The sequence below is a fragment of the Lentibacillus cibarius genome (assembly GCF_005887555.1).
Lineage (GTDB): Bacteria > Bacillota > Bacilli > Bacillales > Amphibacillaceae > Lentibacillus > Lentibacillus cibarius.
Genome location: NZ_VCIA01000001.1, coordinates 1,441,782 through 1,499,452 on the forward strand (window position 1 = coordinate 1,441,782; position 57,671 = coordinate 1,499,452).

Consider the following 57,671-nt stretch of genomic DNA (forward strand, 5'->3'; position numbering starts at 1 on the left):
AAACGACATTTTAATTTAATAAAACTTTCGAAGGGAAAACCCCAATTTTATGTACTTATATCAATTAGGTATAAGTCTAAAATTGGGGTTTTTTGTCGTTATATTGAGTTAAAAAAAGCGCTAAGGAGGAGTCTAATGGCTAGACCAAAGAAAGAAGGGCTTGATTATTTCCCACTGGATGTAGACATAGATCAAGATGATAAAATAGCACTTATAGAAGCAAAATATGGACTTGATGGATTTTCAATTGTCATCAAATTGCTTATGAAAATCTATGGTAACAGTTACTTTTACCAGTGGACTGAAAAGGAACAAATACTATTCTCAAAAAGAGTTAATGTCAACATTAACTCAGTAAACAGTGTCATAAATGACTGTTTAAAATGGGGACTTTTTTCGAAAGAACTATACGAAAACGACAAAATTCTTAGTTCGAAGGGTATCCAGAAGCGTTATTTAGAAGCAACATCCAGAAGAACGAAAGTAAATATACCAAGGGAACACTTGTTATTGAACGCTGATGTGGCTAATTCCTACAAAAACTTGATTATTGTAGACAATAACCCTGTAAATGATGAAATTAATACACAAAGTAAAGAGAAAGAAAAGGGAGAGGAAAGTGAAAGGGAAACAACAACAGAAAGAGAAACAGAAAGTATGTCAGCTATAACTGATTTTTGGGATAAAAATGGGTTTGGGGCGAATAACGTTGAAGCAAAAAAACAGTTGTTGTCGTGGTTGGATTATTCTAATTTCAAGGATCCCAAAGAAGTGATTCTAAAAGCCATGAATATTGCTTGTGCTAGTAATAAACGAAAACTCAATTATGTAGAAGGTATATTGCACAATTGGCAAAACGAATCGTTACTAACCATCGAGGACATTAATAACGCTCAAGATAAAACTAACAAAACAACAAAAAGCGGCGGGACACGTTATGAATCATGGTAAGGAGTGAAATTATGCAGAAAGTGAATGAGCCTATACAAAAGCTAGGTGGTCGTATTAAACAAGTCGGAACTCGAGAGTGTGAAAGGTGCGGAGCTTCGGTTCCAGTGTTTGTACGAAAGGATAAAGAAGGAAATACCCACCAAGAATCTACTTGTTTAGATTGTGAAACAAATAAAACACGCTCGCAAACACCTGTTAAAGAAGATGTGCAAAAAGAAAAAGTTAATGATTTTGCTATTAACAATGAGCGGATTCCTGAAAAGTTAATCGGCAAAACAGTGTCTGAACTCATTCCGGAGAATGAGTCAGAAACAGCTATGAAGGAATCCGTTACTGATTATATCATGAACTTTGGGAAAACAGAGCATAATTCCCTTGTATTAGCAGGAGCAATGGGCTTAGGTAAGAGTCATCTGGCTTATGCAGCAGGTATAGAACTACGAAGGCAAGGTTTTATCACGATGTTTATTAACACTAATGATTTCTTAGATCTTATCAAAAGCACATTCGGAGGAAAAACAGTTTTATCGGAGCGTAAGATCTTTGAGAAGATCGGGCAAATCGATTTATTAATTTTTGATGAAATAGGTGGTGAATACGACAAAAATAAAAACGGATTTGAAAGCTGGGCTTCCGAAAAAATCTTGAAAGTTGCGGATTCACGGGAAACGCTACCAACGATTTACACAACAAACTATTCCCCGGCTGGCTTCGAAAAAAAATACGGAAATATACAGGGCGGTAGAATCGTTTCTCGGATGTTTGCTGGTGCAAAGCGGATTAATGTTGAAGGTAGAGATAGACGAGTACAACAATTCTAGGAGGAAACTAATGAGTGTGTAAAATGCCAAGGTGTATCAAAGGTTGGTTCTTACAATAAGGATGTTTGACCAATCATGCTTATGTCTCAAAAAAATGTCATTTGGGTGTTGATTCCTAGTGTGGCATATCCATGGGGTAAAAGGCATTAGGGTTCCTAAATCCAAAATGATCTATTCATCACTGATAAATTACAAAAGGGAAGCAGTGTCCCTATAACATCTGTTTCCCTCTGAAAATATGGACCGGACAGAGATAATTATACAACATTCTAAAGTCATTATGAAGCAAAAATTGGGCAAGGACTAAAATGATGTGTAGGACAAATTGTCTTACACATCAATCACACAAAATAATCACGAATCTATCGAAAAAATCTCTTAAAGCACCACATCATTTGGGTAAAATATCACAAACGCATATAATACAGAAATTGGAGGAATTATAATGGACCTTATTAATAAAGCTCTTGAGGAAGGCCAACGGGCAGGAGAATTACTTGGTGAGTCAAAATGGAGATGTACTCGTGTGTTATTAGGAGTTATCGATACAGGAAACTATAATCATATTGTAGAGGCTGTTTTTAAAATATATATCGCGATACAATTACCAATGCCTTTGGTATTCTTAAAAGATATGAATGAAAAGAATTACGAACGCCTTACACTAGCCTTTGTAGGGGGGATTTTAAGTGAATAATAGAAAAGCTAATACACAAGTATCACCTAGTCATAATTATTGCATGTGTCAGCAAAATCATCACCATATCAATATCGAACCACATTTCTACGAAGTTATTCTCAAAATTACCAAGCATGAATTTAAATCAGGATCCGTTAAAAGAGAAGCCTTGTTCATCCACAAGACTTCTCTATTTTTTATACCTATAAGTTGTTAGAAACGAGTTACACTCATCATTTCCCCAGCAGGAAAAACAAATCGATTTTTTGCATCAAATGTTAGTGGTTCGTTCGCTTGGAAGACGTGCAAAGATTCCCCACTGTTCATTTTCCCTTGATAACGCACTTTAGCTATTGCATGTGCTTCTTCTAAAGATAAAGCATCTACAACTCCTAATTCTTCATCCTTTTCATCTGATGTACGAACCATATAATACTGCTTCATTCAAACCCCCCAATTAGATTTTTATTTATATAAAAAACATCGATAAGAATGTTAGCAATTACTAATCGCCTCTCATCCCTATCGATGATTTTTAACATATTCCTTGACCAGATTGGCCACTTTAAATTATTTCTACAGAGTAATAAGCAAATAAATCGCTGCATACTTTCATTTTATCTTTAATTATCGTTTTTTCTAACCCTTACTGAAGATTTTTGTATGTTTTTTGTTGGATATCCGGCATCGAACCGCCGTTAGAAAATATATTATCGATTTGATGAATAGCTAACTTACATATATACTTCTAATAGTTTCTATTATTAGATACCACGAAATACTCCTTCATGGCAGTGTTTTTCGTTTTATGAACTCTATAATTCTTACAATGTTTCCTTTATACGTATCCATATACCGTTACGATAGTCAGCTTATAGGCTTAATTTGAGTACACGAATGTGTTCTTATCCGTTAGCAACTTCGCTAAATTATTTGTAGTTGCCATCATTCGATACCATAAATGACTAGCTCTATGCCAATCGCTATCAATATTCAACATAGTGATTATGTTCCAACGTCTCCAATTATCGTTACGATTTACCGTAACTATAGTGGGAATGAACCATTTTCAATATATAGATTTTGGCCTTTACAAGAATCTGCTCATAAAAAAATAGCCATTATAGATAGGGCTGAAAGGATTATTAGTAAATACAAACATAACCTAAATCATTTTTTAGCAATCATTCACATTTTAACGATAATATCAATCCTTCCACCGTACAATCAACCTGCCATGTTCATCTATCCCAGGTGATTAATAGAGTGGAAAAACATAAATTTTTCACTTTCCCAACTTCTCCCCATACTACATTCCTGCCTTTTAAAGTGGAACGATAAAATAACACAATATTAGATATTTCAGGAGGAGATTCACCACCTCAAAGTTGTACACATGGGTATACAACTTTGAGCTTATTAACAAGTTAATTAACCTAAAGGGCGAAATCCCCTCTCACAAAAAAGATCATAACTAAAGAAAATCGTTTATTTTTGCGACTAATATCCTCTAGAATATTATTTATGACTAGATTAAATAACGAAATCCTTTAATATCATAAAAGGCATAGAAAGAAAGCATACCCTAATTACTTTTGATAACCTGCAAAAATATGCGAAGCTATCAAGGATACTGCAATGCTTGAGACAAGTAGTCCTATTCATTTTTTCCTCAGCTTAGCTTGTATAAATTCTTATATTTAGCTCTCCGTCGGTTCTTCTTTTATCTTATTTTTTATTGTATGAGCTGTGATTAATCGATGCTCTGTAAAGTCATACAAACTTTTTAACTCTGTTATAATAAAATCCATTTCTGCTACCTCATGTCCGTTTTCCGCTTCTAACCCTTTTTTTATATCACTAAATATCTCTATCCGGCTTACGATTTCCTCAGCTATATCTAGAATTTTCTGATCTAATCTAAATTTCTTCTCATTAAGATACTCGTAATCTTCCCTTAACTCAGACAACTCATTATGTAAATCTTTAGTCCTTTTGAGTTCATTGTTGAATAGTTCCATTTGTTCCTGTACTCTTTTTTTCATTTCCTTTTGATGCTTTATATGTATAGTCATTAATCCCTCTATTGCTTCTTCTTTTGTCATATCTTTTAACTTTTCTAGAAGATCTTCAGAACCCTGTATGTCGTCTAGTTTCATAGCTATCCCTCCTACATGATAAACCCACTCAACAATACGTTGAGTGAATTCTGTGATTGTAAGTAGATTATCCTTAATCCCACAGTAGCATCCACAATGCGGATAGCTTTATTTTATCAGAAATCGTTCAAGCCATCATTTAACCTTGCGGATTATGTAAGTTCCTCTGTCATTTATTAGTCTCAGCCATCACTCCTTCACTTTTTTTCTCGGATTACGTCTTAATATGAGCATATCCCATCTCAAAATACTGAATGCATCCACCTCTTACTCACTGCTACCATCCTTTTCGTTAGCTCGAAGGAATTCTTCCCATTTGTCATCTTCTAAAAAGAAAAAGTCCAAATAAGCGGATTCAACTTCACCCCCAAGATCCCTTTTTCTTTCTGTTTCCTTCGCCCGTACCCATCATGTTCCGCTGAATACATATACTTCAAATTAGATATTAGCTGATTAAACCGCCAGTCCGGCTGCTATTCCCATATTGTTCGTAGTAAAGACATGACATAGAAGCCCCCAAATGAATTTGGACACTCATCAGTATACGATTTATACTTGATAGTGAAAGGGGTTATTCCATGAAACGTCAACAATATTCTCAAGGCTTTAAGGCTCAGGTGGCCAAAGAAGCATTAGAGGTTGGCAATAAAAGACTGGTCACTCGGCGTTATGAAATTAGCGACACGATGATTTATCGGTGGATTCGTTAGTATCAAGACGGTCAATTTAATGATACAAAGACGGATCATGTGCCTTCGCCCGTGTATGAAGATTCGGGTGAATTAGCTAAAGAAAATGACCGGTTAAAACAGCTTCTATGTGAAAAAGATCTGGAAAACGCTGTATTAAAAGATCTTGTAAAAAAGCAAAGCCCTCACTTACTGAAAAAATAGCTGATAAATGGATCGCGAAAGGTTACGCCGTGCAGCGCGTCCTTCGCATTGTTGGCGTACAGCGTTCCACTTATTATTATCGCAAAAATGGTTGGGTGGGAAGCAAGCAAGTGAGCGATGGACGGCCAGCACCGGGTTATTCCAACACGACCCACCATCAAAAAGTCCCGGATGATCAAATCAAAGAATGGCTGATGGAACTGATCAGTGGCTCGGGATACGCCTATGGTTATCATAAACTAACGTGGGCCTTGAGACGAGACTATGATCTTATCATTAATAAAAAGAAGGTTTATCGTCTCTGCCGGGAATTAGGCATTCTCCGTCGTCAGCATCGAAAGCACGTCCATCATCCGAGGCGAATCGCCAAAAATCGCAAAATTACGGGGTCCAATCAACTCTGGGAGACGGATCAAATACGGCTATATTGAAGGTGAAGACCGGTTCTTTTTCATGCTTGAGATCATTGATGTCTATGACCGTTCGATTTTCGCCTACCATATCAGTCTTGCTTGCAGCGCTAAGGACGCTGTTCAAACCCTAAAGCAAGCACTTTGGGAACGCAATCTTTGGGAAACAGATTTAAAGCCCATGATTCGCAGCGACAATGGCCCTCAATATGTAGCCAAAGTCTTTGAGGAGGCTTGTGAAGCTTGGGGATGTGAGTATGAGCGCATTCCGCCTAAAACACCGAATAAAAATGCCCATATCGAATCCTTCCACAGTATCTTGGAGGATGACTGCTTGGGACGTGAGATCTTTGACAGTTATCAAAGCGCTTATGAAGCCGTGTCTAATTTCATCCGATCTTACAATCATATTCGGATCCATAGCAGCTTGGGGTATCGTCCACCCGCTGAATTTTACCGCAAACACCAAGAAGAAGGGCTGGCTATTAAGACCGTTAACCTATGAGTTTTTCCTTCTGTTTCGTCCCAAGTTCTCCAGAGCCAAACCGAGCATGGGATCAAGGGCGAGCGCAGCTCGGGCGTTAGCCTTTACCCTTGAGGCCACGCGCAGATTGGCTACACTATCTATTGGACGAAAACCGGAGGAATTTGGAGCATATGAAAGATTCTAGCTTATTTTGTACGAAATGCGGGGGTTAATCCGTCGATGTATAGCTTAATAGATTGATTAGTTGAAGTAATATTAACGGGGAAATAAGAGAAACTCTTCATTATTTAGCAATAGATAAGTCAACGTATGTAACATTACTTTACGTTGAAACCATAACATTAATAGGAGCGTAACTAAAAGAAGTTTGGTGGTTTGCGTAATTTGCACCTGACGCCATTATTCAAATAACTAGAAAAACCATAGGGGAGGGGGGGGCGAAGAAATGAATAACATAGTAAATATACTCAAATTACCACCTACAATTATGAGTGGGCTGGCTATTGCCAGTGGGTTGTTATTATTTTTACCTGATCATATCATAGATAAATTATATATGACAGATTTAAAGGAAGAGTATGGATTATTAATTGGAGGTGTATTCATTATTTCAGTATCAATACTAGTTAGTTATATTGGAGTTAGTGTGTCAAAAGCCATATATTCAAAAATAATTAATGAAAAACGGGTTAAATTAAGAAAAAAGCAACTCAAAAAACTGAATAATGAAGAAAAAGAACTACTGAAATATTTTATGGATCAGCCCGATAAAACATTAAAATTACCGATGAATAACGGAATAACCATAAAATTACAATACTATAAGATAATCACTCCAGCGGGTAATAATCATTTAGTACTAGCTACTGATATGAGGATACCTTATTTTTTACAACCATGGGTACAGGAATTCCTTTCTGTTAACCCTCATTTACTAGAAAGTAGTACCTGATACCATTTTCATGAATACAAATGTCAAATAAGGGGCTGGCATATTAGTGACAACCTCCGCCGTTTTAATGTATTTATAATATGGACACTTATACATACGTGGTGTCTGACACCGCTACTCGATCAATATATTAGGTTTAATATTTGTTTTTCGTTAACTTCTGCCATTTTGTAATTTTTCCTTGTAGGATATTTCTCTTTTCATGTCGAATATTGTTGATAGGAAGGAGGTGAATTTTATGAAATGGATCCCTAGGTCACCCACTGAATCTACTATTTACCCTCGTGTAAATGTAGATACTTATAAAACTGATTTAGCTATGTCATTTGATGAAGATGGAGCTGACATCATCATTGAAAATGGAGATATGAAAACAGTTTCAGGTTTAGATAATTTTATTCAAAGACTGAAATCTGTTTTGCTAGCGAATAAAACTGAATTATTCGATTATGGTTTATTCGAAATGTTTCCTAAATCTACTGATCAAGACAAATTCAATAGAGAATGTCAACTATTGGCCGAAGCACTTGTTTCACATCAATACTCTGATTCCAAACCTGACAATCCGAATGGTCTGGGTTACACTATCGAGTCTGTACATTCTATTGAATATGATAAAGCTAAATACACTTTATCTGTAAAAGTTAAAGTGACCGGTTTAGATAATCCTATTCAAATCGATGTTTTAATTCCCCGGCAATTGAGAAATACTTGATTTGAAATATAACGGATTACCGAACCTTCATTTTTACCTAAATTGGCGGTCGCCGTTGTATCGGCGACCTGTTTTTTCTAAATCAGTTTCGCGTTTTTCAAGTTGCTTCACTTCAAAATCTCATTTAAGCTTCAATTGGGTCTAATAATTCAAATCCTTCAAAAGTGAATGGCCTTGTCGATTGCTCCGTGACACCCAACCTTATTTATTATATTGACGCCCTTTCCAATCTATCAATAACTTCGGGAATATCTAAAATTACTTCCCCAAAAGACGTTTTGATAATCGATGCTTTAACTAGACCTTTTTTATCTTGATGGGTTTTCAAAAAATCAAGGGATGAAAACCATATGTAGATATTTCGAAAATCTTCTTCGCTAATGTTACTGTGTATGGTTCCCAATCTATCGACCCAATTCTGATCTATTAGAAATTGTTGAATCGGATATTTGGTTTCAGGGCTAGAATTAGCAAAGGATTTTATATCTTCATAGCTTAATTTTAATTGCAACACCAACAAATCCCTTTGCTTTCTTTTTTCTAGACCGTTATACAAGGTCATTCTAACCCCTAAAAAAGTAAACACTCCACCTAAAACAGCCCCATAGTAACTAGCGAAAAAGCCTATCCAAGTATTGGTGTCCCCATTTGTAATTGTAGTTCCCCAACTAAAAAACATTAAATTTGCAATTACAGGAAAAAACAGAACCACAATAATTAATACAATTAGTAAAAAGTTTTTTGATTTTGAATTCATATAAACCTTATCCTTTATTTACTACTCAATGTTCTTTATCTATTTTACGGGCCGATATAAAAACAATTATCCCCATTAAATTTTATCAAGAACATTTATTCATATAATCAGGGGTAACAGTCATACCGGCTTATTTCTTAATTTCCACTTGGTGACTTGTGACGTATATCAATAATCTGTGTTTCAATCTGTTTATTTCCTAATTGATACAATTGTTCAAAGCCTTTGCCCAAATCCCTTTTCCGGGCATCAAAAACTACGAGATACCCCATTGTACAATCCTTTTTGTCCATATAGGCTTCCGTTTGTTCAATTGCCCCCTTAGTATAAGTCGAGGAATAACCCTCACCACACATTTTAATTTCTAGGATAAGGTTAATTCCCGGTGGGATCCTAATATAAACATCCATCCGACCTTCTCCTATAACAACTTCATCAAGAACTTCAATATCTGGATGTAGTTGTGTGCGTAAATAGAGTAAAAGATACTGTTGTGCCTTTTTTTCAGGCGAAGATATCCACTTTATTTTTCCACTTTCACGTCGCCAAAAATCTGGTGTATGATGCTTTTCTATTATCTTTTGAAAACTATACAATTTCTCAGACATTCGATTCTGAATAGTCTTATGCACCTTTTCCTTTGGTTCATTTAAAAAATCAGCTATCAATGGGTAAGAGCGAGTATCGGTTTCTGTCTGCTCCATCACTTGCTCAGTCACTCGATGTAAAGATTGCTTTATTTGTTCCTGAACTTCTGGGTCAAATGGGGCCACAGCCAATGCCTCTTTAAAGGCTTCATAGGATTCTCGTGGTTGTCCCAATTTCTCATATTGGGTGCCAATAACTTGCCAAGCAGTCACATTATCTTCCTCAATTTTCACCCATGACAAGGCATGCTCTAGCTTGGAATCATCTTTACCTAATTCTTGTGCTAAAAACACAACTTGTGGGTATAATTCAATGTATGTTGGTTTTACCCGTATTGCTTCACATAAATAATCGTAAGCTTTTTCCATGCGATTAAGCACTTTCATAATTTTAGCATATAATTTCAAAACAAGTACGTGTTCATCAGGATATTCTTCAATATTTAACTTCATTGCTTGATCTAATGATTGCAAAGCAATATCAGGTTTTTCATCAATTTGACGACTGGCTAAGGTTAGCAAAAACATCACTCGCAAGTGAATCGATTCCATTTTATCGACATCTTGTTTTAATTCTGCTAATTTATGAGGATCTATCTCAGAATCCGTATTTAATAAAGTAATCATTCGCTCTCGAAGTTTCCAATCCTCTGTTTTTATAGAACGTTCTTTGAAGTCATGTAATTTTGTCTTCCATGATTGCGCTTCTTCACTTTCACCTAATGCTCTGCAAACGATAACCAAATAATTGAGGGTAGCTTCTATTTCATCATCAATACCAATTAAACCTTTTCTTGTATGATAACTTGAGAGGAATGCATCCTTCGCTTTTTCATACCGTTTTAACTCATCCGCTATTTTCCCTTGATGAAAGTACAAATATCCAAGAACATGGGAAATTCCGATGGTTTCACTATTAGAATTTTGTAGCACAACTAGATGGTCAATCCTTTCTTGCAGTATATGGATTGCTTCTTTTGGTTGACTGCCCTCATAGTGACGAATAACGCTCATGTAAGCACGAATTGCTTGTTGATGATCACCTTTATTCAGCCATAAATCTCCAGCTTTCGTATATGACTCTAAAGCTTCTGTCATCTTTCCTTGAGACTTCAGAACATAGCCGATATTATAATAAGCCCATGCTTTGGAGTGAGCATTAATTTCCTTTTCCATTTTTAATGCTTCATTGTAATGAAACTCCGCTGCTTCAAATAGTTCTTGGGAAACAAGTGCATTACCTAATGCTAGGCGAACATTAAAAATAACATCTTCACTTAAAGATGAATCTTGTTCGAGAAGCCAGCGCGCATCAGATTCCGCACGTGCATGGCATTGATTAATCTCACATGCCCCAAGCTTTTGAAGAGATAACTTTACTCTTGATTCATGCGGTAGTTCTTCAGCCTTTATTTGAAATATAGCATCTAGCAGTATTTCCGGTGCAGTCCCTGCCAAATAAAGGTTTGTCTTCACTGTATCATCCTGATACAGTTCAAATGCTTCCTGATACCTTTCTTTGCGCACCATTGCCAAAAGCTCATTCGCATTTTCTTCAAGGTTATAATAAGCATTAGTTTTCATTCGCTCCAACGCGTCTGACATCACGTTTTCACCAAAGTATTCACTCACACCGTTAATAAGTGGCGATGAAGTGCCAATTTGTTTTTTACCAACTCCAAATTGAAGAGTAACTTGATAATCACCCGAATCAACCTCTCTATAGGAAAAAGCATTTTCATCAAATTTCTCTAAACATGATTCAATAAATTCTAATGGTGAATTACCATCTTTAAACTCTATTTGTTCGAGTAAGTCTTTGATTTGTTCACTCTCTCTTTTTCTTTTTTTAAGAGGTTTAACCCTTACCTTGTTCCCGTCTTCATCTTGAATAAAGGAAACTATGCAAATAGGTCCATCCTCTCTTTCAATTTGATAACGCACCGACATTTAATCCCTCCAATAATCACGGAATTCTAAGTTTGTAGACTGTGAAAATAATATTAAATACACATATAGTGGCTCATTTGCCAATGCTTCATCCCATTACCTTACTAACAAACCGTTCCTATCACCTTTCTTTTTGTTACTAATCGATGGCGTTTAGGTATTCATCCCACATATCATCTTCAAGCTAAAAAAAATTCCAGATAGCTTGGTTCCACTTACTTATCAAACAGTTTCATTTATTTCTCCTTTCTTCGACAATATACATCATGCTCTGCGGAATACATATGCTGCAGATTCGAAATCAGCTAGTTAAACCGCCAGTCCAACTACCGCTCCTAAATTTTTGAAGCAAAAACATAATTCTTTTGATTCGCTCTGGATCCCTCATTTTTCATTCCCCTTTCAATGAAGCGGGGAAAACCCTATTATCGAATACTTGTATAGCTTCCAGAAGTTTCATCATCTAACGACGAAACCTTAATTCCCATACTTCTTAGTTTCTCAACACTTTCCTGCCGGTCCCTCTCTAACTGTTTGAACTTTTTCCTGAACACGATTCGAACAATAAACACAAGTGTAGGGAGCAGGACGAACTTCAACATATACCATAAGGCCATGAAGAATAAGATTATTAGTGAGAGATAAGCGAGAGTGTCCACCATCTCAATCGCTCCTTTTGTTTTATTTGCTTACTTTATTTTATACGATATGCCGTCGTTAGCGATTCAGCCAAAACCCTTTTAATAATACTCACGGTACCATTTTAATTCCTCTAAAATTTTTTTGCTTTAAACTCTTCGAAAATGAAAAATACCAAAGTATAATACTTCAAACATTTCGATTGGAGGAAAAGCCATTGGAACAATTCTATAAAGATGCATACGAAGAAGGAAAGAAAGTAAACCTGCTTATTGAGCCGGAAGATCAACTAAATGTCGCAATAAATCTTTTAGGAATGGTAGAGCAAACTTACGAGGAATTCTCTCATGAAATTCTACAATTCTATAGACATTATAACAATCCCGTTCCCAGCTTTATTAAACGTGTAAACAGCGACAATTTGATTGAGTTTGGTATGTATTTTGTCACCGGACTACTCAGTGAATAAGAGCAAAATGGAAAGGTGGATGATAACAATGAAATTGAGTAATGAACAATACGAAGCACTCTATGATGAAATGATGAATGTATTTACCTAGGGGCTAGCCATTAGCTTAGCCCCCTAAGATTAGCTACTTTTCTCTTCACCTTTATTATTCTTTATTATCCAATTCATTAATTGATTCCGATCAATCAACTTAACATGATTTGTAACCGCTAATTTTTTAGCTTGCTCTGTAAAAAAGCTATTTGTAATAACCCAGCATTCGTCGGCCTTATAGTGACTTTTGGCCGAGGCTATCTCTTGCACAGCTTTAACGCCAACATTTTTCTTATATCGTTTTACTTGAACAATAATTTTCTTGCCTTTTGAGGATAAAACTAAATCCGCCCCATAATCACCACTTGCCGGCGTTAGTTTAACATTATATCCGCTAGTTTTTAATTGTGCTTGAAGATACTCCTCAAACTTTCTACCTGACATTTTATCAATTTCTCGCATTCCTGACTTTCTTAGCTTCTGTTCCTTTATCGTATCAACGATAAATGCAAATATTAAGGTACCAATAACAAATACAATTAATCCCCATGTTAGTAAAGGTTCAGCTGTTAACATCGACCAAAGTAAATTCCATCCCATCTTAAAACCTTCTAAGAATCCCATACTACCTATCCTGTACTCCCTTTGAAAGAATCATTTATTTAAGATTACGATAATACATAGAACAATTCCGACTGAAACACTATAATTGCTTATCATCTTATACAAAGATAAAAGAGACTCCACTTCTGATATTTAACCTATATCATCAAAAAATCAGTTGTTTTCATAATCGCTTACAGCTTAGATTATTATACCGTCTATATTCAAAAATGGAAATACTAACCATGATTTAGTTGGTTATACCACAGAGACCACACATGCTCTCATTATTAAAAACGTAACTGAAAAGGCCCAACCAGTACCATAAGAGAACTTTTTTAATTCACAAAAAATACTTTATGCTTTACTCATTCTCACCGATGTTATACGTGGACAGTTTAATAGAATGATTTATGACCCGATAATGGCAAACTTATCGAAAGGTAAGGACGCAAAACCAAGGGCCTAAAGCTTTTAGTTCAGGCAGCCTTTTCTTTGGTTCGCCTTTTTTCTGTCTAAGGATAAACATGATATTTATTATAGATAAAAAACACAGGATTTAATGTGAAATACCCACGAAGAATAAAATCAGGGAGCAGGGACGATATGGGTACGATATTAATAGTTGATGATTCAGGGTTTATGAGAGGCTATTTAAAACGTATGATTCAGGAACATGGCTATACAGACGTTATAGATGCAGCGGATGGGCAGGAAGCGATTAACGTGTACAAATACTGTAACCCCGCCATTGTTTTTCTCGACATAACAATGCCGAATGTCGATGGTTTAACAGCACTAGAGGAAATTATCAAATTCAATCCTGATGCGAAAGTGGTTATGTGTTCAGCTATAGGTACAGAATCCAATGTTATTAAAGCACTGCAATTAGGTGCCATAGATTTTATTGTAAAGCCGAAATTTGATGGCTTGATAGACGTTCTGAACAAGCATTGTCATACGTATTAAACATTTTACTTAGATTGGAATGAAAAGCGAATGCAAAAACACAGAATATGTACAAACTGCGGAAAAATTGATCGCCTAATAGATGGTCTATGCAACGACTGTTACGATGAAGAAAGGGATAATTTAAAAAGAATCAAAGCATTTTTGTCGAAACACCCGCAATCAAATGCAATCGATATCTCTATAGAAACAGGCATCCCTATTGATGACATCACGCGTTTGATAAAAAAGGGAGCCATTACATAAATAGCGATTGGAGGAATGAGATTGAGATTATTTCACAAGGTTGCAACAACTTTATTCGGTTCATCAGAGACCTATTTGATACGTTCAAAAAAAGAAGTGCATATAACTTCAATATCAAAAAGAAGCTGAAACTATCGAAGGGCAGGTAATAGAAGGTTATGAGCAATTAATAGAGGCTGAATGTTTTACGTTTGTTATCCGTGCCTTTTGAACTAGGCGTACAAGCGGGAAGGTTGTTTTACAATTTGGAGCATACCATAACCCGTTATTAATACATATTCTTTATAATGATAAAACAAACCGACCGGGGAAATGGACGAAACTTATCATGACAAACAGTAGAACCCACTCAACTTGAATCTGAGTGGGTTCTTACTATGTGATGGGGTGGATTTTCCTATCCCACAGAGGTCCGCACTATGCGGATAACTTTATTTTAGCAGAAATGGTCACCCCCATCAAAAAAGCGTAAAACAAAGTGAAAATGGCACCACCCCTCTAAATGAATGATTTTTAAACAAAGAAGCTGCCACGGTGATGATCCCTTGGCTCCCAAGATTTCCGGCTAATAGCTGGGCAACCGAGACAACCATATCCTTATTTCATATCATAATTTTTCCAATATATCAGATTAATTTCGAACATATTGTTCATTAAAAATTCACAACCACCACTAGATTATAGGGATTTGTATCCATTATAATAGGTTGGGTTTAATATGATTCTTAGTACATAAGGAGCATTAATGATGCAAACAAGCTACAGGAACTTAGAACATTTAGTACAAATGATTAATCAGCATAGAAACTTAATGCTGGAAACCGCAAAGGTCTATGGTATGGGAAGTGAAAAGACATTAAATATTAGCCAAGAATTGGACGAGTTAATCCTTGCCTACCAAAAGGCTACTGCGGCCCAAAGTAAGACTAATAGCGTAGATGAGGAAAAGCTTCCTTTAAGTTCAGCCTGACAACTACTTCCACACCTGCTCAAAGGGGTTATATGTGTCAAAAGATCACGAGCATATCTTCTTCGGTTGAACAGAAAGAATTAGCTTCTCTCTTGAGGGTCTATTTCTTTTATGAAGGAATATGATGTACGATGATAATTGTAGTGCCAAGAACCGAATATAAGGTCATTTGCTGTTGGAGAAAGTCATCACCATTGACTAAAAGGGGTGAGGAAAATGAGAAAACTTAATGATAGCAAAGGATTTTGCCCTTTTTGCGGAGCGGATCTGCAGGGAGAACCAATACCGGAGGAAATGCAACATCAGTATGGGGCAACTCATTTCAGTAGAAAAATCGGCATTTCCAGTATAGAAGAAGATCGTATTGTGAAATGGCAGTGTCCGGATTGTGGGAAGGAATGGGAGCGGGAATGATAAGAATCCTGCAGAGATTTCTCTTCACAGGACTTTTATCACTATTTTATCGTTTTAAAGCGTTCGGAGGACTGTTCCCTTTAACTTGGTTGTTGGAATCTGATGTTGATGATTTCTAAATATTCTTCATACCTCATATCGGCTTTCTCACTATTGCATCCCCCACAAGAACAAACACAGTTGCTTGGTGTGCTAAATCCACCTTTTGATTTGGGTATTTTATGATCAATCGTATCTCCATAAAATCCACAATAATGGCATATAAAGCCATCCCGTTCCAATACGAACTTTTTTAAAGATTTCCTGTTGAAAAAATGATGAATTAATGTGCTATGAAAAATTCCAGCTGCTCCTTCTTCCACCAACTTCTTAGCTTTGTCATAGCTTACGGTATTTTCAAATTTATAATTACTTGAATCCCGGCCGCGAATGGTAATTTCTTTAGATGTATCTAATAAAGACGTATCAAAGCTATATTCCTGCCTTGAACTAAGTATTCTTTCATGCTTACGATCTTTGCAATCCCAACAGTAGGATTTTCTTTTCGTTCCATTACTCATTCTCCCACCTCTTGTTGGGAATTTTTTCAGATATTTAGTTTCACCACAAATTTTACACTTTTTATAGATCCTGCAAGCATCACCTATACTGACACCCAATATGATCGCCTCCAAAATCGACACACTATTACTATTTCGTTATCGCCCGCCTTTGCCCTACTCTAACCATTTCAGGAGTTGTTATTAATACACTATCATTTTCTGTCTTTTAAATCTAATCTAAATAGCAAAAGGAGCCTTCACTCAAAGGCTCTTCTAACATTACCAACCTTCATTTGTTGTTCCTTTTTATTTTTAAACCTTTTCAAACTTAAAGTTTATATTTTGTGCAGATCATGTTGTTCTGCAATAGGGAAATTAACAATCTGTGCTTTCACAAATGAGTTTTTGCATTCTTTCCGGAAGGATTTAATTCCATTTTTGTCGAATATTGATATATGAAAGGAGTGGCGATAAATGGCAGATTTCTCTGTTAGCCTAACGCAATTTATTGATTTCACTTTAAAAAGAAGTGGCAGTGCTAGAACAAATTTTGTACGTGAAATAAAATATAGAGAATACCATCCAGCAACAGATTATTGGAAACAACTTAGAGATGAAATCAAAAAATTACACTCAGAAGGGGCATCATTAGAAAAACTTGACTACTTAGTAGATAGAGTTCATGAACGCAAGCGCCGAAATTATAACGAGGCGATTAAACTCTATAAGAGATTTTTTCGTGATAAGAACTGTGAATGGTTTAACCCCGGTAGTTCATATTGGGCTTTTAATGATGAACTTATAGTGAAGTCAAACCCTGAAATAGGTCTTTACATAAACGGCCAGCCACACCTTGTAAAATTGTATTTCAAAGGTCAGAAAGAGCGTATCGACAGACATAACATTACTTCAACATTAACTTTAATGAATAATGCTAATTTTAATGATGTACTACCTGATGACGTTCAGACTTCTGTGCTTAACATAAGACGAGAGAAAATGCATACTAACAATTTTATTGATGATGATTTGTTACTTTCTTTAGAAGGGGACGCACAACAATTGATTTATCTTTTGAAAAATGTGTAATTCATCAAAGAAGGAAGATAGGCTATGACAAGCAAAGACAGGAAGACCTTAAAAGAATTAATTAATATGATTTTTGTCGGAACAGGGTTAGTGATCTGGTACTTATTTTTCAGGTCCGATGCTTGGTACCTCTTATTCGTTTTTATTTTGGCCGGAGTATTGTTATCAGAGATAGTGCAGCTATTTATTCCAGCCTTAAATGTTAAACATAAACGTAAAAAGAATAGAACGCAGAACGTCAAAGAGAATAACAAAAGGACAAACAAACTGAACAACTCTTCTAACTTAACGTCTGATATCGATCAACTATCTGGCCAAGAATTTGAAGAGCTTATGTATGCTTATTTTAAAGATCATGGATACAACCCTCAGCTAACAGACAAAACGGGGGATCATGGCGTGGATCTGGTTATTAAAGATCCTCAAGACGGACTCCAAATAGCTGTTCAATGCAAGTGTTATAAAAAAGGCAATAACATTGGCAACAAACCATTACGAGATCTTGAAGGTGCCAAAAGATATTATAAATGTCCCGCCACACTTTTCATTACGACAAGTGATTTTACATCTAAGGCGAGAGAATTTGCTGACAGTCTCAACAGCATGGATATCTGGAATGGGTTTATTGTGAGAGAGAAACTAGAGAAATGGCAGAACAAGCACTAGACGGTATCCAATAATAGTTAATGTTTATGGCAGAATAAAAATGTAGCTTTTGTATCTATCCGCTGAAAAGACCACTTGCAACCCTTTTGTTCCTTCTCCATGTTTATTGGTTCCTTTAACATGCAGAAAGTTAATAGAACTTTGGATGGCTAGCAAGGCTCTTTTTATAATCGCAGTTTTGTATTTTAAGGTTGCTAAATTATGTACTTTTATTTTGCCATAAACAAGCGGGAATAATACGGGGCAGAACAATGGTTTCCCTTCTTTTGCTTACAAGAAAACAACAGAAGCCCTGCAGAGATTTCTCTCCACAGGACCTTCTTCTTGTCAAGTGCTTTCGTTCGACAAAAACCGGGAAGTGACAGGCACCGCACCTATTAATCCCTTCAACATCTCTTAAAAATTTGATATAGTTAACTTGAGCCAAAGCTAGCATCCTTTCATTTCCCCCTCATGTGTTTTTGCGAGTACATGAAGAGGTTAATGAATTTTGGGATGGCTGGCAAGGCTCTTTTTTTATGGCGTCGCTTATGTATTTTTACGCCGCCGAACTATGTACTTTTATTCTGCCATATACACCTGTATGTTAAAATGGTCTTCCTTATTATATTCCTCACATATAACAGAAATATTTACATCAAATTTCCCGGTTTTTGTCGGTACCAGTAAATACTCCGAATTAAATTTACTTTGCCTTGTATGCAAAAGCTCAGCGCAATAGACACTGATTTTATTTTCGTTTAAATCTGTCCAATAATTTTGGTTTGTTGAAGAAACAAAATCCCATAAATGCAAGTTATTCTTTGGTGAATAAGGGGGAGAAAACATCGCCATGCCCATTGCTCCAATTGAGCCTACAGCTGAGTGCAAATTGTCATTTCTTAACGCTTTAGACCAAGCTTTATCAAGAGGACTACGGGGTAGGCTAGGCATTCCTGGCTCTTCCAAATTTTCCTTTGATTCTTTTAAAATAATTAGTTCATCCGGGAAGTCCAATTCAATATGAACATTATTCGCTTTGTGATTACCATCATTAATAACAGAAAGGTCTATTTCTACACCAAACGCTTTTGCGTATTCATAAATTTCTAGTTCTCTATTGTAAGCCTCAATCTTTTCAATCGTTTCTGGTAACTTTGCGTTATACGTTTCAATTTCATCGGATGATATATATTTCATAAGATTTTGCGGTATTTCGTCTTGAACTACTTTTTCTGGTATCGGTAATCTATCTATTTCTATAGCAGAATTAAACTCAAGCTCTACTTCATCCGTTTCATTTATTTCAATGTCAATATTAGGAGTCTCATCATCTTCATGTAAATAATGTCCAAACCATTCCACAGAACCATATTTACTTTCATAAGTCGCTTTGACTTCTCCAATAGGCGCAGCGGAATCTATTATTAGATTTCCTTCTTTAACTATTAAATTTACTACACCATAATCTCCAAAGTCTTTTATCAAAACGGCTTCATTCCCATGAAATTGTTCATTTATTTGAGTAATTGGATTATCTATTAGCTCACCGTCACTATATACTAAAACATCATAAATTTTACCGTCCCACAATTCTCCGCTTTTCCAAATTCCTTCTTTAGAGATATACTGATAGTTGCCATTATCATTTAAAAACTCAGTTCCTTGTCCATGTTTTTTATAATCCTTCCATTCGCCTTCATATAAGATAGTTCTTTCATCATATAATCTTGCCCATCCCTCACGAATACCTTTATTATCTAAAAAAGCATAACAAACTTTCTCAGCATCATGATTATAAACAATTGCTTTTCCATCTACATCATATTCAATGATAGTGTCGCCTGATTGAGAGAAGTATTGATATTTCCCTTCACTCTCCGACGCGTAATCAAATTTACGTAAAATCGAAAGCAATTGTTCATTCATTACTTCAAAAGCATCTTTTGGCTTTTCTACAACATATCTATATTGAACATAAGGAGGAATCATAATATAAGAAATTAGTTTATTTATGTGTATTCGTATATCTCCTACTTCTCCTTCTTTCTCATACTCGACCAAAGTCTCTAACTCTTTTAAAATGTTATTTAGAAACCGAATATCTTCTTCTTTAATTCCATCGATTTCCGTTAAGGCTTCAAAATGCTTTTCTGAAATGCGTATAAAGCGGTAGTCTTGATTTTCATGTAAATCCAGTCTAGACAGTTCATGAACTTCTTTTAGTGATGCGACTAATGTTGAAAATAAAGAATCTCTAGCTTGCCTTTTCCATTCCATTTCCTTCATTTTCTCGGCTTGTTTTTGCATCCAGTAAATTGCTAGCGCAACTAATGTTGTGGCTTCAATTGAAAGTATCGTTAGATAGGTTGACTTATCAATTGCAAAGTAGTAAAGAAATTCCTTTCCATTCTCGCTTTGTACTATTGAGGTAACCCAGTTATACGCTGCATTAAATACAAGTGGTAATAGAAACGACCCAATTATAATTACAATAGATAATAATATACTTTTAATCCATTTAATCAATCCTCTTTCACCCCCCTACTAATTCGTCAAATGTACGTTTACAAATAATTTTAGCATAAATGGAGCAGTTATATTGGGTTTTGGTTTGAATATAGTGACCACTATTTGTTTGGATGAGATTTCGAGAGGCGAAAGAAATCATTCCCTATTTAACAAATGAAATAAAAAGGAAGCGGTAAGAAATACTGGCACAGGGTTCTCATAAATAATTAAGTGGAAGAAGGAGAATAGTTGAGAAATTTAAACAATAGCAAATAATACTGTCCATTTTGTGGAGCAGACCTACAGGGAGATCCAATTCCTAAAGAAAAACAACATCTTTACGGTGCCACCCACTTTTCCAGAAAAATTGGTATTTCCGGTATGGAAGAGGACTACATAATCAGATGGCAATGCCCGGATTGTGGGCGGCAATGGGAGTGATTTTAGAGCATCGCCTCCCTCTATAAATAAAATGACTTTCTCCCAAATGCTAGTTTTACTTAGAATTTCATTAAGATTTGATTGAAGCTATCTCATGGATGTTAAGACAAACCCTTAATATCTAAGTTTTCCGATGTAATGTACTTTTATTTTATTCTGCCATATACACATTCGGGGAGTGACAGGCAACCAACCTACTTAAATCACCACAACTTATCCAGCTTGCCATGTACCAATTTCCATGTCCCCTTGATCTCTTGAACATTATAAACGTATTGATATCGATGACTGGTTTGTTCCCATCCTTCTTGAGTTGTAATGGTGCCTGCTAATGTTACTTCTTGCTCATTAGAAATGGCATTGATTTCATCAAGGTTATTGATCACATTTACATAACCTTCTTCAAAAGTGTCATACGGATGCCTAGTTTGCCATTCAGTAATCCAACAGTTATAGGCTGGCATGTATGAGCGGGTATTAATGTCATTAAAATAGTCAACTAGCATCGTCTTGGCTTCTATTTCATCAGTCGTATCATAGGGACTTATAAAACTTTCAGCAATATTGATATTTCTAGATTGATCTGAGGAAGTGACATCAATACCATCTATAGCCTCTGATTGATCTAGGGAAGGAAATTCGAACGTATTATATTCAGAATCGGGACGGCGTTTTGTACCTATTTCACCCGTATAGGGGTTAATGTTCCCGAATGTTGAAAAGTTATTATAAAACAAACCATCAGGATCACTGCGATAATGAGGTTCTACATATGTCCCATCGTCTCTAAAGTATCCATCAACATAAACGTCTGCATACGCACTTGAGGTACTACACAGCATTATGAATATCAAAGCCGTAAATATCCATCTACTTTTTCTCAATTGATCACATTCGTCCTTTGCTATAGTTCTCGTATTAATACAATAACATTTTAATAAAAAAATTCCCATCAATACTACGAGGCAAGACAGTTCTCCCTAATCTATCTTATTGCTCATTATAGATACATCCGCTTTATCATTCCACCGGTTATAATTGCTTCCCAAAATAAAAGCATCTTGATTGAAATATTTTTCACGAACATATCGTAATACTTTCTCACGATCTTCTTTATTGATCCATCTGATCATTTCCGTTCGTTTTTTTCGAATTCATTATAATTACTATTTAGCAAATGAAAAGTCTGAACATTTCCCTTGACACATGCACCATCACTTGTTATAAAGAGGGATTGTTTATGGTATTCAATAAAATACGGGTGGTGACAGGCACCTAAGGAGGAGTCTGACATGCGAAAACAAGCCGTCGTTGCTGTTATTTCGGCTATTATCTTTTTCTGCGGCTCTCTTGCCGCTTGTTCTTCGGAAGGAAAAGATGCGTCCAAGGATTCAACGGAACAAGAAACGACATCCAATCATAATGAAGACCAAGAACAACAGAATAAGGAAGATGAGTCTGGGAATGAAAAGGAACATGATACAAGCAGCGATTTAGATCAACCTGAGTCATCTGCAAGCGACAGTTCCCAGTCTGCAAATGCACAGCAACTCAGAGATCAGCTAAAGATGGGAGAAGCAGCGATAAAACTCCCGACTTCTTTCCCCGAACAAGAAGATGACGCTGTCAAAGGAGACATCTCTACCAATAAAGAACAAACATACACTGTTAATTATCAAAATGAAGACAAAGCACCATTGGCAGAGATGTCGGCTACGCAATATGACAACTCGGATCAATCCATTGCCAAAATAGAAAAGTTCCGAGATGGAAAACAAACAAAGCCTCGTGAAGAAGCAAGTGTTGACCTCGGACACGGCATCAACGGTTATATAGAAGGAGCGGCTGGTAATCTTTATTTAAGCTGGGAAGAAGGCAATTGGCTGATTGTTATTCATTCCCTCAACCAAGACCAGCTGGATCAACCGGCCATCGCACGACAAATGGTAGATTATCTGGAAAAATACACGCTTCCGGCCCCAGATGAGAAAGGATGTATTGTCGTCGATTATAAACAAGGAGGCAATGACGTCACGGTTGATATCCGCTGGCAGGAAGGCGCAAACGTCTATCAACTAAAAACAGAGCAGGTGCCGTTAAATGCTCTGCAAATGGCAACATCAATAGAATAAATGTTTTAACTGGAAGTTACAGATTTGAGCGTCAGCCACTGCCTCTTCATTCGACAAACCCCGAGGCGTGACAGGCACTCCTAAAAGTGGTGCCTGTCCCTTTTTCAAAAAAGGAAGCAGAAGAACCGTCCCTATGCTTCATTCCAGATTATAATGCCACGTCTGACTCTGACTTTTATGGCGGCTGAAATTAACTATAAAGCGAGAGATTGCCGATTATCCGCAGTCTCTCGCTATTTTTATGAACTGCAAGCCCTGTCATATGCTACCGAATACATCTGTTTTCAATTTGAGATGAGTTGAAATTAAACCGCCAGTCAAGATTGTTGTTCCCGGATACATCTTTATATTTTGTCTTTATTTGTATTTATACCTGCCCGATCCTTTAAATAATCTTCGAGTTTCCCCTTTAATACTAAATACACCTTCAATTAAAATAATCACTTTATAACAAGAACATTAGGCATGTTCCAAACCATCATGTAAAATGATTGATGGATCGAGTCATTGATTATAGGGTCCCCTAAACTTTAATTGTTTTAAGATGACTTCAATCGGTGTTTTCCGGTGAAACTCCCTTTCTTCCGGCTTTAATGTGTTCAGGTACTGGGGATGATAAGTACGGATGGCGATTCTTGATAGCGATGGATGAGAACAGTGAGCAATATTCCTCTTGTTAAATGCCTCTACTTCTCGAAACTCGACACCCGGAAGATATGTCTCAAGGACAGTATCATAACCCGGTCCCGTAAGAAAAATCACAACGTCTGGTTTTAGAATCCTTAACTCTTCCTTAAAAACACAGAAATCCCTTTTGGTGATCTCTTGTGTTGCCTTGTTTGGCTTGCCTCTCTTTCCGCTTCTGCCAATCTTATAGATATTATTCCATGTGACAGACACTGAGGCATTTGGGAGTTCTTCTTCAATTTGAGAGATCCACTTTCTCATAAACTTCCAAAATAATGTCTTTTTGGCTTTGGTATCTTTATTCCAAAACGTTTCGTAGAAGTCTTGAAGACCTTTCACATGATAGTGGCCAAATGTACCTTCCCAATCATTCGTTTCTTTCCCGACGAACATTATTTTGATATCTGCTTCCTGATAAGCCACTTCATCTGTAAGCTTTAAAAGTAGCGGATGCGTCGGTCTTTTACTTTTCGGAAGTGCCTTTATAGAGTTTCTAAGGTCATCCCAATGTTGTTGGTATAGATGATACAAATGCTTGTTATAACTCATCAGTGTCCCCTCCCAGTAATATATGAGAAACCACTATTAATACAAACGGAAGAAGATGGATAAGGTTCCTTCATAGCGTATTGGTTAGATATTAGGATGAAGCGGAGAAATCATTTATACAAGAAAATAAAGTTAATAGTGAAAGGATTGTTTAGTCCTTGGAAGGAGCAGCCAAAAATGAAAAGGCAAACTCTGCTTATTCTTTGCTGGTTCGGATTTTTGGAAACGAAATGAAAAGGAAGCGAGAGAAAGTGTTGATTAAAATTTCAGATTAACACATTTAAAGAGCAGCCACAGTATGTTGTCCTTTTTCTATATTTATAAAAAAAGAAGAAAAAGAAAAACCCTGCAGAGATTGCTCTCCACAGGACTTCCTCAATGTCAAGAACAATCGTTCAACATATTCTGGGTCATGACAAAGCCACCTCAGCTAATTTAAAATGTCGCTCATTCGAGTATTTAGAAACGAAAAGGAAGCAGGGGAAGTCTTGATTAAAGCTATGGATTAACATTTTTCAAGTCCATTTCTTGCCCATTTTTCTTCTTTTACAAAAATAAAGCAAAAAGAAAAGCCCTGCAGAGATTACTCTCCACAGAGCCTTTCAAAAGCCGAGAACATTCGTTCGACATATTTCGGGTGGTGACAGGCACCCAAGCCCAAAATATTAGCCAAGAACTGAACGAGTTAATCCTTGCCTATCAAAAGGCTATTACCGCCAAAAGTGAGACTGATTATACGTATGAGGAAAAGCATCTTTTAAATTTAGTCTAACATTTTCTTCTATGATTCTTGTTCAAGACAAGGGTAAGTGTCAAAAAGGCCAAATATCGCATAGCAAGGTTCATATTCCGAAGATGTATTAATCAGGGTTTAGCTGATTGTAGAGAATGTCTCTTCAGGGGCCATTTTTTTCATATCAGGAAGACAATATACAGATGAAAAGGATGGGGTAAATGAGAAGACTTAATGATAGCAAAGAAGTTTGCCCTTTTTGCGGAGCGGATCTGCAGGGAGAATCGATACCCAAGGAAATACAACTAGTATGGCGCGACTCATTTTACTAGAAAAATCGGCATTTCAAGTATTGAAGAAGATCGTATTGTAAAATGGCAATGTCCTGATTGTAGTCAGAAAGGGAGCGGGGATAAAAAGAGACCTGTAGAGATTTCTCTCTCCACAGAACTCTTCTATCACCTTTATCGTTTTAAAGCGATTGGGTCTGAACCTGATATTTAACTTGGTTGTTGTAATCTGAGCTTGATGATTTCTAAGTATTCTTTATACCTCTTGTCGGCTTTCTCACTATTACATTCTTCACAGGAGCAAACACAATTTCTCGGTGTACTTAATCCGCCTTTCGACTTAGAAATCATATGATCAATCGTGTCACCGTAGAAACCGCAGTAATGGCATGTATAGCCATCACGTTCCAAAATAAACGCCTTTAACGTTTTTCTGTTGAAAAAATGATGAATTAATGTGCTATGAAAAATTCCAGCTGCTCCTTCTTCCACCAACTTCTTAGCTTTGTCATAGCTTACGGTATTTTCAAATTTATAATTACTTGAATCCCGGCCGCGAATGGTAATTTCTTTAGACGCATCTAATACAGACGTATCAAAGCTATATTCTTGTTTAGGTCCAAGAATTTTTTCATACTTACGATCTTTGCAATCCCAACAGTAAGATTTTCTTTTCGTTCGATTACTCATTCTCCCACCTCTTGTTGGGAAGTTTTTCAGATATTTATAGTCATCACATATTTTACACTTCTTATAGAGCCTACAAGCATCACCGATACTGACACCCACTTTTATCGCCTCCAACATGATCACTATAGCAGCCATCATTTGCCCCCGAAATTCATGCCTCAAAGCTTTGATTTCAAATTAGCCCTTGGCCATTGTCCAAATATGAGGTTCCTTGGTGGCTCTCTTTTGTAGCTTCAACATTGATTTATCAATATTTCCGCAAGCCTTACTAATCATATATGAACGAAATTCAAAACCTCTTTTTGATAACTTTTCATCATCAATTAATTTAACCAATTCATACCGAGTGTCGGTCACCTCAAAGTATTCATTAAAAATATGACGATCATAGAAAACGGCTTTCTCTATAACGGACTCCAGCTGTTCAGGATCTTTATCATAAATGTCCGGGTTATATTTCTTTTCAACATAATACATTACTTCTGTCTTCAAAAAATTGTATAGCTCTGGATAATCCGTTATCGATTCATCATCAATTAATTCCTGATCTCCCATTCCTTCCCCCTCCAAATTGCATTTATTATCCTCTTTGGCTTTACCATCGCACGATTCATCATGTCTTTGGCTAATTAAACTCATATATTCGGGAAGTAAACCAACCCATATGATTTTAACTATTTCATCATAGTTGTACAGAATATCATCTATCTCATTAATTTCTGTCCTGTAAAGATAGTCTCTATTATTTAACGCTTCCCTAAGTATTGGGATAATTTCACCTAGCTGCCGAAAAGTAGCATATACTCGTCCATCTCCTAACGTAACATCTGATTCATACTCAGAGTTAACTTCCATAATTGAACTTTGATGAATTTCATACCCAGCAACACATCTAAAATATTTTCTTATTTCACGTTGCCGTTTAGTATTGAAACGATAGTTATTATAAAGCTCTGACATAATTGCAATTAAAAGTGAAGCCGTTATACCAGTCAAGATTGATAATGAGATCTCATACACTTTTAAGTTTTCATCCATGTTCATAATAGTAACAACTAGCACAATGCACGTTAAAACCAAGAATAAAAAACTAAATGCCACAGGTGTTATTGGTCGGAACAAAAAAGCAACACTATACCTTAAATTTTTAAGCCAAATTTTTACCTTCACCATTTTTAGCGACCTTTCATATTTTTATCCTTTTGTATTGCTATCTCTTTCAGTCTAATCATTCATCCAAATCCCCCAAATTTGTAATTGGAATCACTCCTACAGTTGTCGTAGAGGAAAAGTCAATTTTTCATTATGTGATAATAACGTTTTTAAATATGTTTTCATGATTTTCACTTCTCTTCCTAAAATATTATTGCAATACACATCAAGAAGTAGCAAAATATTAGGAATAGCAAATGCTTATAAAGCTATTACATCATAATCCATTTTACTTAATTTTTCTTTACCACAACAATAACCTGACTTTTGCCTAAAGTTTTCTTTCACATATTCGCTGTTAATTTCATAAATATGAAACTTATTGTAGTGCTGATCATTCCTTAACAAACTGCTTGGACCCACTACCAATAAAACTAAATCATATTCGTCGGGATCTCCAAAATATTCATTTGTTCTTTTGGCGGAGTTATGAAATTTAATTTGATACTTTTTTCCACCCTTTATTCCATCATACCCTTTTTGTCTTCCAGATTGGCATAGCTCGATACCATACTTCTGTTGGCAAATATACTCACCTATATCCCCTAAATACTTATCTGATCTCACGACACCTTTTTCTCTTAGTTCCTTAACAGACTTAAAGAAACTTATTATGGCATCTTTCTCCATTACTATCACCCCAATTATATTATAACTTATTTAAACACTTTCTGATTGTGATGAACTAATTACTTTCTAACAATTCATGCTTTGTTCTAAAAATAAAAAAGCCTTCAGATATTTCTCTCCACAAGACTTGCCTATTAACCTATCATTCTTTCAACAAACAATGACATATATCTAAGAGTGACAGCACTAAGGAAAATCTTGTTATAATCTGTATAAGAGAGGTTGAAAGGGTGGAGGCTAATCGTGAGTAAAATAAAATCTTTTATTAAAAGAAAAGTTTTTTTACTAGATGATTTAAATGAAGCAAATAGTTATTTAAAGTATATCGGAAGCGCATTTGTCATTTTAGGAATATTGTATTTTTTTGGATGAGTTGATTTAACTAATTTAACAATTATTTCATTTTCTTTTGCAGGAATACTATTTGTTTTTAGTGATTTTATTGAACTAGCAATTTTAGAAGCAAACGAGAAGGTAAATAAACCATTATTAAAGATAGGGTTATTAAAAATAATTAAACGTATAGTCATCCTTTTTGCAGTTCTTTCGTTAATCCTAGTTCCGTTTTTGAAATTTGAGTTTTTAACTGAATTAAGTAGTGTTATTAGCACAGCTTTCACCTTCTCGGCAATTGGTTTAACGATTTTAAGATTAGGTTTAAATTATGACAAAAAGTTATTGGACTTTTATGTTGAAGTGGCTACTGAAGTAACTAATGTATTTAATGAATTAGAAAATGAACAAAAGGAAAAGAGGAATTTAGAAGAAATCATTAAAAATCTAGAAGATAGACAAGCTGTATTGGAGTCTAAGATAGCGACTTTAGAAAAGAAAGATGATAATGTTGTTAGTAGTGATAATAGACTAGAATAGGGAAAGTGCTTGTGGTCAATTCCCAATCAGCAGCAGCTACTACTAATCATTAAACTCTTGTTTTAATACGGCACTATTTGTAAATGTAGCTGACAGCCCCTCAACTACTCATTCTTTGAAGCAGTGGGGGGGGGCTGAAACCTTTACTTGGAACAAGGAACCTGTCCACGTGTCCCTCCTAATCAGATGGCAATGTTCTCAATGTGAACGGGAATGTAGCGAAGTGAAAGGGGGGGCATAGCAGCGACTTCTGCCATTTTCTAATATTTTTAACAATTATAAACGTATTGAGTATTCTAGTTAGTAGAAAGAGGAAGATCCAAGTACTTGCGAAGCACACCTTCTAATTATTCTAAAACGGGGTGATATTTTGACAGTAAACAAGCTAGATATATATACGATGATTAGTAAACTCATGGAAGATTATGATCAATTTGAATCACTTTATATTACATTTAAGATTCCGTTTTCTCTCAAGTGGATTGGCCCAGTTGATGTAAAAGTAAATAATGTGGATGTTAAAATAAATTTAAATAACCATTTTAAAAGTGAAGAAGAACAAAGAAAAACAAGTGGAGAATATATAATAGCGGGAAATGCGGAATTAATTAGGGAAAGACATGGATTACTATCCTATACTGAACTCAGCGTCACTTTCAACACTTTTAATAGTGATTATGATTACGTAGAATTATCAATTGCCTCTATAAATAAATTATTAGATGTTTATAAAATTTATAATCCAGAAGAATATCACATTCAAAATATCAAAAAAGATGATTTGTTAGATGGTATTCAATATAGTTGCCTTTTTCAAAATAGAAGGCCAATAAGCGGTTTCCTGTCCTTTCGTGGAATTACTTCTCGAACAGAGAGGATACAAGTTCCTAAAAAGGCTAGTGATTATCTTTCATCCAATAAATCTTACTCGTACTGGAAGTTAGCATTAGCTAACGCAAAAAGTAGATTTTACCTTGAAGATTATCCCATGACGATTGTTGAGGCCAATATTGCATTAGAAAGCTTTATTTATGAACATATTTATGAACGATTAAAAACTAGGTGGAGAAAAAAGGATATCGATAACTTTCTTTGCAAATTCAATGGAAAACGTCATCCAAGTATACATAGAGTAATTAAAAAAATGTACATTGAAGTTCCTTTACCAAATATGAAAAGTTATAAAATGCTAGATAAACAAATAAACAAGATAACGGAGTACAGAAACCACATTGTTCATGGAAACAGACCTCCGTTAATTTCTAAAGAATATGCAAAAGAAGCATTGGATACTCTTGAACATTTAATTGAAGAATCTATATCATCTTGTGTATATTGATTTCATTATTCAATTACATCCGCAATTATGCGGTGAAGAAAATGAGAAAATTAAACGATAGTAAAGAATACTGCCCTTACTGCGGTACTGATTTACAAGGAGACCCAATTCCTGAAGAACAGCAGCATCTGTACGGAGCCACACTTTACCAGAAAAATTGGTATTTCCGGTATAGAAAAAGATTGTATTGTGAAATGGCAGTGTCCGGATTGTGAAGGGGAATGGCAGCGGGAGTGATGGGAGGACATAGCTCGACCTTTTTCTATTTTTCGATATTTATAAGAATAGAAGGAAAAAAGCCCAACGGAGATTTTACTCTCCACAGGACTTGCGCTATATGTTATGACTTTGCTTGACCGTACGGTCTGACCTCGCGGTATCCAATCCTTAATTAGACTTGTAATAATATCGATATTCCCCTTGCTTATCAATACTCTTAGCAGATTCCAGCATCAATTCCTTCATTCTTCTGTCATCTATTTGCTCTCCCTTTTCTGCCTCTTCCTTGACTCTGGCCCATTCGGATTTCAAGATTACTTGCTGATGAAAGGTCATTTCCTCAACCAACTTTTCATATTCATCTTTTAAATATACTTTTCCTGCTGAATCTGTGAGCTGATCAATCAGATCATTTCCAATATCCAATAGCCTCTTTACAGGTCTTTCCGTAGGGTTTAAGTATAGTTCTATGAGATTCAATATATACACTAATTCTGAAATACAATTGTTAAAATCACCCCTATCGATTGGCTGGTTTAACTTCTCTCTGTTTCGCATTCGCGAAGTTACAAAAAGCTGTTTATTAAAAGTGGCGAAGCTCTCTCTTAATTTGTTTATCCAGACGACGCGCTCGGCACTAATTGTATCGATAAATCGTCTCTCTTTCTGCATCCTACTATCCAATTTACCAATCTCATAAGCAACCTCATTTGATTTATTAGAAGCATTTTTAGAGAAAATTGCTGAACAAACAGCTGCAATAGCTGCAATCACAGCAGCAAGAACAGTGGCTATGCTCTTAGAATTCCAAGTAATTGCCATATACAAAAAGTCCAAAATATCATCCTCCACTTTTATGTGGTTACTTAATATATATCGGCTATCCTTCTCCAATTCTTAATATAATTCTGTCGATGCCCGGAATCAAACACTAATCTTTCCCGCTACTTTGTTTTTCATATGAAGGACTCATTACATAAATACATATTCAAAGAATATACATGAGTGATTGACACAAAAAAAGATGGAAGTACTAATACACTAAAATAAAATAAGAGAAAAAGAAAAGCCCTGCAGAGATTTCTCTCCACAGGACTCCCTTCTTGTCAAGAACAATCGTTCGACATATTTCGGGGAGTGACAGGCAACAAACCTGACAAACCTGATTTTTTTCTCCAAAAACAATATCTTCTGGTTGTTGATATGCTTGTGATATAAATGTAGTTCTTTCGTGTGAAGTCATCTTATTAATCAATTCTTGATACCATCCACCTAGTTGGACCTTATGCATCTCCTTTTGTTCTATGTTTATTTGGTCCTAAACAAGTCTAACAAAATTAGGAGATTGCGTGTTTTTTTATTTAGAATATTTCTAGTACCCCAACAAATATTATAGAGCCTAGAAAAAAGACCCCATGAATATAACTTGGAGTTAAATCATGAGGTCTAATTTTACGTCTTTCACTAGATTGCTAGTTTATGAAGTAACGTTTTGTTTAATTAGCTTCCAACAGGAATATCTACTGTAATAACTTGTGTTGCTACTGGGTTAGTTTCTCCAACAGGAGTAACTTTAAGAACAATGTTACCTTTATCCCCAGCTTCTAAGTCTAAACCATCAGTATAAGTGGTATCATTAGTTGTAAAGTCTAGGGCTAAAGAGATATCTGCAAGTTTAATATCATCACCATCATTATTATTAAACTCAGCTTCTTCAGAACCACTTTCAACGTATAAAACCTTGTCGTCTAAGTCTAATTTTACGTCTTCAGAAGATCCAGAAAGTGTTGCTCCCACTACTGCACCACTTTCTACAGTAAATGCATCACTTAATACAAATTCTTGAGCAGTAGAAGTTCCATCAGTAGTTGAAATTTCTTCTACTTCTTTCAACTCAAGACTTGAAAGTGATGGTGTAGAATCATTTACTGTTACTTCTACTGAGTCTACTTTAACAGAACCATAGTAAATTTCTACAGATGCAGTACCTTCACCCACAGCATTAACATCAATTGATTCTTTGCCAGCGCATTATCATTGTCAGACACACCAACAGATACTATATTAGAATCTGATGATTTTACTGAATATGCATCAGTAGTTTCAGAATCTTTAAATGTTTTAGGCCCTACTAAATAACCATCTGCATTATAACCATTATATTGAAGAGTCAATGTTTGGTCATCTGCACCTGCATAACTATCAAGAGTTAAATCTTTACCACTTGAAAGTTCCAATTTATGTGTAGCTGCAGTGTTATCATCAGAAACCGTAACGTTAACTGTTGCAACAACAGTGTCATTACGTTTAACTTCAATGTCCCCGCTACCAACTTTATCAGTAGAAGCTTCGATAGCAAATGCAAATTTACCATCTTTGTCTGTAACTACTCCTGATTCAGATTGATCATCTGGTTTAAGTGGCTCTGCGATTACTTCATCGTCAGCATTTAATGCAGAAGAAACAGTTAAATCACCATCAGTGTTATCAACAAAGTATGGATCGCCATATTGGTCAGTTGCTTGACCAGTGAGACCTTTGCGAGTTTGTCCATTTACTAATTTAACTTCATCTTCACTAAAAGTAGCATTAGTTAACTCACGTGCCTCTGTTTCTACAGTAATCGTGAATGTCTGGGTAACATCACCTTTAGTTATAGTGATGTCTGTAGTACCGGATGATTGAGCTGTAATGTGACCATTAGAATTAACAGTTGCAACAGCTGGGTTTGATGAAGAGAAGTCAGCATCAGTAATTGCTTTTTCTGTATCACCGTTTAGGTTTGTACCCTCTAATTCATCAACAATTGCAGTTTCACCAACCACTAATGTGTTGCTAGTTAATACTGGGTCTGCTGCCTGATCATCAGTTCCAGTAGTTACATCATCAGAATCATTTGAATCTAGGCGTAAAGTATATGAAGTGATATCAGTAAATGTTGCTGACTTATTAACAACTTTAACATCAGCTAGTGAAGATTCCACACTAGCATCATCTTTTGAAATTACAACTTTATAAGAGAATTCATCACCATTTTCAATTGAACTCTCATCTAATTCACCAGAAGCACTAGTTAAGCCTGTAGAATCAAACACATCTGATGTGGCTTGGAATTCAACTGTGTAGCCAGCATCTGTTAATTCATTAACAGTTACCTCTTCGCCACCATTAATTGTTAACCCAAGAACTTGTTGATCTGTAATAGCATCAACTGTAGCGTTAGTCGCACCTACGTTCTAAACTTTAAACATCAAAAAAGTGGTTTAATCCCTTGGCATACAAGGAATCAAACCACTTTGAAGAGCGTTTGTTAATTACTGTTAACAGTGTTTATTTAAATAAAAATAACTCTTTGAAATCTACATCCATTCGTCATACAATTGTTTTTGGGCATCTGCATACAAGTTCACATAGACCTGAGTATTTTCCGGATTTTCATGCCCGAGTAATACCTGGATTGATGATAATGCCATTCCTTTCTGAGCTAAATTAGCTGCAAAAGTGTGCCGCAACGTGTGAACGGTTAAATAAAATCCCAGTTCCTTACGGTAATTCTCAAACCAATGCTGAATCGTACGTGGCTGAAGCGGTCTTGTTCCCAGGGTGTTCGCGAAAAGATACGGAAGATCATCATCGCGCGTTTGTAAGTAGCTATTAAGATGCTCAGCACAATCTTTTGTAAATAAAATCACCCGTTCCCGCTTATTCTTTCCTTCCGGAATGATCATCATGCGTTCTGACCAGTATACATTTTCTAATTTCATGTTCGTTAGCTCTCTTAATCGAACCCCTGTTGTTAAAAACGTTTCAATCACAGCTCTTTGTATGAGATTCCCCCTGACAAGATTACGTAATTGAACAAGCCGTTCTTGTGTTAAATAATGAGGCGTCGGCTCCGCTTTTTTGGGTAGTAATATATCGTCGGCTGGATTACGTTGTACAAGTTTTTCTTCCTGACAATAGCTAAAGAACGTTTTCAAGGCAGCGATTTTCGCATGAATCGTGCTTGGCATATAGGCATTTCTATTTAAACGCTGTTGCCAATCCCGGACATCCTTCCTCGTAATGTTATCAAAGTCTTTGTTACAAAAACTCAAAAATTGTTGGATAGCATTTTGGTACTTAATCAATGTATTGTTTTCAAGCCGGAAGTGATACTCGTCTATAAATTGTTTAATTCTATTTTTTGCAGTTATCATAATTCTTCTCCTTCACTCCATAAATCGTCTGTACTGTGTAATAATTTCTTGTTTCGGGAGACGTGCATAGACCTGTGTCGTTGCGAGATCCGAGTGCCCCAGTTCACGTGAAATAAACGCAAGATCCGCCCCCTTGGTAAGCAGGTTTGTTGCAAAGGTATGACGCAACCGATGAGGGTGCAATGGCGTCGATAAGCCGGCTTCTTTCCCTAATCTTCTTATGATCACTTCCATCATTATTATCGTAAGACGTTTTCCTGTCGGTCCTGAAATGAGTGGAAAATCACCACCAGGATTTGCGTCTAGATGGCGTTCTAAAAGTAGAGCACACTTTTCAGTAAAGTGAACATAACGCATTTTATTACCTTTTCCTTTCACCTGAGCTGTGCGAGTTTCCAGATCAATATCCTCAACATTAAGATTGCGCACTTCTCCAACACGACTACCCGATACAAGCATAAACTCCACCAGAATTTGATTTCTCAATGACTCTTTCTCCGTTACCTTGCGTAATTTCGCAATGTCTTTTTTGGTTAAATATTTAGGAAGAGCTTTTGGCAGACGAGGATACCAACGTTTTTTAATGGGTGTTTTATCTAAGTAACCTTCTTCAACACAAAAATTATAAAAAGAGGAAAGCACGGTCAGAAATTTCTGGTACGTAGAGATCTTAAGATGGGACGTATGATACTTAAGCGTTTTAAATATTACCTCAGATGGTATAGACGAAAATACTTCCTTTTGATCACCAAAAAATACCTCTAAGTATTTCCGATACAGAATAATGGTATTTCGACTCCGGTTCGCTAGTTTAAAGCTTAATAAAAAGTCTTCAATAACTTTTTTATTTTCCTGATTGACGATCGGCTTTTGAGGCTTCCAGTATGCGTCATCCTGACACTGTTTTTCTTCTTGTATAACGAACCTTCTCTTTTTCATAGGGGACCAAGGCATATAACCTCTTTGGACACAAAAGTTATAAAAAGCGGTTAAAATGCTTACATAACCTTGGTATGTGTAATCAGTTAAATGGGTTTGATAGTCTAAAAAATGTTTTGATATATCTTCCCACGATAAAGCAGAAAAAGGTGCCTCTTTATCAACAAAAAAACTTGTCAAGGTATTCTTATAATTCATAAGTGTCATCCTGTTTAAACCGTTTTGATTTAAAGTAGATAAGTATTCGTCTATCACCTTTTCGTTTTCAACATTTGCCAGCGGTTTTGTTAACTCATAATACTTTTCCTTCATAAATTGGGTCTCTCTTTTGGTGGGTGTTAGATGTTCTGATGGTATAGGGGAATTTGCCAAATAGCCTTCCATTGCACAAAAATGATAAAAACCATCGAGACTCGATAATTTTGTTCGATAGGATGAGTTTTTCAGATTATAATTGCTTTGAAAATGATTCGATATATCCTTCCATGATAACGAGGAAAAATGCGCTTGCTGGTCTTTAAAAAAATGTTGTAAGTCCTTTCGGTAACCGTTGATCGTGACCCTTTTTAAACCTGTTTCCTTTAACTTCAACAGATAATCCTCAATCATTCTTTTGTTTTCGTCATTGACTAAAGGCCGTTTTAATTTCCAATATTGATCCTCCATAAATATCACCCTTTCATGTTTGATAGCGGTCATATTGCTTTTTGCGTGCATTCTCACGAAGACGTGTATAGATATGTGTACTGTTGATATTGGCGTGACCAAGTAGTTCCTGGATATAACTTTGCGGCATATTTTTCTCGGCCAAATGCGCGGCAAAGGTGTGCCTTAGAGTATGGGGCGTGACTTTAAAACCTAATTCACCAGAAAACTCTCTAAACTGATGATCTATCAAACAACGACTGAGCGATTCGCCACGGGGACTGGCAAAGAGAAACGGGCTTTCAAATGATCGTTTTTCAAGATATTCATTCAAGCGCTCAGCGCATTCATGGGTGAAAAGAACAAAGCGTTCTTTGTTGCCTTTACCCTTACGGATCCAAATTTGCCGGCTTTCCCATTTGATGTCTTCCATTCGGATATTAAGACATTCACTTATGCGGACACCTGTTGTATAAAGTGTTTCAACAATCGCCCGGTCTCTGGGATTCCCTTTTACCAGTTCCTGAAGAAGTGCCAGTCTGCGTTTGCTTAAATAATACGGAAGAGTTTCTTCTTTCTGTGGTGTTTCTATTGTTATTGTTGGGTCTTTCTTAATTTTTTGTTCTTCCATGCAGTACTGATAAAAAGATTTAACTGCACTCAATTTGAGGTTAATCGTCCGGGGTTTAAAGCCTTCACCCTCCATATGTGACAGCCACACACGAATGTTAGAAGGCTTTATTGCATCATAATCCTTCCCGCAAAAATTGAAAAACTGCCCTAATGATATCCGGTAGCTTCGCACAGTTTCGGAACTATAAAAATGTTGGTTATCCAGCAAAAACGATTGCTGGGCGTCCAGATTATCCATTAAATTCACCCCATAATATTTTCATATTTCATTATCAGATCATCCGTAGGAATGCGGGCATAAATACGTGTTGTGTTTACATTAGCATGGCCCATTTCTTCAGCAATGAAAGACAAATCGGCGCCTTTCGCAAGCATTGTGGTTGCAAACGTATGGCGACATACATGCGGATACAACGTCTGTGATAATTCCGCCTGCTTGCCGAGTTTGGTTGTGACTTTATAGATGCCAGTCGATTTCAAACGTCCACCAAACTTATTCAAAAACAAAGGTTCACCTTCGCAGTAATTCCTTGTTTGCAAATAGTCCTGCAACACAAGGGCACATTCTTCGGATAAATGGATATGGCGAAGATTCCCTCCTTTTCCCATCACCATAGCCGTACGCTTTTTCAGCTGTACATCTTCAATATTTAAGTAAGAGGCTTCCGTTTTACGACAGCCGGAGGAAAGCAAAAGAAGAATGAGAGCACGATCCCTAAGTGGTAGATCTTCAGCCTCTCGTTTCACACGTGCCAGTTCTTCTCCATTGAGATATTGGGGTAAGCTTTCAGGTATGGCTGGTTTCCAACGACTTTTAATTACTGGAGCATTCAAGTAATCCTCAGCTAAACAAAAGTTAGTAAAGGATTTTAAAGCCGATAGATAAAGGTCTATCGTTTTGGGTTTTTTCCCTTCACTTATGACGTATAGCCAGTTCCGAATATGTTCAGGCGTTAAATCTTCGATGGATACAGAGCATTCACTAAGAAATTTCTCAAGTATCCATTTATACTTCGTGATCGTAACCACAGCCTTGTTGGCAAGTTTTAAGCTTAACAGGAAGTCATTTAAGATTTGCCGATTGTTTTCTGGGACTATCTCTTTAGTAGTCACCCAGTACTTTTGAGATGTACTCATAAATATCCTCGTTTCATTGATTATTTGTTTAGGAGTAGTGTTAACATATTTATCTAAATATAGACACTTACATTAAAATAATATATTTTTAAACGATGTAAGACTGTCTTCAGAAAAAAATTTATAAACAAGAAAACAAAAAAAGCCCCGCAGAGATTTCTCTCCACAGGACTTCTTTTTGATTTATACATATTAATGTTGCTTGGTAACTATCCCCTAGACAAGACAATTATTAATTAGAGCCTTAGTCGCTTTCTACTTTATTACCATCCTGGTTGTATTCTGCATCACTACTACTACCATAATCTACAACGTATGTGCCATCTGTAGTGTCATCTGTGTTGTTTTCAGCAATCGTTTGAGCAATTGATGCTGATTCTTTAACTTCTTCGCCAAGACTAGCACTACCAGCTACACCAACAGCTTCTTCAGATGTTGCGAACGTGTTGCCTTCAACTTTGTCAAGACCTGTGTTTTCAGTACCAGCAATACCATATTCAGTATTGAATGTGCTGTTTGTGATAGTTAGATGGTCAGGATTACCATAATTATCACCTTGAACACCACGGGTGGCATCGTTAAATGTCACATTGTCAAATGTAATGTTATCTGAGTAACCAATTGTGATTGCGCGTTCATCCTTTTCGCTGTTACCTTTTAGAGTCATATTTTCAAATGTTACATCTTCAACACCGGCATTCTTATTTCCACTATTCGTAGTACCGATAGTAGTATTACCTTTGATGGAATGCTCATCATTACCACCATTAATTGTGATGCCACCTTGATCTACTGTAACATCACTCTCAATGTCTCCATCAAGTGTAATGGTATCACCTGAAACAGCATTCTCAATGGCATAGGCAAAGCTGTCAGCATCATTAACTTCGGCATCAATCGTTACAGTTTCATTAACATTAACTGTTTCAGTATCTTCTCCTGTGCCAATTTCTACACTGTTTATAATGAGTTTTGCAGAACCATCTGAGACACCAACCGTATAGTTACTACTACCATCTAATTGTTCTTCAGAATTATTGCCACCGAAATTCAATACATCAGAGTTATTTGACGCAACATTGTAGCTGGCTATACTTGTATTACTTTCACTACCATTCTCAGTAACTTCAAAGGCTTCATTGAGTTGGTTAACTAACGGTGAAACTCCATCGCCACTTCCATCAGCTTCACCAGAACTAAGCGCAATATTATTATTTGTTAGCTTCACTCCATAATTTGTCTCAGGTGTTGTATCAACAACTTCAAAGGAGTCTTCTGCTACATTTAAGCTGCCAACTTTTGCAGTGATAGTATACTTACCTTTGTCAAGACCATCAGCAATTAGAGCATTTTCATTACTAATTGCATCTTCTGTAACATCATTACCATCTTCATTTTTGACAGTATAAGTTACATCATTTGCTTCACCTTTACGAACACCGTCTTTATCAACTTCATATAGGTTTAAATCACTTGTTTCGACAGTATCCTTATTATCGCTACCGTTTATATCCAAGTTTTGCACGCCAGCGAGCTCATAGTCAGCCACATCGCCAGCTTTTTGGACAGTTACATTAACTGTAGCATCTTTAACATTGTCGGATGACAGGGTAACCGTTGCATCGCCAGCTTTTTCAACATTAAGTTCAGCGTTGAATTTGCCATTTTCATCAACTGAAACGGTACTATTTTGGTCAACGCTCACTACATCGCTATCTGATTCAACTGTAACTTCATTATCATTAGCAGCTGTGAACACATTGCCGTATTGATCAAGTACTTCTCCGGAAATTTTAACAGTGTCGTTTAAGTCTTTAGAAACAGTTACATCTGAATCATCAACACTTAATGAAGTAGCTTCTGCCTCAGCCTTAACCTCAAGTTCAACTGTTTTCGTAGCTACTGTTTCGCCACCATCTTTGAGCATTGCTCTAACTGGTACAGTACCTGCTTCACGAGGGATTACTTTACCTGTGTTCTTATCAACAATCGCAACACTTGTATCTAATGATTCAAATTCAACATCGCCATTATCGATAGAATCACCGAACTGGTCAACGAATGTTGTATCAAGATACTTATCATCGCCCATAGTTACAATATTATCCTGCTCGTAATCGTCAGCATCATAGTTGCCGGAATCTTCTTCACCATCTACTAGAGTCCAGTCAGAACCGAATTCAACAGCCTTTTCAGATTGTGATTTTACTTGGAAACGGTCCGTTTTTACTGTTTTGCCATCTTCAGTTTCATATGACAACTCAACAAAAGCGGACTCATCGTTCAAAGTAGTCGTTACTTTTCCTTTTTCAGCTGTGAATGAATTGTCTTTGTTAGAGTTCACTTCAACCTCTGTTGAATCTGTAATATCCAATCCGTTTTCATCAAGCACTGTATAGCTTAGATCGTCTCCATTGGAAATAACCTGGTCTTCTGCTTGAATTTCCCCAACCTCAGCTATTTCAAATTCCAAATCCTTTGATATGGTTTCTCCATCTACATCAACAGAGAATGTATATGTTTCACCGGATTTAAGATCATCATAAAATTCTACGTTGAGTGTTGTAGAACCGTCGTTTGCATCAGAAATATCAACTGATTTAACGAGTTGCTTTTTGCCATTTTGATCTTTAACAGTCACGTCATCAGCGTTAACGTCTACTAATTCGGAATTAACTTTGACTGCTGCTTCACTAGCGTTAATCGCACTTAAATTAGCTGGGATTAAGCAGGAAAGTTAGTTTTATTATTTCTTGGCATGGCGGTATTTTTAAGTAAGCCTATTAGAACTTTGTATTATTAAAGACTGGTACAATTCTAGTGCAACCTATATGATGCACTAATAAAAAAACATATCACTAAATACACGAAATATAATATTTAGTACTATTTTATTAACGCAATTATAAAAATCCCACAGACATATGTATTGTAGACTATTGAACGTACAAAATACAAGCACCAGATAACAAGAGTGATTTAAGGTTGCTGGACTTTAATGGATGTTTTTTACGCAGCAAAGAGAAGGACAAAATGGCAATGTGAGAAGGTTATTCCGTAGATATATAATTTGTTAATAAGAAATTACTAAGTAGAAGTATGACACAACCATGAGGGACTGGGTAAAGGACACTTCCACCATGGGCTTCCCTGATTGAAAGATCGCGAAATACCCGCTAATCGGAATTCTGCCCATCAGGGTCATCAGTCCGTCACCCCTTCAATAATTACCCAAACCTTTGATTGCACAAGGATAATAAAATAATTGCACAAATTAAAAAAGGATTAAACGTATATAATTTCCCTTAATTTTATGGCAAAGCAATACACCACTATTCATTATATAAAGTGTTCTAACCGTAATGACCAAAAAACTGAATTCTTTATCAATTAACCCTCATCTTAAACGACTACAATCTGTATCTCCATAGAGAGTCGAAAAGTAAATAGGCTCCCCCAAAAGGAGAGCCTGACACATAATTCTGACGTGGGTTAGCCCCACGGACCTATTATGTATTAATATTGTATGCAAAATGTATGAATTTATTACAACAAAAAAGCAACCTAACTCATCGGTTGCTTTTCTGGACCAATAATACTTCAACGCAATTAAATGCGGACTTATAATGTATCTTTATTATACTATATTTAGTATATATGTCAACAAGCTTTCTATTGTTTTCTATTAAATTCCTGATGCATACATACGTTTAATTTCACCCTTTATTTTCTTCATGTCTTCAAAACCCGCCTTTCCATACTTACCTCTTTTTCTCATTTGATAATCGATTCGATCTTTGGATATTACACGAAAATGCTCTACAAGTGCCGTATTATCAAAACCATCAAGATCGATATGATACCAAAGATTATCATTTAAACGTTGTGTTGTTAAAGGTATTATGGCACATAATGGCGAATTTTTTTCAGTCCTGACAACTACAACGGGTCTGTGCTTATCCTGTTCTCTTCCAATATTATAACCAAGATGAACCCAATAAATTCCACGATAATAAACTGATCCATTTTTATATTTATCTTTTTCCTTGTAACGTAAGTGAGCTTTTTTCCAAGTCCACTCAGCAAAATTCAAAGTATCATCCGAATCTGATTCCATAAGGATCTTTTCGGTTTTGATAAGAAAACTCCTTCTTTTATGTTTATAAGTCATAAGATCTCCCCCCCAATTCATGTACAATAACAAGTTTACCTTAAAGAACAAATACAAGCTATTAAAAAGAGGGAAAACTTCTTTTTGTGATAGTCGGCTAACTTTAACCTACAGGAAAGGTTCCAAATTAGTCAAACCATATCCGTCATAAATATAAAAACTTGGTCTATACCGGAACACAATGTATCCAGCCCCTGAAGTGTGTTTTGGGCTATTCCCTATTCGTTATATAGTATGTTACTTCATTTATAGGCCATGTCTGGTGCAGCAAATCAAAACAAGGGGGTATTATAAAAATTTATTAAGTACCGTCGTAGCCGTCGTAACATTCAACTTGTGTGAGTGAAAATAACGAGCTCATGATCGCTGTTTTCATTGCCTGATTACCAATATCACCAGACTCCACTTACAGTTGGGCAAGGGACTGCACACGGAACACTAGTATCCTGCTGCTAACTACAGGGAAGTCTCAACGTCTGAAGTCGTGTACCAGCTTTATTCATCGACTATTAGAAAGCAGCGATATTTTAAGAAACTCGAAATAAATAGAAGGAGTGTCGAACACGGGTTTTCCGTTCCGGATCGTCGGAATGTTGAATTTGAAAATGCATGATAAATGACCATATTTCGAACGCAACGGTGGTTCCAAATAGGGGGTCTAGTAATTTTGTCACTAACAATTTTAAAATAAATAAATATCCCCATGAATGTATTAACTTAACATCGTTAACACAAAATGGAAATGAGGTGAGGTTTATGTGCATTGAAGTAATGAAAAAGATTTACGGGGCATTAAAAATTGAATACAGACATTATGAAGGTGAAAGGTATTTTGTTTATGGTTTTAAATATGACGAGAAAGAGTGGAAATTTCAAAGTGGCGAATTGCTATTAGTGACGAAAGATATTAAAGAAATTAGGGAATTAAAAAAACACTTTATTACTATTTTTTCAGGTGACGTATTTTGCGAGGAATGCTTTAAACAAAAGAAAATAGATCAACCAAAAAATAATACTAGATACTGGGGCACAAGAGTTTGGGATGGACTTCCTAACAGAGTATTAAAAGAGTTACAAAATCGACTTCTTGTTTCCATACCAGAATTCAGTTGGTCAAATGTTGTAGGGCTAGATTTCGATAAGCCATTTGTATTTTTTGGTGTATGTACTTCTTGTTTGGATGAAAATGGATATAACAACTCTGAACTCTTTAAGGAATACAATAAAAAAATTGATTTACTATCTCATCAATTTGCTGCTGAAACAATAATCAATGGAAATGAGGAAATTTTTGAAAAATATATTGCTGATCATGTAGAGTTGATTGAATCAGGAATGTCATTAATCGAGTCACAAAAGAAAATAAATGAAGGAATTATAGACCTATTAGCAAGAGATAAAGATAATAAACTATGTGTTATCGAGTTAAAAGTCACAAATGACGACAAAAACATTGTATGGCAAGCCGCTTATTACCAGTCTGCATTCCATGAGGATGTAAGAGTAATAACAATCGCACCTAATTATTCAGCTAATATCAAAGATGCCTTAGAAAATGTCCCAAATACTGAATTAAAAACTTATAAGCTTGATCAGAGCGGATTACTACAAATTAATGACCTTATTGAAAAGGAACAATGTAAAGCTAATAATAATGATAATGATGAATCAATTGAAAAGAACGTTAGTTAAAGTTCTATTCGAATATAGCGTAGTGATAAACTGTTTTATCCAACAATTCGTGCCTGCTGATCTGTTAAAGTAAATGAAATCAGGCTTTCGGCATCGAACGGACAAATCTGTATCACTGCCGGTTAACGTCCTGGAAGCAATATGCCTATATTGAACTTGGTAAGTTGGAACAGGAAATTGATGAAGAATATCATGGTGTTTATGCTTGGGGCTCTAATTCAAAAAGAGAAGAACAGAAGACAGACGAAATCATGAGAAAACATTTAAAAGAAAAAAGGCGTAATTAATATTAGCAACGAGAACTGCCCCCACGTTGAAGACAAGGAGACAGTTCTAAACGCAACTTGCTATTTTCGCTGATTTCCCTTCATTACAGGAATGCTTTTTAATCACAGCTTGGCTGCTCGCCCTTTTCCACCGTACCACTTCTTAACGATTACTGGAAGGAGTTAGGTGGCCTCACCGGTGGAAGTTAGAAGTGATTGTTCGTGGTACGCTGTTGATGAGAATGGAGGCCTAAAGGCTGTTTTTTCTTCATCCCATAAAACACACTATCACGTACACAAACAAGGTCTGAGGTGGTGATATCCTGCCTTTCCATTTATCTGTCTAAAAAATCACTTTCCTTCGTAATTTCAATATTCCGGGTCGCCCTTCAAATGTCAAATTTTATAAGGATATTCGATAAATTTTGTCCGAATGCTTATTTTATCATAGCTGGATTTTTAAAGTGTTCCTTAGTTCCGAAAAATTAGGAGTTAATTACAATTGGAGCCTTGTTTTTCCTTAGCAAAAAATCAAATACATCCGTATCATCTTTTTGCTTGTTACATTGCCTACATGAACAAACACAGTTAACTGGTGTTAGTAATCCCCCTTTTGACTTTGGTACAATATGATCAATGGTATCCCCATGACCGCCGCAGTAGCCACATGTAAACTGATCCCTTTCCCGAATCATTTGTCGGAGTTCCCCGGATGTGTATAACCTGTGAATGAGCTTTTCATGTACAATGCCGGCAGCACCTTCATTCACCAACTGCCGGGCATGTTGTAAAGATCCCCAATACTCATAGCGATATTTACCATTTCTTTTCTTGTGTCTCACTTTGATAAACTCCTCAGACAACTCTAAGGTATCAAACGTATAGATAGTGTTAGGGATAATGATTTCGTGACTTCGATCCTGGCAATTTATACAGTAAGATGTTCGATCTCGGTATCTTTTGCCGCATTTTTTAAAATGCTTAAAATGCTTCGTTTCACCACATATTTTACATGTTTTATATATTGTACACATCGAACCTGCTTGCATAGTAAAATCCTCCCAATTTCAAAAATCTTTAACGGAATGTGCGTTTCAATTAATAGGTCATATTTACTATTCAATACTGATCACCTTGATTCCTTCTTTACGAAAAGAGGTAGCAAATTAAATCCACCTCCACACATGCAAATATTGGATTATTCGAATGATTCGCATGTTCTTCTAACCCTTCCAAGTTCAATTCAATTGCTTCTTTCGTGTTCCCCAAGTATTCCTCTCAAAATGGAATCTCCTTGTATAACACATTCCGACAATCCTGGATCTTCTACGTACGTAGTATCCTCCATCTTCTCGATTGCGAATTATCATTATGAAGAATTCATCCATGGTTACCCCCTCCTAAATCTATTGATATTTTATTAACAAAACTGGCCTGAGAATCGTTTTTTTATTCCTTAAATATCTGAATGCCATTTTACAATTTCAAATTTAATTATCGCTTTCTCTTTTTCTTAAATTCCACAAGTCTCGGGCTAAAGGTCGATATTTTTCTTTCGGGTGAACGAATTTCTCATCAAAGCACTGAACGAACATTTCCCAAACGATTTTCGTTAATTCGTCTTCATCTTTTGCGTCAGCATAGTTCTTGAGAATCATAGCGATTTCAGTGTCATATTCATCCTTCGGGCATCCTATACAGATCAGCCCCATTGGATCATGTTGATTTACGATTTCTCGTGCCTTTTTGAAAACTGCTTCATACGTCATTTCCATTCATTACACCTCATCAACTTTTGAATTTCTCGCCAGCTTTTTCATTGTTAAAGGGTGAGCAGGATTTGCAGCAGACAATGTTCTTGGTCAAGCAATCCACCCTCCGTTGTTGCTTCAAATTTTAAATACCTTTTGAAAGCGTAAAAAAGCCGACTAGTCCCACCTGTAAGTGGAAGTAATCGGCATTAATTCTTCTTTTATTTGACTTTAAAAGTGGACAACATTCGCATTTTCTATATCATGCAACCGAGCAAAAAATAGTTATCACGGGGCTTGTAACTTCATCGTATCATCTTTTTGAGATTTTTCAAACGTATAGTATCATGATTCAGCAATAAGGATATAATCAGCAAGAAACGTGATGCCCATAATGGATATGGTACTCGTTAGCCTGCTAAAACGCATACACCTAACAGCCTAACGCTGTTGTATTGTCGTAGGTCAAAACTCCCAACTTGGTAACGGCATTCCATTTTCGCAAGAAAGATATTTCGATCAGCAGGAAGATGAATAGGCCAACGCCAACGTAAGGGCTATGTTCACTGAAGGTGTCCACCCCGGAAATATCACCAGTCGCCCCATGCAGCCTAATACGAGTAATCCAAATAAAATCATTGCATAAGCTCTCCCATTAAGTGATAAATCACATGTTAAATGTCCTCGGGAAAGGCTGCTATTTCTTCGGCTGTTTGGTCATCTTTTGTGATATTGGCTACGGGTTGGAATCGTTCAATCATCATACTCACGCTCCTCTCTCTGTTTTTGGCCTAAATGATGATGTAATTTTCTGATGTTCTAAAACAAAATACGCTATATTCTGATTTTGACCAATAAGCTCTTTATGAAATCCTTTTAAGTTTTCTTCCGTTACGATCAGCACTTTTCGGATTTTTTCGCCAAAACGTTCCATGCGTTTCCTGTCTTCTAAATAGCCTATAATGGCATCCACTTTCGTTAGGTCGGTATCCAGCATATTGACAATATAGACTTCCTCCCCTTGATATTCTGCGATACATTCAAAACCGATTTTGTTGGAAGGGGCGAGCCAGTGGACAGGTGCTTTTGGTATTTTAAATATGCTTTCAAAATAGCCTTTGTCGGACAGCTTGGATTTAAGGTAATCTATCCCGTGGTCCAGGTGCATAACGCAAAGTGCTCCACTCGGGCGAAGTTTTTTCTGTATCGGCTTTCCTTGATGATCTCGCTTCTCGGTATTTGCTAATTCAATGAAATGGTCGATGGATGCTTGACCCTTTGCAAATATGATGAAATCCGTTAATCCAACGTCTTTTTTAGAGGTTGTCCTAATCTCATAAACTACTTTTGCCAAGTTCTTCACCAGTGTGTCTTGTTCCAGCACAAAAAGACCATATTCAGTACCTTCAGGGCTCACTATAGAACCATGTATTTGATCTCCGCTGTTTAAGCCATACTCTCGCTTGACTTGCCGGCTATCTTTCATAAACCAACCATAAGAGGTTATGTGCGTCATGATGTCGTTTGTAGCCAGGACGTAAGGACGCGCATTCGCATTGACCGTTAAATCAGACGGTTTGTATTGAATGTCATAGCCCTTTTCTTTTAACAAGTCCAATCCCTTTTGAAGAATCCGGTGACAGGCATACCCTTTTCGACCCGGCCTCTTTTGAGTAAAGGTGCTTATCAGCTGACTGTTTCGCATTGCTCGCAATTTTTCGTCTACATATCTCTTGCTGTTCGGAAAATACATCCGCTTAATTTGTTCTGTTGTCAGTATCCGGTATTGGTATAAATCATATAGTATTGCTATGTCCCTCGTTTGTGGTTTTGTAATCCATGCATTGCGTGGCATCTCACTCCCCCCTCACTTACCCCCATATATAAAGGTGGATATTTGAATCATTTTTTCAGCTTATTCAAAGATAGAGCATAAAGCCTGTTTGTTTTCGTCATCTCTGCGTCTCCTCGAGCCTCCTCTCCCAAACCTGCCTTTCTTTTGTACCTTTTCGGTTTAAAGGAAAATAGCTTATTTCATTAACTAGGAAGTCTAAAAACGGGGTGAAAATGCCCCTGTTTTCGATATGAAAATAGTAAAATTTAAATGGCGAGTATTTTCACCCCGTTTTTTATTGCCTTTTCCTATAAAAAAACTCATAATCTATCAACTTTTTTCACCCCGAAACCAATCGATTGACCAAGAAGCATTTTCACCTCTTTTGATTTACAAAATTACTCTTCAGAAATTTTCCCAAAAGTCTTCAGCTGATTCTAATTGATTTTCGGGTTTAATGGGTTCTTCTAACGTATCGTCCTCATTAAGATCGCCAGCAGCCAAAACATTCAATCCCATCACATCCCAAAGTTTCCCGAAATCCCAAATATGTTTTCTTTCCATCACAAATAATTCAATATGGTCTCTTTCCCCGTCATAAAAGCCATCCCCCATATGCGACAAGCAATAAAAGCCATCATTTTTTATAACTAAGGTTTTGCGAAGTCCGTCAATAAGAGATTTTCTGTTCAAATTGTCCAAGTCACGAATACGTGGGCTTTTAAAGTAATTGGCAATATAGGCAATGGCACGATTGAATTCAATACCTAAATCTTCCCAATCGTAGGTATCTAAAATTTGATCTAGAAAATAATCCCTTGCTTCAACATAAGTTTTACGGTCAACATCCTTATGAGGTAACCTCCCCTCAATTGAAAAATGAAGAACCGGAAATGTATTAACGAGATCCGTAGCTCCCTTATTCTGTTCAGTAGGAAAATGAAATACATTATTTTTCGTCATAGTACAACCGCCTTCTTTAAATACTGGTTTGTCAGACGTGATTTCACTGCTTGAAAACTGCCACAGCAGGATTTCTGAAATCGCATGTCTGACAAATCTTTTTTCGTAATTGCAACTGTCACAGATTGTCTGACAGCCTTTTATTAAAATCCTTTCATAACAAGGCGCAAAAGGCAAAACTACGTCTGACAAGCCCTGAACACAATGTCTGACATCCAAATTACAAAACCCCTCTATGGCGAGGTTCATAAGTCCAAATCACGTCTGACGTCCTTAAACACAAATTTCGTAATCTCTAGATTTATAATGAAAAAATACCAATCGATAATGATAAACAGCTTCTTTCTTTAATAGGATGACTTCCTATAAATATCTATTGCTTCTTCAATTGTTTTCATGTCAAATCCGGAATGCATTGCCTTAATTAAGTCCTGTATCGCATCATCGGTTAAACTAATTTTTTTGGCAGCCGCAATAGTGTAACCTAAAGCCGCTTGATTATTCCAAACTTCCATTTATAACGCCCCCCCCTTCACAAGTAATATTTGAACGAAACAATTTTTATATGTTTATTGACCATAAGCGCTTTTTGCTTGTGCCATCAATTATGTCACGTGTTGTCTTTCCTTTAGTGCCCTGTACAATGATGCTCTACTCACTTTTGTTATTTCACAAATTTCTTTGACTGTTTTCTCCCTTTGTTTATACAGTTCAATTGCGTGATTCATTCCAGGATGATTTTTGGTGTATCTTTTTACCCTTCCCTTGTAATGGCCTTTCTTTTGCGCAATTTCTATGCCAGCCCTTTGCTTTTCTTTAATCATAGTTCTTTCTAATTCACTAAATGCTGCCAGTACCGTTAGAAAAAACTTCCCTGTAGGCGTTCGGGTATCTATACCAAGATTTAAAATTACTAAAAATATCTCCCTCTGAGATAGTTCCTCTACTAATTGCAAAAGCTGTACGGTACTTCGACCTAATCGGTCCATCCTTGTGGCCACTAGCGTATCTCCAATATTTAAGTTTGAGACAAGGTCATCTAATAATTTGTTTTCAGCCACTCCTGTAATTTTTTCACTAATTATTTCGTCTACTCCATATGATTTTAATTGCGATACCTGCGTATCAATATTTTGATCAGTCGAGGAAACTCGTGCATATCCGTAAATGATTCTCCTTCACTCCCTTCATCATTTTTGAGACACTTAACTGAGACTGTTTAAAAGCTTTAAAATCGGGAGTTGAATAATATCTCAATAGGGCACACCCTATTGAGATACTTATAGTTTTTCTTCAAAGGCATTAATGAAATAATCTAAGGACATACAGATTATTTGTGTTTGAGTTAAGTTAGAGCTTTCTTTGAATTTATCCACCCTTTCATTTAACTCAACTGGTAACCTTACAGTTGTCGTAAATGAGGCTTTTCTCATAAAAGCAAAATCCTGTGCCTTCCTCCAGAAACTATAGGATGAATCCTCTTTTGGTTCTTCTATCCCCCCCGTATTAATGAGGTTCAATAACTTATCTGAATGTTGCAGTGCTGACAAGACTTCTGGTTTTTCTAATAATTCTAGTGGATCGATATTTTTATCCCCCTTATTTTCTTGAGTTTTTTTATTATTTACTGTTTCAGTGGTCTTACCTTTAGATTCATCATCTATTAACACGTAATTTTTTAATCGATTATCAAACATATAATTCATATTACGCATAAATCTGGAAAGGCTTCGAGAGCTTGAGTATCCAACCTTCCAAGCAACTTCCTCCGCATCTAAACCTTGAGCATATAACTCAATAGCTTTTGTTACCTTCTCTTCATTCGTCATCATTTCACCTACCTTAATTTATTAACTTCTTTGCCAAGTTCTTCTCCTCTCATGTGCAGGTAGACCTCCGTCGTTCTAAGGGAATTATGCCCCAATAATTTTTGTATGGTATATAAATTGACGTCTTTTTTCAGTAAGTTTGTACCAAATGAATGTCTAAACGTATGGCAAGTTATATTTTTTTGCCAACCTAGTTTCTTACGCAAATCTGATATAAGTTTTCTGGCATACGGCGGAGACAACCTTCCCGTCTTTTTTGTTGCTAATAAATAATCACTGTTTGTATCAATTCTGGTATTATTTAAATAATGGTTTAATTCCTTTTCTAAATTAGGGTGTAAAGGTACTGTCCTGTGCTTTTGCCCCTTTCCAAATAAATGCACCGTCTTTTCTTCAAAGTCAATGTCATCCATTTTTAAATTACAGGCTGCACTTATCCTAGCTCCGCTGTAATAAAGCATGGTAATGAGCATCCTAGTTAAACCTGAAGCATTACGGAACAACTCATTTACTTCACTTTCTGAAAGGGGCTGCCTTACTTTCTTGACAACCTTGAATGGAGCCACTTTTTCCGCAGGATTTTCTGTAACCAACCCATCCCTTTTCAAATACTTCATAAATGAGCTGATGGAATGTAAGTTTCTTTTTCGACTTGCATCCGCATAATTCCTCTTTGTTTTAAGGTAATATAAATACTCTTCAATCATTTTATAATCAATCATTTCAAGTTTGGGAATGCAGTTATAATTGTCCGCAATCCAATCGTTAAAACTACACAAGTCAACTCTGTAACCTTTAATTGTTTCCTGACTTCTATTTAGCATAGGTAAATACTTTTTAATAAATTGATGAATATACTCAATCAACATAGAATACCTCCAGTGACAAGTTTTTTATTCAAGATGAGCAGCCTTATGACTTTTTATACAATATGTGCGTTCTCTCTTTTCCTCTTTTATACTCATAATAAATGTCCAATCTATTAAGAATAGGCTCCACCCGTGTGATGGAATCTTTCAATTTGTTTGCCGCTATCCAGTTTTCCTTGGGTTCAATTCCTAACGTTTTCAGTTTGTCTCTCAGTTGCTTAAGAATACTTGTGGAATTTCCTCTTAGTTTATTATTTGATTTCACTAGTTCGTAAATGCTATAAGCTAAAAGATTTTGCTCTAACGATTCAAGCGCAGCATCACTTTTATTAGCTTCATAGCATTTAATAAATTCACCTTCTCCATAACCCAGCCAACTTTCAGCAGCCGTAACCCATTTAACAAAGTCAGCCATCCTTGAATTCTTTTCAAGTTTGATAGAGTTATAATCTCGCAGAATGACTGACAAAACGTCACATATTCCACCTAGAATATCCGGTAAATCATTATAGAAATTTTTCCATAGATCCTTCTCAGCTTGTACACTCTCACTAGACATTTTTGGTAAATTGATAATAATAGATCGATCAGCTAGATCACTTCGTTTTGCAATATAGTCAATACCATTCAAAATTAAAGGCTTTTTAGCAGTCATGGTGGCTTGATCTTTATCGGTAAACAGCTTTTTTGAAACCATTGCTATTCCGGTTGAAAGCTTACATAAAGCATCGGACATTCTCGAATCAATACCTGACAAATTATCAAAAACAAGCAAGTGATTGTATGAAGCAGCAACAAACAAATCTTTTTCTTTCTTTGGTGGAGATTGTGCCATCACGACTGACGGATCAACAATTGATTTTATAATTTTAGATAACGTGCTCTTACCTGATCCTTGCGAACCCTGTAGAATGAGGATTGGATAAGGGCCGTCCGGCATAAAGCATCCAATAATAAATGACAAAACAAGTTTATAGTCGTTTTCTTCTAAAGGTATATATTTTCTTAATTTACTTAGGTCACCATTTCCTATAGGCTTTTGGATGGAGTTTGAGGTATTCGGTCTTTCAAAGTGAATATTAAGTTCCTGCTGTCTTTTCATGTTCCATCCACTTTCACTTATTTCAATAACGTCTTGATTGTCATTGATTAAATCAATAAAAAGTTTGCCTTTTTCCTCGCAGATTCGGAAATGTATTTTCTTTTTCGCTTTCGAGCCCATGACTTCTCGCGCACAAATCGTATCAATAACTTCCTGTATATGAGAATTTGATACAGGTTTTTTAAATATTATATAATACTGATTACGTAACCATTGTTTAAAAGTGGAACTCGATATATCGACCGTTTGATTAATCTTATTAATTGGTATTGTTGCGAAAACTTCTTCTGATTCGGTTACAAAATATGACCTTGCGTCATCAGATAGCTTTAATAGAACCTCCGAAATGGTAAGTTGATTCTTTTCTGCTCTTTTTTTAATACTCTGCTGCTTACTGGTTAAGGGAGACACATTACCAACCTTCTTAGGCATAGATATCACTCCCCTCAAGCAGGTCAAGCACTTCCCTATATGAAATGTTATAAATTTTCTTCATAAATTGAACGCTATTTCCCTTGCCGCATCCTGCAAAGCAGACCCAGCCGCCATGTTCTTTATTAAAAGAAAAGGAATTATTTTGATCATCATGGAATGGACATTGAGCATTAAGCCATATTCCATTTCCTTTGATATTACTCACATGCCTGGAATAAAATTCAATCCAGTCGTAATCCATCAATTCAAAATAGCTATTATCCCTTTCAATATCTTTTCTACTTTTGTATAATGAAGATGTCTTATTTTTAGATTTTCTTATTAGGCTTATTAGCCAAGTTGGTAGTTCTGCTAATTCTGTATCCTTAGGAGACTTTATCCAATAGTATTTTTGTCCCGAAGGATGGACTGAAGGTGGTGCTACCACCATTTTTTTATCTGCTAAAATATCAATACCATCCCAGATTCTAGTTGATGGTATATTATCCATATACTTAAAATAAAAATGATAACCACGACTTGATTTTACGGTCCAAGTAGGGGGTATTTCCCCATATTCTTTTAGCTTTGGCAAAAGTTTTAGCTCATCCAAATCCAAAACGATAATATTTGATATTTGACCGGTTATAATACCAATGTTCTTATTGCTAAAGAGAATCAAATTATTATTTTCCGGTATACCATTTATAATTTCTCGTTTATATAGTGGATGCACCAGAAACCTCTTGGACCAGTTCTTGACAATTGGTCTCTTTCCTATTAAAGGAATAGGCGTTAAACCATATTCAAAAAGTTGCAGTGCAGCAAGTGTGTTTGTATTCATTCGCTTACCTCCATTACTAAATATTTTGTTTACTATAAACTTGCATAAGTATTATTAGATACTTTACTGCTTTAATGGTTGTTAAGTGATGATAGTTCTTTTACAAGTTCAATAATTCTTTGCTTTTCAGTAGAGGATAGTGGTCTGCGGAGCATCCTGTAAAGGGTGTTCTCATGCATGTTCATAGCTTCAGCTACCTGCCAATTATAAACTTTAGATTCTTTAATAATTTGCCTGAGTTCTTTGTTTCGTTTCATGAGATGATTCTCCTTTCACATCATTTTTACTATCTAATCAAATATTTTCATATTTATTCAAAACCACTACCACCATCATATATGGTAAATATTGACTATGTCAACAGTAAAGGAGTAAATTATGAAAAAATATCATGCAGTTTTAAAGGAATACTTTGAAAATAGTGGATTGTCATTAACCGAAATTGGAAATAAACTTAAAGAGAAAGGGGTTCAGGCAGACATATCTTATTTAAGTAGACTAAAAAACAATCGTACACCGCCTGCAAGCGAAGAAATAAATAATGCCATTTCTGAGATAACAGGAAATAATGCTGATTATTTAAATTTCATTGCCGGTTACGAACGATCTCCCAGAATCATTCAACAGTATATTGAAAACGCAAATAAAATTGAAGAAGACTTAAACTTCTTAATAGAGATTAGCCTTATGGATGATGATAGTTTCTTGCTAGGAGATAATGAAATTACAGAGTTCTTTAAAAGTAGAGGTATAACAGATGGTTCAAGTAAAGAATATGTGGACTTTTCCGTAAACGAATTGGAGCTACATGAGAAGTCAACCTTGGTAAACCTTCTTAGAAAGAAATCTTCCATTATCAAACACACTGGTGAGCCTAAATTCACTCATAGCAATTTCTTTTCAATTGAAAAACTTTTAAAGGATGACAAAATTCCTCTTTTCAATGATATTTACGGTCATGGTTCTTACCAAAGTGAAGATTTTCTCGGATATATAAACGCAGAGGATTTCACTCTTAGTAACCCATCCGAATTTATTTCAGTGGTCATACAAGATGATAGCTTAGGGGCATATAACATTAAAAAGAACTCTAAAGCTGTTATATACCTAACCAATGAATTTAATCAAGAAGACATATTTTTAGTTAGCTATTTAAATAATCCAGCGAGACTTAGAAAAATTCAGACTCAGGATAACTTACTTTTGTTAAGACCCTTGAACAGTGAAATGAAAATCGAGGTAGTAGAGAGGGAAAATGCTTTTATTATCGGTAGACTAAATGAAATACAAACAACAGAATTGTTTTTATGAAAAAGGATATCCCTCGTGGATACCTTTATTATTACAGCTAAGTTCCACACCGACGGCTACGACGGTTAATTTAAAATCTGAGATTACCGGCCCTGGTTACACAAATTATTGAAATCGCTATTTGACGCTTTTTTCACATGATCGTCAGTCTGTTCAAAGAGTACAAAAACCGGTTATCTACAAAATACTACATACACCATTATAAAAAGAGTCTCATAACCCGCTCAGCCCTAGTTTTACTCAATATATTCCCTTTTATAATAAAGTAAAATATATATGAAGCAGCGTAATGCTTATTAGTAAAAAATTTGAGGGGCTGCACAACTAATTCTTCTGCCATAAGGGCCTGTCGCGTAACCGTCGGGATCATCCCTTTACCGGGCTGTACAGGGGCTGCTAACACGCCTGTCCCTAATTTGACGACAGCTTCTACGGTTACGACGGCTGTTTTTTACATTGTTATATAAGCAGTTCTGAACCAAACTATATTAGTTAATGGATTATGCCAATAATTGCAGCGTCTTCATTCATTTGGTAAGACCACGTTCTTGTAAAAAACTTAAACTAGCATCAAAAACTCGTCTTCCAACATAACTATAAAATATTCACTAAAAGTTCATTGATGCATACTAGAACAACGGTGTTTACACCAGTATAATAGGCTCAGAAAATGATTGTTAGTATACAAGGAGCCTTTATGAAACAAACAGATGAAATGAACCTACAAAATTTACGACAAGCGATTGAACAACAGAGACAGCTAATGCTGGAAACTGCGAATGTCTATGGTATGGGGAATGATAAGACAATAAGAGTTAGCCGGGAATTGGATGAATTTATTCTTGAATACCAAAAGGCCACCACAGCTAAAGGTGAGACCAACGATGTAAAATGGAATGATTAATAATGATGCAGGGAATAGAGAGGACTTAATGATAATAAGGAATTTTGCCCTTACTGTTGAGTGGACAACTACAGAGAGAGAACCGATACCGGAGGGAATGCTACATAACTGTGGTGCAGCCCATTTCACATGAAAAATCAGTATATCAAGTATGGAGGATGAACGTATTGTAAAATGACAAGGCCCTGAATATATCTGTAGGCCTGGTCCTCAGTCCTATTGTGCAGAAACTATCCCTTCTTATTGACAGCCTAAAGTATTATATCTGAAACAAGTATCATCATGTTTATTAGCATAAAAATTAAGGGACTGCTCAACTTTTCTTCCGATAAGCAGATTATAAATGACAAGGTTATGCTGATAACAGGAGACATTACATAGCCGTCGGGACTACCATTTCACAGGATCTGCCCACACGCCGTTTCCCTTAATAAGACAGCGGCTACGACGGTTATGACGGCTGATTATAACCCTTTTAATATAGAACATTATAACTTTAGTAATTCCTCAGAAATTGTATGAGTAGTGAGGGTGCCAATAGAAAGGATGAGAACTCCTTCCGTGCAGCCTGTTACTCCCTGCATGGTTCCCAGCCCCAGTCTTTTGTGCTGAAGAACCCCCCTTCCTTGTATGATAAACAAAAATTTTCTAATAAGTATATATCATAATATTTATATAAAAATTGAAGGACTGCCAAACTAGTCCTTTAGATGTTAATTATACTTAATGCGATTAGTAGCCACGATATATTAAAGGCCATATACAACCGTCGTAACCGTCGGGCCGTTGTTTCACCGGACTATGAAGGGCTGATCATGCGGCCTGTACCATGGTTTAACGACTATATTGGTTACGACGGTTATTTAGGACCGTCTCTATTTAATTGAGTTGGGAAATCACTAGAGGACCCTTCTTAACGTGGCAGTCAGTCGGTTTTGCATGACTTCCTTAAAAGGAATACTTCAAATAGGTTACGGAATCATGATGTTACTATCATAACCGTCAGGATCTCGTTTATATGGCTGTTAGCAGTATTGATGGACTGTATCAGGTCTTCAATACAGTCCTTCCTTCTCCAATTATCATATCTCCTGGACTCAGGGTTGATCGTAGGACTTTTAATAATGGCAGTTGTGTACTATTAGGGTACCGAATTATGTACCTTTATTATTCTGCCATAAACATCAATCCGTTGTTTTATAAGTGCTTTCACTTTTTCAGTGATTGGTTTAAAATTTGTATAAACATCTTAAATAATGATGCTGTAAAAGGGACTATGTACTTATCCAGGCATCTGATTCATTATCCTTATACTCAAAAATAGCGGAGGGAAAAGAGAGTGGGAAAATTAAATGATAACAGAGTGTTCTGCCCTCACTGCGGCGCTGATTTACAAGGGGATCCTATTCCGGAAGAGATACAGCATCATTACGGTGCAACTCATTCTTCCAGAAAAATTGGCATTTCCAGCATGAAAGAGGATTGTGTCATCAAATGGCAATGCCCGGATTGCAAAGGGCAGTGGAAGCGAAAGTTATAAAAAAACAGCTTCATTTATCACATAAAAAGAAAAGCCCTACAGACAGTTTTTTCTCCATAGGACTTCCTTCCTGTCAAGAACTTTTGTTCGACAAAAACCGGGAAGTGACAGGCACCGGACCCTCATTTAAATTTCCTTTTTATGTTGAAGAAAAATTACGGGATAATGTGCATGCCCTTGCTCAGCAACTTAATCTTCCTACTGCCTATAGGATTTATATAAAACAAAGCCTCCACAGTGAAGGTTGTTGTATTACATTTAAAAATATGGATAATTTTCTAA

The 57,671-nt window shown here is 36.2% G+C and carries 55 protein-coding genes and 1 riboswitch (1 of these 56 only partly in view); of the genes, 23 read left to right on the forward strand and 32 right to left on the reverse strand.

What is annotated here, in order from left to right:
* Positions 1-135: 135 nt before the first annotated feature.
* From FFL34_RS18455 to FFL34_RS06925, 3 genes are all read left to right on the forward strand, one after another.
* Positions 136-951, forward strand: a complete 816-nt coding sequence (locus tag FFL34_RS18455) for a Lin1244/Lin1753 domain-containing protein (RefSeq protein ID WP_199799050.1) — start codon at positions 136-138, stop codon at positions 949-951.
* A gap of 11 nt (positions 952-962) precedes the next feature.
* Entirely contained in the window at positions 963-1,772 is an 810-nt protein-coding gene (locus FFL34_RS06920) for an ATP-binding protein (RefSeq protein ID WP_171046306.1), read from the forward strand.
* Between the two features lie 445 nt (positions 1,773-2,217).
* Positions 2,218-2,469 (forward strand): hypothetical protein, encoded by a 252-nt coding sequence (locus FFL34_RS06925; RefSeq protein ID WP_138602707.1) that lies wholly within the window; start codon positions 2,218-2,220, stop codon positions 2,467-2,469.
* Positions 2,470-2,664: 195 nt separating this feature from the next.
* Here the strand turns inward: FFL34_RS06925 and FFL34_RS06930 are convergent, their stop codons facing one another.
* Positions 2,665-2,895 carry a hypothetical protein gene (locus tag FFL34_RS06930; RefSeq protein ID WP_138602709.1) on the reverse strand — a complete coding sequence of 77 codons (231 nt, stop codon included), beginning with the start codon at positions 2,893-2,895 and terminating at the stop codon, positions 2,665-2,667.
* 1,256 nt (positions 2,896-4,151) lie between these two features.
* Positions 4,152-4,610, reverse strand: coding sequence for a hypothetical protein (locus tag FFL34_RS06935; RefSeq protein ID WP_138602711.1), 459 nt, complete (start codon positions 4,608-4,610; stop codon positions 4,152-4,154).
* 578 nt (positions 4,611-5,188) lie between these two features.
* Here FFL34_RS06935 and FFL34_RS18595 point away from each other — a divergent pair.
* The 5 genes from FFL34_RS18595 to FFL34_RS06960 all read left to right on the forward strand — a co-directional run bounded on the left by FFL34_RS18595 (position 5,189) and on the right by FFL34_RS06960 (position 8,067).
* A complete protein-coding gene (locus tag FFL34_RS18595; RefSeq protein WP_234031449.1) occupies positions 5,189-5,320 on the forward strand; it encodes a transposase in 132 nt (43 codons plus the stop codon).
* Positions 5,321-5,613: 293 nt separating this feature from the next.
* Entirely contained in the window at positions 5,614-5,934 is a 321-nt protein-coding gene (locus FFL34_RS06945) for an IS3 family transposase (RefSeq protein ID WP_138602713.1), read from the forward strand.
* A 22-nt stretch (positions 5,935-5,956) separates the two neighbouring features.
* Positions 5,957-6,418 (forward strand): integrase core domain-containing protein, encoded by a 462-nt coding sequence (locus FFL34_RS06950; protein ID WP_138602715.1) that lies wholly within the window; start codon positions 5,957-5,959, stop codon positions 6,416-6,418.
* Between the two features lie 427 nt (positions 6,419-6,845).
* Complete coding sequence (locus FFL34_RS06955; protein WP_138602717.1) at positions 6,846-7,352, forward strand: superinfection exclusion B family protein; 507 nt, start codon at positions 6,846-6,848, stop codon at positions 7,350-7,352.
* A 238-nt stretch (positions 7,353-7,590) separates the two neighbouring features.
* Entirely contained in the window at positions 7,591-8,067 is a 477-nt protein-coding gene (locus FFL34_RS06960) for a hypothetical protein (protein ID WP_138602719.1), read from the forward strand.
* Between the two features lie 208 nt (positions 8,068-8,275).
* Here FFL34_RS06960 and FFL34_RS06965 read toward each other — a convergent pair whose 3' ends face one another.
* On the reverse strand, positions 8,276-8,824 hold the full coding sequence (locus tag FFL34_RS06965) for a hypothetical protein (RefSeq protein ID WP_138602721.1): 549 nt from the start codon (positions 8,822-8,824) through the stop codon (positions 8,276-8,278).
* Between the two features lie 137 nt (positions 8,825-8,961).
* Positions 8,962-11,421 carry a tetratricopeptide repeat protein gene (locus FFL34_RS06970; RefSeq protein WP_138602723.1) on the reverse strand — a complete coding sequence of 820 codons (2,460 nt, stop codon included), beginning with the start codon at positions 11,419-11,421 and terminating at the stop codon, positions 8,962-8,964.
* Between the two features lie 856 nt (positions 11,422-12,277).
* On the opposite strand from FFL34_RS06970, the gene FFL34_RS06975 reads away from it, so the two are divergent.
* On the forward strand, positions 12,278-12,529 hold the full coding sequence (locus FFL34_RS06975; protein WP_138602725.1) for a hypothetical protein: 252 nt from the start codon (positions 12,278-12,280) through the stop codon (positions 12,527-12,529).
* Positions 12,530-12,649: 120 nt separating this feature from the next.
* On the opposite strand, the gene FFL34_RS06980 is transcribed toward FFL34_RS06975, so the two are convergent.
* Positions 12,650-13,162, reverse strand: a complete 513-nt coding sequence (locus FFL34_RS06980; protein ID WP_234031450.1) for a restriction endonuclease — start codon at positions 13,160-13,162, stop codon at positions 12,650-12,652.
* A 419-nt stretch (positions 13,163-13,581) separates the two neighbouring features.
* A riboswitch (cyclic di-GMP riboswitch) is annotated at positions 13,582-13,663 on the forward strand.
* Positions 13,664-13,771: 108 nt separating this feature from the next.
* Here FFL34_RS06980 and FFL34_RS06985 point away from each other — a divergent pair.
* The 3 genes from FFL34_RS06985 to FFL34_RS06995 all read left to right on the forward strand — a co-directional run bounded on the left by FFL34_RS06985 (position 13,772) and on the right by FFL34_RS06995 (position 15,764).
* Positions 13,772-14,134, forward strand: a complete 363-nt coding sequence (locus tag FFL34_RS06985; protein WP_138602727.1) for a response regulator — start codon at positions 13,772-13,774, stop codon at positions 14,132-14,134.
* 994 nt (positions 14,135-15,128) lie between these two features.
* Positions 15,129-15,350 (forward strand): aspartyl-phosphate phosphatase Spo0E family protein, encoded by a 222-nt coding sequence (locus tag FFL34_RS06990; protein ID WP_171046307.1) that lies wholly within the window; start codon positions 15,129-15,131, stop codon positions 15,348-15,350.
* A 216-nt stretch (positions 15,351-15,566) separates the two neighbouring features.
* A complete protein-coding gene (locus tag FFL34_RS06995) occupies positions 15,567-15,764 on the forward strand; it encodes a hypothetical protein (protein ID WP_138602731.1) in 198 nt (65 codons plus the stop codon).
* Between the two features lie 80 nt (positions 15,765-15,844).
* Here FFL34_RS06995 and FFL34_RS07000 read toward each other — a convergent pair whose 3' ends face one another.
* A complete protein-coding gene (locus FFL34_RS07000) occupies positions 15,845-16,423 on the reverse strand; it encodes an HNH endonuclease (protein ID WP_138602733.1) in 579 nt (192 codons plus the stop codon).
* Positions 16,424-16,780: 357 nt separating this feature from the next.
* Between FFL34_RS07000 and FFL34_RS07005 the strand changes: the two genes are divergently transcribed.
* Together FFL34_RS07005 and FFL34_RS07010 are read left to right on the forward strand one after the other, a co-directional pair.
* Positions 16,781-17,395 carry a hypothetical protein gene (locus FFL34_RS07005; protein WP_138602735.1) on the forward strand — a complete coding sequence of 205 codons (615 nt, stop codon included), beginning with the start codon at positions 16,781-16,783 and terminating at the stop codon, positions 17,393-17,395.
* A gap of 24 nt (positions 17,396-17,419) precedes the next feature.
* The gene (locus tag FFL34_RS07010; RefSeq protein WP_138602737.1) at positions 17,420-18,061 is read left to right on the forward strand and encodes a restriction endonuclease; all 642 of its coding nucleotides are present in this window, start codon (positions 17,420-17,422) and stop codon (positions 18,059-18,061) included.
* Positions 18,062-18,622: 561 nt separating this feature from the next.
* Here the strand turns inward: FFL34_RS07010 and FFL34_RS07015 are convergent.
* Positions 18,623-20,569, reverse strand: a complete 1,947-nt coding sequence (locus tag FFL34_RS07015; protein WP_138602739.1) for an MORN repeat-containing protein — start codon at positions 20,567-20,569, stop codon at positions 18,623-18,625.
* Positions 20,570-21,195: 626 nt separating this feature from the next.
* Positions 21,196-21,876 carry a hypothetical protein gene (locus FFL34_RS07025; RefSeq protein ID WP_138602741.1) on the reverse strand — a complete coding sequence of 227 codons (681 nt, stop codon included), beginning with the start codon at positions 21,874-21,876 and terminating at the stop codon, positions 21,196-21,198.
* Positions 21,877-22,284: 408 nt separating this feature from the next.
* Here FFL34_RS07025 and FFL34_RS07030 point away from each other — a divergent pair, with 408 nt between their 5' ends.
* On the forward strand, positions 22,285-23,124 hold the full coding sequence (locus FFL34_RS07030; RefSeq protein ID WP_138602743.1) for a hypothetical protein: 840 nt from the start codon (positions 22,285-22,287) through the stop codon (positions 23,122-23,124).
* Positions 23,125-23,628: 504 nt separating this feature from the next.
* On the opposite strand, the gene FFL34_RS07035 is transcribed toward FFL34_RS07030, so the two are convergent.
* The 4 genes from FFL34_RS07035 to FFL34_RS07055 form a co-directional block, all read right to left on the reverse strand.
* Positions 23,629-24,360: a uracil-DNA glycosylase family protein gene (locus FFL34_RS07035; protein ID WP_138602745.1), complete on the reverse strand. Its 732-nt coding sequence runs from the start codon at positions 24,358-24,360 to the stop codon at positions 23,629-23,631.
* 1,233 nt (positions 24,361-25,593) lie between these two features.
* A complete protein-coding gene (locus tag FFL34_RS07045; RefSeq protein WP_234031451.1) occupies positions 25,594-26,172 on the reverse strand; it encodes an HNH endonuclease in 579 nt (192 codons plus the stop codon).
* A gap of 78 nt (positions 26,173-26,250) precedes the next feature.
* On the reverse strand, positions 26,251-27,246 hold the full coding sequence (locus FFL34_RS07050; protein WP_138602749.1) for a hypothetical protein: 996 nt from the start codon (positions 27,244-27,246) through the stop codon (positions 26,251-26,253).
* Between the two features lie 240 nt (positions 27,247-27,486).
* The gene (locus FFL34_RS07055) at positions 27,487-27,915 is read right to left on the reverse strand and encodes a DUF6998 domain-containing protein (protein WP_138602751.1); all 429 of its coding nucleotides are present in this window, start codon (positions 27,913-27,915) and stop codon (positions 27,487-27,489) included.
* Positions 27,916-28,158: 243 nt separating this feature from the next.
* Here FFL34_RS07055 and FFL34_RS18785 point away from each other — a divergent pair, with 243 nt between their 5' ends.
* The 3 genes from FFL34_RS18785 to FFL34_RS07065 all read left to right on the forward strand — a co-directional run bounded on the left by FFL34_RS18785 (position 28,159) and on the right by FFL34_RS07065 (position 30,127).
* Entirely contained in the window at positions 28,159-28,287 is a 129-nt protein-coding gene (locus FFL34_RS18785) for a hypothetical protein (RefSeq protein WP_267900361.1), read from the forward strand.
* A gap of 195 nt (positions 28,288-28,482) precedes the next feature.
* Positions 28,483-28,788 carry a hypothetical protein gene (locus FFL34_RS07060; RefSeq protein ID WP_138602753.1) on the forward strand — a complete coding sequence of 102 codons (306 nt, stop codon included), beginning with the start codon at positions 28,483-28,485 and terminating at the stop codon, positions 28,786-28,788.
* Between the two features lie 370 nt (positions 28,789-29,158).
* Entirely contained in the window at positions 29,159-30,127 is a 969-nt protein-coding gene (locus FFL34_RS07065) for a hypothetical protein (RefSeq protein WP_138602755.1), read from the forward strand.
* 387 nt (positions 30,128-30,514) lie between these two features.
* On the opposite strand, the gene FFL34_RS07075 is transcribed toward FFL34_RS07065, so the two are convergent.
* The 9 genes from FFL34_RS07075 to FFL34_RS07115 all read right to left on the reverse strand — a co-directional run bounded on the left by FFL34_RS07075 (position 30,515) and on the right by FFL34_RS07115 (position 42,070).
* Positions 30,515-31,183, reverse strand: coding sequence for a hypothetical protein (locus FFL34_RS07075; protein WP_138602757.1), 669 nt, complete (start codon positions 31,181-31,183; stop codon positions 30,515-30,517).
* A 663-nt stretch (positions 31,184-31,846) separates the two neighbouring features.
* The gene (locus FFL34_RS07080) at positions 31,847-32,344 is read right to left on the reverse strand and encodes a hypothetical protein (protein ID WP_138602759.1); all 498 of its coding nucleotides are present in this window, start codon (positions 32,342-32,344) and stop codon (positions 31,847-31,849) included.
* The gene (locus tag FFL34_RS07085) at positions 32,320-33,441 is read right to left on the reverse strand and encodes an Ig-like domain-containing protein (protein WP_171046309.1); all 1,122 of its coding nucleotides are present in this window, start codon (positions 33,439-33,441) and stop codon (positions 32,320-32,322) included. The genes FFL34_RS07080 and FFL34_RS07085 overlap by 25 nt, the downstream gene beginning before the upstream one ends.
* Positions 33,442-33,705: 264 nt before the next feature.
* Positions 33,706-34,545: a tyrosine-type recombinase/integrase gene (locus FFL34_RS07090; RefSeq protein WP_138602763.1), complete on the reverse strand. Its 840-nt coding sequence runs from the start codon at positions 34,543-34,545 to the stop codon at positions 33,706-33,708.
* Positions 34,546-34,557: 12 nt separating this feature from the next.
* On the reverse strand, positions 34,558-36,150 hold the full coding sequence (locus tag FFL34_RS07095) for a tyrosine-type recombinase/integrase (protein WP_171046310.1): 1,593 nt from the start codon (positions 36,148-36,150) through the stop codon (positions 34,558-34,560).
* 13 nt (positions 36,151-36,163) lie between these two features.
* Positions 36,164-37,000, reverse strand: coding sequence for a site-specific tyrosine recombinase/integron integrase (gene xerA, locus FFL34_RS07100; protein ID WP_138602767.1), 837 nt, complete (start codon positions 36,998-37,000; stop codon positions 36,164-36,166).
* A gap of 5 nt (positions 37,001-37,005) precedes the next feature.
* Positions 37,006-37,899, reverse strand: coding sequence for a tyrosine-type recombinase/integrase (locus FFL34_RS07105; protein ID WP_138602769.1), 894 nt, complete (start codon positions 37,897-37,899; stop codon positions 37,006-37,008).
* A 244-nt stretch (positions 37,900-38,143) separates the two neighbouring features.
* Positions 38,144-40,540, reverse strand: a complete 2,397-nt coding sequence (locus FFL34_RS07110) for an Ig-like domain-containing protein (RefSeq protein WP_138602771.1) — start codon at positions 40,538-40,540, stop codon at positions 38,144-38,146.
* A 1,044-nt stretch (positions 40,541-41,584) separates the two neighbouring features.
* Complete coding sequence (locus FFL34_RS07115) at positions 41,585-42,070, reverse strand: type II toxin-antitoxin system PemK/MazF family toxin (protein ID WP_171046311.1); 486 nt, start codon at positions 42,068-42,070, stop codon at positions 41,585-41,587.
* Positions 42,071-42,826: 756 nt separating this feature from the next.
* On the opposite strand from FFL34_RS07115, the gene FFL34_RS07120 reads away from it, so the two are divergent.
* Positions 42,827-43,762, forward strand: coding sequence for an endonuclease NucS domain-containing protein (locus FFL34_RS07120; RefSeq protein ID WP_171046312.1), 936 nt, complete (start codon positions 42,827-42,829; stop codon positions 43,760-43,762).
* 751 nt (positions 43,763-44,513) lie between these two features.
* On the opposite strand, the gene FFL34_RS18195 is transcribed toward FFL34_RS07120, so the two are convergent.
* The 11 genes from FFL34_RS18195 to FFL34_RS07170 all read right to left on the reverse strand — a co-directional run bounded on the left by FFL34_RS18195 (position 44,514) and on the right by FFL34_RS07170 (position 53,891).
* Entirely contained in the window at positions 44,514-44,870 is a 357-nt protein-coding gene (locus tag FFL34_RS18195) for an HNH endonuclease (protein WP_171046313.1), read from the reverse strand.
* A gap of 648 nt (positions 44,871-45,518) precedes the next feature.
* Entirely contained in the window at positions 45,519-45,803 is a 285-nt protein-coding gene (locus tag FFL34_RS07130; RefSeq protein WP_138602779.1) for a DUF1871 family protein, read from the reverse strand.
* 742 nt (positions 45,804-46,545) lie between these two features.
* Positions 46,546-47,634, reverse strand: a complete 1,089-nt coding sequence (locus FFL34_RS07135; protein WP_138602781.1) for a replication-relaxation family protein — start codon at positions 47,632-47,634, stop codon at positions 46,546-46,548.
* A gap of 384 nt (positions 47,635-48,018) precedes the next feature.
* Positions 48,019-48,795 carry a RusA family crossover junction endodeoxyribonuclease gene (locus FFL34_RS07140; RefSeq protein ID WP_138602783.1) on the reverse strand — a complete coding sequence of 259 codons (777 nt, stop codon included), beginning with the start codon at positions 48,793-48,795 and terminating at the stop codon, positions 48,019-48,021.
* Between the two features lie 128 nt (positions 48,796-48,923).
* Positions 48,924-49,091, reverse strand: a complete 168-nt coding sequence (locus FFL34_RS18200) for a hypothetical protein (protein ID WP_171046314.1) — start codon at positions 49,089-49,091, stop codon at positions 48,924-48,926.
* Positions 49,092-49,181: 90 nt separating this feature from the next.
* Positions 49,182-49,748, reverse strand: a complete 567-nt coding sequence (locus FFL34_RS07145; protein WP_138602785.1) for a recombinase family protein — start codon at positions 49,746-49,748, stop codon at positions 49,182-49,184.
* A gap of 108 nt (positions 49,749-49,856) precedes the next feature.
* Positions 49,857-50,408, reverse strand: a complete 552-nt coding sequence (locus FFL34_RS07150; protein ID WP_234031452.1) for a hypothetical protein — start codon at positions 50,406-50,408, stop codon at positions 49,857-49,859.
* A 5-nt stretch (positions 50,409-50,413) separates the two neighbouring features.
* Positions 50,414-51,274: a tyrosine-type recombinase/integrase gene (locus FFL34_RS07155; RefSeq protein ID WP_138602789.1), complete on the reverse strand. Its 861-nt coding sequence runs from the start codon at positions 51,272-51,274 to the stop codon at positions 50,414-50,416.
* A gap of 43 nt (positions 51,275-51,317) precedes the next feature.
* Positions 51,318-52,808: a hypothetical protein gene (locus FFL34_RS07160; protein ID WP_138602791.1), complete on the reverse strand. Its 1,491-nt coding sequence runs from the start codon at positions 52,806-52,808 to the stop codon at positions 51,318-51,320.
* The gene (locus tag FFL34_RS07165; RefSeq protein ID WP_138602793.1) at positions 52,801-53,634 is read right to left on the reverse strand and encodes a bifunctional DNA primase/polymerase; all 834 of its coding nucleotides are present in this window, start codon (positions 53,632-53,634) and stop codon (positions 52,801-52,803) included. Before FFL34_RS07165 ends, FFL34_RS07160 begins: the two co-directional genes overlap by 8 nt.
* A 71-nt stretch (positions 53,635-53,705) precedes the next feature.
* Positions 53,706-53,891, reverse strand: coding sequence for a hypothetical protein (locus tag FFL34_RS07170; RefSeq protein ID WP_138602795.1), 186 nt, complete (start codon positions 53,889-53,891; stop codon positions 53,706-53,708).
* Positions 53,892-54,012: 121 nt separating this feature from the next.
* On the opposite strand from FFL34_RS07170, the gene FFL34_RS07175 reads away from it, so the two are divergent.
* From FFL34_RS07175 to FFL34_RS07190, 4 genes are all read left to right on the forward strand, one after another.
* Complete coding sequence (locus FFL34_RS07175; protein ID WP_138602797.1) at positions 54,013-54,945, forward strand: S24 family peptidase; 933 nt, start codon at positions 54,013-54,015, stop codon at positions 54,943-54,945.
* A gap of 697 nt (positions 54,946-55,642) precedes the next feature.
* Complete coding sequence (locus FFL34_RS07180) at positions 55,643-55,849, forward strand: aspartyl-phosphate phosphatase Spo0E family protein (RefSeq protein WP_171046315.1); 207 nt, start codon at positions 55,643-55,645, stop codon at positions 55,847-55,849.
* Between the two features lie 1,339 nt (positions 55,850-57,188).
* The gene (locus FFL34_RS07185; protein WP_138602800.1) at positions 57,189-57,389 is read left to right on the forward strand and encodes a hypothetical protein; all 201 of its coding nucleotides are present in this window, start codon (positions 57,189-57,191) and stop codon (positions 57,387-57,389) included.
* Positions 57,344-57,671, forward strand: partial view of a hypothetical protein gene (locus FFL34_RS07190; protein ID WP_138602802.1) — the 5' portion only. Its footprint extends 5 nt past the window's final position; only the first 328 of its 333 coding nucleotides appear in the window; its start codon is at positions 57,344-57,346; its stop codon lies off the right edge, out of view. The genes FFL34_RS07185 and FFL34_RS07190 overlap by 46 nt, the downstream gene beginning before the upstream one ends.

Coding starts and splice junctions, on each gene's coding strand:
- FFL34_RS06925 (WP_138602707.1), top strand. CDS start 2,218: ATGGACCTTATTAATAAAGCTCTTGAGGAAGGCCAACGGGCAGGAGAA.
- FFL34_RS07180 (WP_171046315.1), top strand. CDS start 55,643: ATGAAACAAACAGATGAAATGAACCTACAAAATTTACGACAAGCGATT.
- FFL34_RS06995 (WP_138602731.1), top strand. CDS start 15,567: ATGAGAAAACTTAATGATAGCAAAGGATTTTGCCCTTTTTGCGGAGCG.
- FFL34_RS06950 (WP_138602715.1), top strand. CDS start 5,957: ATGCTTGAGATCATTGATGTCTATGACCGTTCGATTTTCGCCTACCAT.
- FFL34_RS06980 (WP_234031450.1), bottom strand. CDS start 13,162: ATGGGATGGAATTTACTTTGGTCGATGTTAACAGCTGAACCTTTACTA.
- FFL34_RS07095 (WP_171046310.1), bottom strand. CDS start 36,150: ATGGAGGATCAATATTGGAAATTAAAACGGCCTTTAGTCAATGACGAA.
- FFL34_RS06935 (WP_138602711.1), bottom strand. CDS start 4,610: ATGAAACTAGACGACATACAGGGTTCTGAAGATCTTCTAGAAAAGTTA.
- FFL34_RS07175 (WP_138602797.1), top strand. CDS start 54,013: ATGAAAAAATATCATGCAGTTTTAAAGGAATACTTTGAAAATAGTGGA.
- FFL34_RS07130 (WP_138602779.1), bottom strand. CDS start 45,803: ATGGAAATGACGTATGAAGCAGTTTTCAAAAAGGCACGAGAAATCGTA.
- FFL34_RS18595 (WP_234031449.1), top strand. CDS start 5,189: ATGAAACGTCAACAATATTCTCAAGGCTTTAAGGCTCAGGTGGCCAAA.
- FFL34_RS06920 (WP_171046306.1), top strand. CDS start 963: ATGCAGAAAGTGAATGAGCCTATACAAAAGCTAGGTGGTCGTATTAAA.
- xerA (WP_138602767.1), bottom strand. CDS start 37,000: ATGGATAATCTGGACGCCCAGCAATCGTTTTTGCTGGATAACCAACAT.
- FFL34_RS07150 (WP_234031452.1), bottom strand. CDS start 50,408: ATGATGACGAATGAAGAGAAGGTAACAAAAGCTATTGAGTTATATGCT.
- FFL34_RS07155 (WP_138602789.1), bottom strand. CDS start 51,274: ATGTTGATTGAGTATATTCATCAATTTATTAAAAAGTATTTACCTATG.
- FFL34_RS06985 (WP_138602727.1), top strand. CDS start 13,772: ATGGGTACGATATTAATAGTTGATGATTCAGGGTTTATGAGAGGCTAT.
- FFL34_RS07005 (WP_138602735.1), top strand. CDS start 16,781: ATGGCAGATTTCTCTGTTAGCCTAACGCAATTTATTGATTTCACTTTA.
- FFL34_RS07115 (WP_171046311.1), bottom strand. CDS start 42,070: ATGACTTATAAACATAAAAGAAGGAGTTTTCTTATCAAAACCGAAAAG.
- FFL34_RS06965 (WP_138602721.1), bottom strand. CDS start 8,824: ATGAATTCAAAATCAAAAAACTTTTTACTAATTGTATTAATTATTGTG.
- FFL34_RS07030 (WP_138602743.1), top strand. CDS start 22,285: ATGCGAAAACAAGCCGTCGTTGCTGTTATTTCGGCTATTATCTTTTTC.
- FFL34_RS06955 (WP_138602717.1), top strand. CDS start 6,846: ATGAATAACATAGTAAATATACTCAAATTACCACCTACAATTATGAGT.
- FFL34_RS07090 (WP_138602763.1), bottom strand. CDS start 34,545: ATGATAACTGCAAAAAATAGAATTAAACAATTTATAGACGAGTATCAC.
- FFL34_RS06970 (WP_138602723.1), bottom strand. CDS start 11,421: ATGTCGGTGCGTTATCAAATTGAAAGAGAGGATGGACCTATTTGCATA.
- FFL34_RS06930 (WP_138602709.1), bottom strand. CDS start 2,895: ATGAAGCAGTATTATATGGTTCGTACATCAGATGAAAAGGATGAAGAA.
- FFL34_RS07165 (WP_138602793.1), bottom strand. CDS start 53,634: ATGAATACAAACACACTTGCTGCACTGCAACTTTTTGAATATGGTTTA.
- FFL34_RS07035 (WP_138602745.1), bottom strand. CDS start 24,360: ATGAGTTATAACAAGCATTTGTATCATCTATACCAACAACATTGGGAT.
- FFL34_RS06960 (WP_138602719.1), top strand. CDS start 7,591: ATGAAATGGATCCCTAGGTCACCCACTGAATCTACTATTTACCCTCGT.
- FFL34_RS07105 (WP_138602769.1), bottom strand. CDS start 37,899: ATGAGTACATCTCAAAAGTACTGGGTGACTACTAAAGAGATAGTCCCA.
- FFL34_RS07010 (WP_138602737.1), top strand. CDS start 17,420: ATGACAAGCAAAGACAGGAAGACCTTAAAAGAATTAATTAATATGATT.
- FFL34_RS07055 (WP_138602751.1), bottom strand. CDS start 27,915: ATGGAGAAAGATGCCATAATAAGTTTCTTTAAGTCTGTTAAGGAACTA.
- FFL34_RS07170 (WP_138602795.1), bottom strand. CDS start 53,891: ATGAAACGAAACAAAGAACTCAGGCAAATTATTAAAGAATCTAAAGTT.
- FFL34_RS18455 (WP_199799050.1), top strand. CDS start 136: ATGGCTAGACCAAAGAAAGAAGGGCTTGATTATTTCCCACTGGATGTA.
- FFL34_RS18200 (WP_171046314.1), bottom strand. CDS start 49,091: ATGGAAGTTTGGAATAATCAAGCGGCTTTAGGTTACACTATTGCGGCT.
- FFL34_RS07050 (WP_138602749.1), bottom strand. CDS start 27,246: ATGGTGAAGGTAAAAATTTGGCTTAAAAATTTAAGGTATAGTGTTGCT.
- FFL34_RS07135 (WP_138602781.1), bottom strand. CDS start 47,634: ATGCCACGCAATGCATGGATTACAAAACCACAAACGAGGGACATAGCA.
- FFL34_RS06990 (WP_171046307.1), top strand. CDS start 15,129: ATGCAAACAAGCTACAGGAACTTAGAACATTTAGTACAAATGATTAAT.
- FFL34_RS07160 (WP_138602791.1), bottom strand. CDS start 52,808: ATGCCTAAGAAGGTTGGTAATGTGTCTCCCTTAACCAGTAAGCAGCAG.
- FFL34_RS07120 (WP_171046312.1), top strand. CDS start 42,827: ATGTGCATTGAAGTAATGAAAAAGATTTACGGGGCATTAAAAATTGAA.